At 46.7% G+C, this 57,671-nt stretch carries 58 protein-coding genes (1 of these 58 running past the window's edge); 27 read left to right on the top strand and 31 right to left on the bottom strand.

Features of this window, described 5'->3' with window-relative positions; translation table 11 throughout:
- A protein-coding gene (gene msrB, locus AWU56_RS04770) for a peptide-methionine (R)-S-oxide reductase MsrB (RefSeq protein ID WP_286681904.1) crosses the window boundary here: on the top strand, window positions 1–172 show its 3' end. Its footprint begins 962 nt before the window's first position; only the last 172 of its 1,134 coding nucleotides appear in the window; its start codon lies off the left edge, out of view; it ends in the stop codon at window positions 170–172.
- Window positions 173–177: 5 nt separating this feature from the next.
- Here the strand turns inward: msrB and asnB are convergent, their stop codons facing one another.
- From asnB to AWU56_RS04745, 5 genes are read right to left on the bottom strand one after another with little or no spacing between them, the layout of a single operon-like run.
- Window positions 178–2,193 carry an asparagine synthase (glutamine-hydrolyzing) gene (asnB, locus tag AWU56_RS04765; RefSeq protein ID WP_286681903.1) on the bottom strand — a complete coding sequence of 672 codons (2,016 nt, stop codon included), beginning with the start codon at window positions 2,191–2,193 and terminating at the stop codon, window positions 178–180.
- A gap of 17 nt (window positions 2,194–2,210) precedes the next feature.
- On the bottom strand, window positions 2,211–3,278 hold the full coding sequence (locus tag AWU56_RS04760) for an aspartate/ornithine carbamoyltransferase family protein (protein ID WP_040487880.1): 1,068 nt from the start codon (window positions 3,276–3,278) through the stop codon (window positions 2,211–2,213).
- Between the two features lie 4 nt (window positions 3,279–3,282).
- Window positions 3,283–3,405, bottom strand: a complete 123-nt coding sequence (locus AWU56_RS04755) for a hypothetical protein (protein ID WP_006955544.1) — start codon at window positions 3,403–3,405, stop codon at window positions 3,283–3,285.
- The gene (locus AWU56_RS04750; RefSeq protein ID WP_272978014.1) at window positions 3,402–4,823 is read right to left on the bottom strand and encodes a sodium:solute symporter family protein; all 1,422 of its coding nucleotides are present in this window, start codon (window positions 4,821–4,823) and stop codon (window positions 3,402–3,404) included. The genes AWU56_RS04755 and AWU56_RS04750 overlap by 4 nt, the downstream gene beginning before the upstream one ends.
- Window positions 4,816–5,286, bottom strand: coding sequence for a hypothetical protein (locus tag AWU56_RS04745; RefSeq protein WP_272978013.1), 471 nt, complete (start codon window positions 5,284–5,286; stop codon window positions 4,816–4,818). Before AWU56_RS04745 ends, AWU56_RS04750 begins: the two co-directional genes overlap by 8 nt.
- Window positions 5,287–5,488: 202 nt before the next feature.
- On the opposite strand from AWU56_RS04745, the gene folK reads away from it, so the two are divergent.
- Both folK and AWU56_RS04735 read left to right on the top strand, forming a co-directional pair.
- Window positions 5,489–5,854 (top strand): 2-amino-4-hydroxy-6-hydroxymethyldihydropteridine diphosphokinase, encoded by a 366-nt coding sequence (gene folK / locus AWU56_RS04740; RefSeq protein WP_272978012.1) that lies wholly within the window; start codon window positions 5,489–5,491, stop codon window positions 5,852–5,854.
- Window positions 5,855–5,856: 2 nt separating this feature from the next.
- Window positions 5,857–6,564 (top strand): SDR family NAD(P)-dependent oxidoreductase, encoded by a 708-nt coding sequence (locus AWU56_RS04735; protein WP_272978011.1) that lies wholly within the window; start codon window positions 5,857–5,859, stop codon window positions 6,562–6,564.
- A gap of 71 nt (window positions 6,565–6,635) precedes the next feature.
- On the opposite strand, the gene acnA is transcribed toward AWU56_RS04735, so the two are convergent.
- Window positions 6,636–9,311 (bottom strand): aconitate hydratase AcnA, encoded by a 2,676-nt coding sequence (gene acnA / locus AWU56_RS04730; protein WP_286681902.1) that lies wholly within the window; start codon window positions 9,309–9,311, stop codon window positions 6,636–6,638.
- 260 nt (window positions 9,312–9,571) lie between these two features.
- Here acnA and tesB point away from each other — a divergent pair, with 260 nt between their 5' ends.
- On the top strand, window positions 9,572–10,432 hold the full coding sequence (gene tesB, locus AWU56_RS04725) for an acyl-CoA thioesterase II (RefSeq protein ID WP_006955550.1): 861 nt from the start codon (window positions 9,572–9,574) through the stop codon (window positions 10,430–10,432).
- Window positions 10,433–10,500: 68 nt separating this feature from the next.
- Here tesB and AWU56_RS04720 read toward each other — a convergent pair whose 3' ends face one another.
- The gene (locus tag AWU56_RS04720) at window positions 10,501–11,709 is read right to left on the bottom strand and encodes a NupC/NupG family nucleoside CNT transporter (RefSeq protein ID WP_006955551.1); all 1,209 of its coding nucleotides are present in this window, start codon (window positions 11,707–11,709) and stop codon (window positions 10,501–10,503) included.
- Between the two features lie 13 nt (window positions 11,710–11,722).
- On the bottom strand, window positions 11,723–12,355 hold the full coding sequence (udk, locus tag AWU56_RS04715) for a uridine kinase (RefSeq protein ID WP_006955552.1): 633 nt from the start codon (window positions 12,353–12,355) through the stop codon (window positions 11,723–11,725).
- 189 nt (window positions 12,356–12,544) lie between these two features.
- On the opposite strand from udk, the gene AWU56_RS04710 reads away from it, so the two are divergent.
- A complete protein-coding gene (locus AWU56_RS04710; protein WP_286681901.1) occupies window positions 12,545–15,322 on the top strand; it encodes a M16 family metallopeptidase in 2,778 nt (925 codons plus the stop codon).
- Between the two features lie 54 nt (window positions 15,323–15,376).
- Here the strand turns inward: AWU56_RS04710 and AWU56_RS04705 are convergent, their stop codons facing one another.
- Complete coding sequence (locus AWU56_RS04705) at window positions 15,377–15,832, bottom strand: DUF3429 domain-containing protein (RefSeq protein ID WP_006955554.1); 456 nt, start codon at window positions 15,830–15,832, stop codon at window positions 15,377–15,379.
- A 68-nt stretch (window positions 15,833–15,900) separates the two neighbouring features.
- Between AWU56_RS04705 and AWU56_RS04700 the strand changes: the two genes are divergently transcribed.
- Together AWU56_RS04700 and AWU56_RS04695 are read left to right on the top strand one after the other, a co-directional pair.
- Entirely contained in the window at window positions 15,901–17,226 is a 1,326-nt protein-coding gene (locus AWU56_RS04700; RefSeq protein WP_272978008.1) for a DASH family cryptochrome, read from the top strand.
- The gene (locus AWU56_RS04695; RefSeq protein ID WP_286681900.1) at window positions 17,226–18,677 is read left to right on the top strand and encodes a cryptochrome/deoxyribodipyrimidine photo-lyase family protein; all 1,452 of its coding nucleotides are present in this window, start codon (window positions 17,226–17,228) and stop codon (window positions 18,675–18,677) included. Before AWU56_RS04700 ends, AWU56_RS04695 begins: the two co-directional genes overlap by 1 nt.
- Here AWU56_RS04695 and AWU56_RS04690 read toward each other — a convergent pair.
- From AWU56_RS04690 to AWU56_RS04650, 9 genes are all read right to left on the bottom strand, one after another.
- Window positions 18,674–20,263 (bottom strand): EAL domain-containing protein, encoded by a 1,590-nt coding sequence (locus AWU56_RS04690; protein ID WP_286681899.1) that lies wholly within the window; start codon window positions 20,261–20,263, stop codon window positions 18,674–18,676. The genes AWU56_RS04695 and AWU56_RS04690 overlap by 4 nt on opposite strands.
- Before the next feature lie 114 nt (window positions 20,264–20,377).
- Window positions 20,378–21,784: a GGDEF domain-containing protein gene (locus AWU56_RS04685; protein ID WP_286681898.1), complete on the bottom strand. Its 1,407-nt coding sequence runs from the start codon at window positions 21,782–21,784 to the stop codon at window positions 20,378–20,380.
- Between the two features lie 66 nt (window positions 21,785–21,850).
- On the bottom strand, window positions 21,851–23,095 hold the full coding sequence (locus tag AWU56_RS04680; RefSeq protein ID WP_286681897.1) for a histidine kinase dimerization/phospho-acceptor domain-containing protein: 1,245 nt from the start codon (window positions 23,093–23,095) through the stop codon (window positions 21,851–21,853).
- Window positions 23,096–23,202: 107 nt separating this feature from the next.
- Window positions 23,203–23,868 carry a response regulator transcription factor gene (locus tag AWU56_RS04675; RefSeq protein WP_006955560.1) on the bottom strand — a complete coding sequence of 222 codons (666 nt, stop codon included), beginning with the start codon at window positions 23,866–23,868 and terminating at the stop codon, window positions 23,203–23,205.
- An 18-nt stretch (window positions 23,869–23,886) separates the two neighbouring features.
- Complete coding sequence (locus tag AWU56_RS04670; RefSeq protein WP_286681896.1) at window positions 23,887–24,522, bottom strand: tetratricopeptide repeat protein; 636 nt, start codon at window positions 24,520–24,522, stop codon at window positions 23,887–23,889.
- Between the two features lie 5 nt (window positions 24,523–24,527).
- Window positions 24,528–25,316 carry an SDR family oxidoreductase gene (locus AWU56_RS04665; RefSeq protein ID WP_006955564.1) on the bottom strand — a complete coding sequence of 263 codons (789 nt, stop codon included), beginning with the start codon at window positions 25,314–25,316 and terminating at the stop codon, window positions 24,528–24,530.
- A 3-nt stretch (window positions 25,317–25,319) separates the two neighbouring features.
- Window positions 25,320–25,979 carry an iron-containing redox enzyme family protein gene (locus tag AWU56_RS04660; protein ID WP_286681895.1) on the bottom strand — a complete coding sequence of 220 codons (660 nt, stop codon included), beginning with the start codon at window positions 25,977–25,979 and terminating at the stop codon, window positions 25,320–25,322.
- 2 nt (window positions 25,980–25,981) lie between these two features.
- Window positions 25,982–27,442, bottom strand: coding sequence for an AMP-binding protein (locus tag AWU56_RS04655; RefSeq protein WP_286681894.1), 1,461 nt, complete (start codon window positions 27,440–27,442; stop codon window positions 25,982–25,984).
- Window positions 27,435–28,079 carry a thermostable hemolysin gene (locus AWU56_RS04650; protein WP_286681893.1) on the bottom strand — a complete coding sequence of 215 codons (645 nt, stop codon included), beginning with the start codon at window positions 28,077–28,079 and terminating at the stop codon, window positions 27,435–27,437. The genes AWU56_RS04655 and AWU56_RS04650 overlap by 8 nt, the downstream gene beginning before the upstream one ends.
- Window positions 28,080–28,281: 202 nt before the next feature.
- Between AWU56_RS04650 and AWU56_RS04645 the strand changes: the two genes are divergently transcribed.
- Window positions 28,282–28,464: a hypothetical protein gene (locus tag AWU56_RS04645; protein WP_006955569.1), complete on the top strand. Its 183-nt coding sequence runs from the start codon at window positions 28,282–28,284 to the stop codon at window positions 28,462–28,464.
- Here AWU56_RS04645 and AWU56_RS04640 read toward each other — a convergent pair.
- Window positions 28,461–29,369 carry a M14 family metallopeptidase gene (locus tag AWU56_RS04640; protein WP_286681892.1) on the bottom strand — a complete coding sequence of 303 codons (909 nt, stop codon included), beginning with the start codon at window positions 29,367–29,369 and terminating at the stop codon, window positions 28,461–28,463. The genes AWU56_RS04645 and AWU56_RS04640 overlap by 4 nt on opposite strands.
- A gap of 144 nt (window positions 29,370–29,513) precedes the next feature.
- On the opposite strand from AWU56_RS04640, the gene AWU56_RS04635 reads away from it, so the two are divergent.
- Together AWU56_RS04635 and AWU56_RS04630 are read left to right on the top strand one after the other, a co-directional pair.
- Complete coding sequence (locus AWU56_RS04635; protein ID WP_286681891.1) at window positions 29,514–30,695, top strand: MFS transporter; 1,182 nt, start codon at window positions 29,514–29,516, stop codon at window positions 30,693–30,695.
- A gap of 5 nt (window positions 30,696–30,700) precedes the next feature.
- Complete coding sequence (locus AWU56_RS04630; protein WP_040487884.1) at window positions 30,701–31,276, top strand: manganese efflux pump MntP; 576 nt, start codon at window positions 30,701–30,703, stop codon at window positions 31,274–31,276.
- A 12-nt stretch (window positions 31,277–31,288) separates the two neighbouring features.
- Here AWU56_RS04630 and AWU56_RS04625 read toward each other — a convergent pair whose 3' ends face one another.
- Window positions 31,289–31,414, bottom strand: coding sequence for a DUF3149 domain-containing protein (locus tag AWU56_RS04625; RefSeq protein WP_006955574.1), 126 nt, complete (start codon window positions 31,412–31,414; stop codon window positions 31,289–31,291).
- A gap of 145 nt (window positions 31,415–31,559) precedes the next feature.
- Between AWU56_RS04625 and AWU56_RS04620 the strand changes: the two genes are divergently transcribed.
- Both AWU56_RS04620 and AWU56_RS04615 read left to right on the top strand, forming a co-directional pair.
- On the top strand, window positions 31,560–32,177 hold the full coding sequence (locus tag AWU56_RS04620; protein ID WP_286681890.1) for a DUF2238 domain-containing protein: 618 nt from the start codon (window positions 31,560–31,562) through the stop codon (window positions 32,175–32,177).
- Window positions 32,161–32,355 (top strand): glycine zipper domain-containing protein, encoded by a 195-nt coding sequence (locus AWU56_RS04615; RefSeq protein WP_286681889.1) that lies wholly within the window; start codon window positions 32,161–32,163, stop codon window positions 32,353–32,355. Before AWU56_RS04620 ends, AWU56_RS04615 begins: the two co-directional genes overlap by 17 nt.
- On the opposite strand, the gene AWU56_RS04610 is transcribed toward AWU56_RS04615, so the two are convergent.
- The gene (locus tag AWU56_RS04610; protein ID WP_286681888.1) at window positions 32,352–33,227 is read right to left on the bottom strand and encodes a mechanosensitive ion channel domain-containing protein; all 876 of its coding nucleotides are present in this window, start codon (window positions 33,225–33,227) and stop codon (window positions 32,352–32,354) included. The genes AWU56_RS04615 and AWU56_RS04610 overlap by 4 nt on opposite strands.
- Window positions 33,228–33,360: 133 nt before the next feature.
- Here AWU56_RS04610 and AWU56_RS04605 point away from each other — a divergent pair, with 133 nt between their 5' ends.
- Window positions 33,361–33,753: a BON domain-containing protein gene (locus tag AWU56_RS04605; protein WP_286681887.1), complete on the top strand. Its 393-nt coding sequence runs from the start codon at window positions 33,361–33,363 to the stop codon at window positions 33,751–33,753.
- 28 nt (window positions 33,754–33,781) lie between these two features.
- On the opposite strand, the gene AWU56_RS04600 is transcribed toward AWU56_RS04605, so the two are convergent.
- The 5 genes from AWU56_RS04600 to AWU56_RS04580 form a co-directional block, all read right to left on the bottom strand.
- Entirely contained in the window at window positions 33,782–33,937 is a 156-nt protein-coding gene (locus AWU56_RS04600; RefSeq protein ID WP_286681886.1) for a hypothetical protein, read from the bottom strand.
- 74 nt (window positions 33,938–34,011) lie between these two features.
- The gene (locus AWU56_RS04595) at window positions 34,012–34,905 is read right to left on the bottom strand and encodes a methyltransferase (protein ID WP_286681885.1); all 894 of its coding nucleotides are present in this window, start codon (window positions 34,903–34,905) and stop codon (window positions 34,012–34,014) included.
- Window positions 34,906–34,937: 32 nt separating this feature from the next.
- On the bottom strand, window positions 34,938–36,191 hold the full coding sequence (locus AWU56_RS04590; protein WP_286681884.1) for an amidohydrolase family protein: 1,254 nt from the start codon (window positions 36,189–36,191) through the stop codon (window positions 34,938–34,940).
- On the bottom strand, window positions 36,184–36,924 hold the full coding sequence (locus tag AWU56_RS04585; RefSeq protein WP_272978181.1) for an ABC transporter permease: 741 nt from the start codon (window positions 36,922–36,924) through the stop codon (window positions 36,184–36,186). The genes AWU56_RS04590 and AWU56_RS04585 overlap by 8 nt, the downstream gene beginning before the upstream one ends.
- Complete coding sequence (locus tag AWU56_RS04580; protein WP_272978182.1) at window positions 36,921–37,622, bottom strand: ABC transporter ATP-binding protein; 702 nt, start codon at window positions 37,620–37,622, stop codon at window positions 36,921–36,923. The genes AWU56_RS04585 and AWU56_RS04580 overlap by 4 nt, the downstream gene beginning before the upstream one ends.
- Window positions 37,623–37,744: 122 nt before the next feature.
- Here AWU56_RS04580 and AWU56_RS04575 point away from each other — a divergent pair, with 122 nt between their 5' ends.
- From AWU56_RS04575 to AWU56_RS04565, 3 genes are all read left to right on the top strand, one after another.
- Window positions 37,745–38,830: a sensor histidine kinase gene (locus tag AWU56_RS04575; protein ID WP_286681883.1), complete on the top strand. Its 1,086-nt coding sequence runs from the start codon at window positions 37,745–37,747 to the stop codon at window positions 38,828–38,830.
- Window positions 38,831–38,832: 2 nt separating this feature from the next.
- Window positions 38,833–39,429 (top strand): response regulator transcription factor, encoded by a 597-nt coding sequence (locus tag AWU56_RS04570; protein WP_006955584.1) that lies wholly within the window; start codon window positions 38,833–38,835, stop codon window positions 39,427–39,429.
- 234 nt (window positions 39,430–39,663) lie between these two features.
- Entirely contained in the window at window positions 39,664–40,503 is an 840-nt protein-coding gene (locus tag AWU56_RS04565; RefSeq protein WP_286681882.1) for an NAD-dependent protein deacetylase, read from the top strand.
- A gap of 52 nt (window positions 40,504–40,555) precedes the next feature.
- On the opposite strand, the gene AWU56_RS04560 is transcribed toward AWU56_RS04565, so the two are convergent.
- Entirely contained in the window at window positions 40,556–42,397 is a 1,842-nt protein-coding gene (locus tag AWU56_RS04560) for a S8 family serine peptidase (RefSeq protein ID WP_272978185.1), read from the bottom strand.
- A 208-nt stretch (window positions 42,398–42,605) separates the two neighbouring features.
- Here AWU56_RS04560 and AWU56_RS04555 point away from each other — a divergent pair, with 208 nt between their 5' ends.
- A complete protein-coding gene (locus AWU56_RS04555; protein WP_006955587.1) occupies window positions 42,606–43,511 on the top strand; it encodes an SPFH domain-containing protein in 906 nt (301 codons plus the stop codon).
- Between the two features lie 13 nt (window positions 43,512–43,524).
- On the opposite strand, the gene AWU56_RS04550 is transcribed toward AWU56_RS04555, so the two are convergent.
- A complete protein-coding gene (locus AWU56_RS04550; RefSeq protein ID WP_040487887.1) occupies window positions 43,525–44,157 on the bottom strand; it encodes a YiaD family glycine zipper/OmpA-like lipoprotein in 633 nt (210 codons plus the stop codon).
- Window positions 44,158–44,325: 168 nt separating this feature from the next.
- Between AWU56_RS04550 and AWU56_RS04545 the strand changes: the two genes are divergently transcribed.
- The 8 genes from AWU56_RS04545 to AWU56_RS04510 all read left to right on the top strand — a co-directional run bounded on the left by AWU56_RS04545 (window position 44,326) and on the right by AWU56_RS04510 (window position 52,580).
- Window positions 44,326–45,063, top strand: a complete 738-nt coding sequence (locus AWU56_RS04545; protein ID WP_272978186.1) for an SDR family oxidoreductase — start codon at window positions 44,326–44,328, stop codon at window positions 45,061–45,063.
- Window position 45,064: 1 nt separating this feature from the next.
- A complete protein-coding gene (locus AWU56_RS04540; RefSeq protein WP_286681881.1) occupies window positions 45,065–46,048 on the top strand; it encodes an LLM class flavin-dependent oxidoreductase in 984 nt (327 codons plus the stop codon).
- Window positions 46,049–46,140: 92 nt separating this feature from the next.
- On the top strand, window positions 46,141–47,133 hold the full coding sequence (locus tag AWU56_RS04535) for a GDP-mannose 4,6-dehydratase (RefSeq protein ID WP_286681880.1): 993 nt from the start codon (window positions 46,141–46,143) through the stop codon (window positions 47,131–47,133).
- The gene (locus AWU56_RS04530; RefSeq protein WP_272977998.1) at window positions 47,130–47,864 is read left to right on the top strand and encodes a glycosyltransferase family 2 protein; all 735 of its coding nucleotides are present in this window, start codon (window positions 47,130–47,132) and stop codon (window positions 47,862–47,864) included. The genes AWU56_RS04535 and AWU56_RS04530 overlap by 4 nt, the downstream gene beginning before the upstream one ends.
- A 4-nt stretch (window positions 47,865–47,868) precedes the next feature.
- Window positions 47,869–48,525, top strand: a complete 657-nt coding sequence (locus AWU56_RS04525) for a TVP38/TMEM64 family protein (RefSeq protein ID WP_272977999.1) — start codon at window positions 47,869–47,871, stop codon at window positions 48,523–48,525.
- Window positions 48,522–50,252 (top strand): ArnT family glycosyltransferase, encoded by a 1,731-nt coding sequence (locus tag AWU56_RS04520; RefSeq protein WP_272978000.1) that lies wholly within the window; start codon window positions 48,522–48,524, stop codon window positions 50,250–50,252. The genes AWU56_RS04525 and AWU56_RS04520 overlap by 4 nt, the downstream gene beginning before the upstream one ends.
- A 194-nt stretch (window positions 50,253–50,446) precedes the next feature.
- Window positions 50,447–51,028, top strand: coding sequence for a phosphatase PAP2 family protein (locus AWU56_RS04515; protein ID WP_286681879.1), 582 nt, complete (start codon window positions 50,447–50,449; stop codon window positions 51,026–51,028).
- The gene (locus AWU56_RS04510) at window positions 51,015–52,580 is read left to right on the top strand and encodes a phosphoethanolamine transferase (RefSeq protein ID WP_272978002.1); all 1,566 of its coding nucleotides are present in this window, start codon (window positions 51,015–51,017) and stop codon (window positions 52,578–52,580) included. The genes AWU56_RS04515 and AWU56_RS04510 overlap by 14 nt, the downstream gene beginning before the upstream one ends.
- On the opposite strand, the gene AWU56_RS04505 is transcribed toward AWU56_RS04510, so the two are convergent.
- Genes AWU56_RS04505 through AWU56_RS04495 form a run of 3 tightly spaced genes read right to left on the bottom strand, consistent with a single transcriptional unit; the run spans window position 52,525 to window position 55,633 of the window.
- Entirely contained in the window at window positions 52,525–54,072 is a 1,548-nt protein-coding gene (locus AWU56_RS04505; protein ID WP_272978003.1) for a DHA2 family efflux MFS transporter permease subunit, read from the bottom strand. The two genes, AWU56_RS04510 and AWU56_RS04505, sit on opposite strands and share 56 nt — an antisense overlap.
- Window positions 54,073–54,085: 13 nt before the next feature.
- A complete protein-coding gene (locus AWU56_RS04500; RefSeq protein ID WP_286681878.1) occupies window positions 54,086–55,189 on the bottom strand; it encodes an HlyD family secretion protein in 1,104 nt (367 codons plus the stop codon).
- A 15-nt stretch (window positions 55,190–55,204) separates the two neighbouring features.
- On the bottom strand, window positions 55,205–55,633 hold the full coding sequence (locus AWU56_RS04495) for a MarR family winged helix-turn-helix transcriptional regulator (RefSeq protein WP_006955599.1): 429 nt from the start codon (window positions 55,631–55,633) through the stop codon (window positions 55,205–55,207).
- A 165-nt stretch (window positions 55,634–55,798) separates the two neighbouring features.
- Here AWU56_RS04495 and AWU56_RS04490 point away from each other — a divergent pair, with 165 nt between their 5' ends.
- Both AWU56_RS04490 and AWU56_RS04485 read left to right on the top strand, forming a co-directional pair.
- Window positions 55,799–56,791, top strand: coding sequence for a catalase family peroxidase (locus AWU56_RS04490; RefSeq protein WP_272978006.1), 993 nt, complete (start codon window positions 55,799–55,801; stop codon window positions 56,789–56,791).
- Window positions 56,792–56,897: 106 nt separating this feature from the next.
- The gene (locus AWU56_RS04485) at window positions 56,898–57,587 is read left to right on the top strand and encodes a PAS domain-containing protein (protein ID WP_286681877.1); all 690 of its coding nucleotides are present in this window, start codon (window positions 56,898–56,900) and stop codon (window positions 57,585–57,587) included.
- The last annotated feature ends 84 nt before the right edge of the window (window positions 57,588–57,671 follow it).

The raw sequence follows: 57,671 nt of genomic DNA, 5'->3' as shown, positions 1-57,671 counted from the left end.
AATTCGCAGCCGCTATGGTAATAATCACATTGGTCACGTTTTCAGCGATGGTCCAAAACCAACGGGGTTACGCTATTGCATGAACTCAGCTGCTCTAGAGTTTATCCCTTTAGATGAAATGAAAGAACATGGTTACGGCGATTACATAAAGTATGTAACCGCCGATAACTAGAACGGTTAAGCGTGCCAGCCGAGTTCTTGAGCACGCTGTTGAGCTTGCTTTGGAACATCGGTTGCGACGAAGTGATGATGTAACACTTGTACACCGAGCATATGGTTGATAACTGCATCAAGCTGTACTTGCTCTTCAGCGGTGACATCACTTGAGCTGTGGCGCGCAAACACGGCTTGTACCGCATCAAAATCGAGTAAGCCCGCATCCTTTACCGCTTGCTCACTCAAAAACTCCTCCGCTAAACGTTCTACTGCTTTCCATTTTTCAGGATCGGTATGCGCAGGTGGCGCCATAAATGCAAACTTTTCGCGTTTATAGAGCGTTTCCGGCAACAAGCCTTTCATCGCTTCACGCAATACATATTTCTCCTTGTTACCTTTTATGCGTAAATGCGGAGGCACCGTAAAGGCGTATTCTGCTAAGTGATGATCGAGAAACGCAGGTCGCGCTTCCATTGAGTTAGCCATATCCACGCGGTCCCCGCCCCATGTTAGAATTTGCCCCTCTAACATGGTTTTAATCCACACGTACTGTGCGCGATCAAGTGGATGGCGCCCGGTCAGGTAGGCTTCATCTAATGTGTCTGCAATCGCCTGACCCGGGTCGTAGTCCTTAAGTTGCTGTTGCAGACTTTTGTTAATTAGTGGTTTAGCGACGCTACTACAAGACAGCCAAGGTTGCACACAACTCGGCGTAAAGCCCACTTTTTGGTTTAACGCATCGCTGCTGAATTCTTCTCGAGCCAGCATTGCACCTTTAAACAACTGATTATTTTTTTCCAGTAGCTTTTGCCATTCAAGCCGTTCAATTTCCGGTAAATGTTCGAGACCATGTAAAAACATATCCTTGCGAAACGCTGGGTAGCCAGCAAACAGTTCATCGGAGCCTTCGCCTGTCATAACGACTTTATAGCCCGCCTCATGCACTTCCTGACTCATCAAGTACTTAGCGACACCCAGCGTGTTGTAGATCGTCCGCTCGGTATGCCATAGGGTTTTTACAAAATGATCGTACAAATCATTCGCCTTGAGCGCCATAATGTGATGGTCAGCGTCAGTCGCCTCGGCCATTTCACGCGCAATGGGCGTCTCGTCATAGTCGTCCGAATCAAATCCAATGGTGAACGCCTTAACTGAGGTTTGGGTCGATGCCGATGCAAGACCCAAGATCGAGCATGAGTCGATGCCTCCCGAGAGATAGCAGCCTACCGGTACATCAGCGGTCATACGATGCTGTACCGCCTCTAAGAGCTTTTCACGCACGCCCTCGACATATTCTGTCTCATCGACCTCATCACCGGGATAGTCGTGTTCATTAGGAAAATCCACGTCCCAGTACTTCAGCGTATCGATGTTGAGTGTGCCATTATTACGTTTGATTTTAACCACTTGCCCAGGCTGCACTTGATGAACTCCTTCAAATGCCGTTGAGCCGGGCACCATCACTTGAATCAGTTGGTGGTATAAGCCCTCAGCAGAAAACGCCCGCTTTACTTGCGGATGAGCGAATAGCACTTTCAACTCCGATCCAAAAACGATACCTTCGTCTGTCTCAGTCCAGTAAAGGGGCTTAATACCAAAACGGTCACGCACTAAATAAAGTGCATCTTCGTATTTATCATACAAGCCAAATGCAAACTCACCCCGTAGCTCCTTTAATGTGGCTTCGAGGCCATAGCGTTCAAATAGATGAAGTACGATTTCAGAATCGCTTTTCGTTCGAAAACGCGCCCCCCGTGCCGTCAAATCGGCTCGAATACGTTTGAAATCATAAAACTCACCGTTGTGAGTTAGCATCAGTCGTTCATCAGCAGACAAAAAAGGTTGCTTAGCACGCTCTTCATTTAAGTCAATAATCGATAACCGAGCATGACTAAAACCAATCCCCTGCTCCGATTGTATGTGATAGCCATATCCATCAGGACCTCGATGATGCATTATCGCAGCCATATTGACCAAGGTCTGAGCGTCGATAGGATCATTGACGCGGTGATTGAATACTCCAGCAATTCCGCACATCTTCGTTTTTCCTTGTGTTATACGACATCGATAACGCGCTCAGCGCGTTGAACCATACACGTAAGTAGCGCCATCCTCAAAAACACCGCACCTCGAGCTTGGCTGAAATACCAGTTATGCGGTGTATGATCGAGATCCGTTGCTAGCTCAGGTCCACGAGCCAATGGGTGTAAAATAATAGCGTCTTCTTTCAAAGGCGACTGTGCATCCAAACTAAACGACTTACCATACGTATTGAATGTCTCTCCCTCCCAAGATATCGCATTGATGTAGACCACATCGATATCTGGCAACGTTGCATTCAAATCAGTCGACGTCCGCACATGAATGCCTGCTTGCTCTATCTGCTCTCTTTGCTGTTCAGCAAATAGATGCTCTGATACAGAGTCATCATGAATAATGACCAACTCTTTAATCGCATCCGGAAATTTGAGTAAACTTTTTATCAGGCTCCTAACAGTTCGCATTCTGTTCGGGACACCAATAATACCCACACTCACCGCGTGTTGTTTCGCATCGGCTGTCGTTAGTTCTGGCTTCCATTTAAACAAGGCATAAAGGTCAGCTAGCGCCTGCGTTGGATGCTCATCACATCCATTACCTGCATTGATGATCGGTATTCTCAACGAATCGATCATTTCCTCTAACGAGGACTCGTTGTTATCTCTCAGTACGACACAGTCGCCATAGTTATTAAACATTTCAGCGACATCGGCGAGGCATTCTCCCTTAGCAATCCCAGTAGTAGAGCGATCCGTGATCGACATAATATCGCCGCCTAAACGGTGCCAGGCACTCTCAAATGAAAGTCGCGTGCGCGTACTCGGCTCATAGAAGGCAGAAATTAAGATTTTGCCCTGCAACGACGTGCTAAAACGTCGTGGATTGGCCTCGTACTTTGCTGCGAGTCGAAACAACTGCAACATACCATTTTGTGTAAACTGATCCGACGAAACAATGTGTTGATTAGCCAACTTCAACAGGTAATCACCATCCTCTTGAATCGCTCTTAGCAATGCTTTGGGGTGTGCGTCGCCGCACACGTCAGGTCTGTCCCGCTCAAAGGAAACATCCTTTATATTCATACAGTTACCATATTGATTTAGAAAAATAATCTTTTAAAAACAAACCGATGAGTACCACCGGCGCCAATACCGTGAGTATAAGCGCCCCCGTGACCAATAAATAAAATGCAGTTTCTGAAATAATCATTGCCCATTCTCCTGCAATTCATGCCACGAAAACTGACGTTTGTTGAATACAATGCCAATTGCACAAATCAGGCCTGACACAGCACAAGACACTAATGCTGCGACGTAAAATCCAATCCAAAAATAAGCGATCAGCCCGGCTATCGTACCTGCCGCCATCGCTATTCCAGCGAAAGTCCCTTGCAGACGTCGCCAGTAAAGCCCTATCACGATAGGCCAAATGGTGCTTGCGACAAAAGCTCCCGCAAAGTTTAACAGCGCACCCAAGGTCGCTATTCGCGGCAAGCACAAGAGCCAGGTCATCACGCCAATGCCGAGCAAGCAGTACCGATTAAATCGCATCAGTTGCTGATCAGATGCGTTCTTCTTAATTAACTTATGATAGATATCCTGAGTGACTAAGTCAGACGAGGCCGCCAGCAAAGAGTCAAGACTAGACGCCAACGCCGAGAACACAACAATAAATACCAGTATGGCACCTGTTTTGCCGAGCACCGATGCAGCAACCGCCGGCCCTATCATATCGGCCGATGCCGGAAATATGCCCAGTTGTGGCGCGGCCAATGCAATGAATCCAGTCACAACTGGAATCGGTAGCCACAACAAGCCACCGGTTAAATAAGCTTTGTATGCGACATCCTTACGAAAGGACAAGGCTCGCGACCACCACACATTTGAGTGAAAAATTTCTCCCAATCCGAAAAATATATTATTAAACAAAAACATCACAGCGGCGGGAAATAGCAGATCTAATAGCTGCGGGTGCGCTTCACTCAGCTCTGTATGTATACTGGTTAAGCCCACGTTATCGATCAACCAATAAGCCACGACAGCAACACCGACGATAATAATTAAGGCTTGAATAAAGTCGGTAGCAATAACTGCGCGTAAGCCGCCAAATAACGTGTAGCCCACACACATCGCCAAAATAATCGTCATGCCAATGTAATAATCCAAGCCGCTTAGTGCTTCGAGTAGAATACCGCCCGCCATACCGAGGCTCACCAGCCAACCAAAGGCATACACCACAGAAATTACCAAGAACACGGCCCAAGCGAAGCGACCATAGCGCAATCGGACAAAGTCGCCCGATGTGTAACCTTGCGGCAGCAATTGTTTAATTCGTTTAGCCATCGGCGCAAATAACAACAATCCCAACGCAGCAAAGGAGTACCCGACCATACCCCATACACCTAACTGATAAGTGAGTTGAGGCGCCACCAAGGTTGTATTGCTCGTCACCCATGTCGCCATGGCGGTTGCCGCTGCGAACGCAAAACCAACATTCCGCCCGGCTAGCGCAAAGTCCTCATGAGACTTATTCTTTCGCCCCAGCCAAACACCAAAAGCAATCCACACCAAGGCAAAGCCAACGATAATGAACAGTGCAGTCTGTGTATCCAGCGCAAATTCAGTCATTAGCTTCCGCCTTCTTGTGTCCCATAATTAATGTCAGCAACAATAATAGAAATAGCAATGCGCCCAACACAAACAGTGTCAACGCCTGCCAAATCGGATAGTGCTCAACAGTGACTTCAATCGCCGTTTGGCTGACCACGCGCTGTTGATGCACGGCGCGAATATAATAATGACCTGATTCGAACCCTGTCAGGGTCACTTGGTTGAAGTTGCCCATGATTGGCACGGTCTGCAGTAAGCTCGCAAAAGACTTAGATTGACTCACTTGGAGTGACAAGGGGCGTAATGTCGGCGAGACGTGATCGAGCTCAACGACGAAATAGCCCGCACGCACTTTCTCGACAGGTCCAGAAAGCACGACGGTATCCTCGCTCTGCGCCACCGCCGAACAAGATATTAATATAGATAACAACGCAAATAGCGCTTTGTTATAGCTTTTCAGCCACACCTGAAAGCTTGTCATAGCATGAGTTCTTATTATCTTTGACACAAATTTCAGCCTATCAGCGGTTCTCGGGCTTTTCAACTTAACTGGCTGAGTATGACGCATTGATACATAATTCTTAACAATTCGCTAATTTCAATAAAATCAGATAACTTGATACAAACCAATTAGTTTTGAATTGCGTATAATCTTTCAATGTAATCAACCACAAAGTTAATCTATGAAGTATTTATGTAGTTTAGGCTCAAATATCGAACCAGAACTCCACTTTTCTCGTGCTAAGCATTACCTGCATCAAATCTCTGATGAACTGGCATTTACACGCGACATTCTTACCCGTCCTGTTGATATCGATACACCGCACCCTTTTCTGAATGCATTATTCACTATCGAAACAACCCTGACAGCTCAGCAATTAAAACAACGTTTTAACGAAATTGAAGAGCAACTCGGGCGTGACCGTGACGACCCGAATCGCAGTATCAAAGATCGTACAATTGATATCGATATCCTCGGCCCCTTTGATGAACAGCCCGAGGTACCTACTTATTTACAAGAGATTGCTTACGAACTGAAGGAAGGATAATCATGGCAAAGAATGTGCTGATTACTGGTGCTGGCCGACGCTTTGGCTATGAGCTAGCCAACCACCTCATTGACGAGGGCTATCAAGTGTTCGCCCATTACAACAGCTCTAAAAACGGAGTTGAGGCGCTCGAACAGCGCGGTGCGACTCCTTTACAAGCCGATTTTAACGAGCCTAGCGCGGTACAGTCATTGATTGAGCAGATTAAAAAAAAGACCGATACGCTCGATATGTTAGTCAACAATGCATCGTGCTTTTTTGATAACGAGACTGTTGATAGCGACACCGACGCACTAGCGGCCGTTTATAATGTTCACGCGGTAGCTCCTTACTTACTCATTACTGGACTTCAGTCGCTACTCGAGCACAGTGATAACCCTTTGGTGGTGAATATCACTGATATCTACACTGACAGTCCTTCACCGAGCTATATTGCTTACTGCGGCGCAAAAGCTGCGCTAGCGAATATGACGCAAGGGTTTGCTAAAACTTTAGCGCCCAAAATTCGGGTCAATGCCATCCAACCGGGTCCGATTCTCTTTTTACCCGACCACGATGACGCGCATCGTCAGAAGGTTATGTCCGAAACACCACTGAATGTTGAAGGCGGTTTGCAGCCGATGATAGAGACGGTCAAGTTTTTACGCGACAATCCCTTCCTTACGGGTGAGTCAATTAAGGTTGATGGCGGGCGTTCACTCAACATCTAGCCTGCTTACTCTCAAAAAAAAAAGCCGCCCGCATAGAATATGCGGGCGGCCTTTTTATCGCTATCAAGTGCTTATTTCTTTTCGAGCATTTGACGCAGTACGTAATGCAAGATACCGCCGTTTTTGTAGTACTTCATCTCATTTGAAGTATCAATGCGGCATTTAGCTTGGAATTCTACTTCCTTGCCATCTTTACCTTTCGCAACGACATCGAGCATCTGCCCTGGTTTAAGGTCTTTATTTAAACCTTTGATCGAGATGGTTTCATCGCCTGTCAAGCCATGCGCTTCAACGCCTTGACCGTCTTCAAACTGCAACGGTAAGACACCCATACCAATCAGGTTAGAGCGGTGGATCCGCTCATAACTTTCGGCAATCACGGCTTTGACACCCAATAACCGCGTACCTTTCGCTGCCCAGTCACGGCTTGAGCCAGTACCGTACTCTTTACCGGCGAGCACAACCAACGGCGTGTCGTTCTCGATGTACTTCATTGCTGCATCGTAAATCGACATTTCCTCGCCAGTCGGAATGTACTTGGTGAAACCACCTTCAACGCCATCAAGCATTTGGTTTTTGATGCGAATGTTACCAAAGGTACCGCGCATCATGACCTCGTGATTACCGCGACGAGAGCCATACGAGTTAAAGTCTTTCACTTCTACACCATTTTCTTGCAGGTAACGACCTGCTGGCGAGTCCGGTTTGATCGAACCGGCTGGTGAGATATGGTCAGTCGTGATCGAGTCAGCAAACACTGCAAGCACATTGGCATCTTCGATGTCGCTTGGATCAGCCAACGGCTCATTAATGTCGTCAAAGAATGGTGGATTTTTCACATAGGTTGAATCATCCTGCCAATCATAGGTTTTACCTTCCGCGACTTTAATAGAACGCCACTCTTCATCACCTTTAAAGACTTCGCCATATTCCTTACGGAACATTTCGTTATCAACCGTCTTAACGGCTTCGGCAATTTCAGAACTGCTTGGCCAGATGTCTTTTAACATCACATCGTTACCGTCTTTATCTTTACCGAGCGGATCTTTGCTCAGATCGGTACGCGTTGTACCTGATAAAGCATAAGCCACGACCAACGGTGGTGAAGCCAACCAGTTTGCTTTCACATCGGGGTGAACACGACCTTCAAAGTTACGGTTCCCCGATAGCACTGACGATACCGTCAAATCACCCTCGTTGATCGCATCACTGATCTCGTCATCTAACGGACCTGAGTTACCGATACATGTAGTACAGCCGTAGCCAACTAGATGGAAGCCAAGCTCTTCAAGGTACGGCGTCAGACCGGCTTTCGCCAAGTAGTCAGTTACCACTTTAGAGCCTGGCGCAAATGAAGACTTAACCCAAGGCTGGCGAATAAGACCTTTCTCAACCGCTTTCTTAGCGAGCAAACCTGCCGCCATCAACACACTGGGGTTTGATGTATTGGTACAGGACGTAATTGCAGCTATCACAACATCGCCGTGAGAAAGCTCAAAGTCTTGGCCTTTCACCGGAACCGACTTATCTTTTTCGTTGGCTTTACCGTTAGTCTCTAAGATAAGATCAAAGTTGCTACCCAGTTGCTCCATGTTCACACGGTCTTGTGGACGCTTAGGTCCCGCAAGCGATGCGCGCACTTCACTCAGATCCAACTCAAGCGTATCAGTAAACTCTGGCTCGTTGTCATTGCTACGCCACAAGCCTTGCTCTTTACAGTAGGACTCAACCAGCGCCAGCGTCTCTTCATCACGACCTGACAAACGCATGTAGTTGATAGTTTCTTCATCCACTGGGAAAAAGCCACAGGTCGCACCGTATTCTGGCGACATGTTTGAAATGGTTGCACGGTCTGCCAGTGGCAAGTTATCCAAACCTGGACCATAAAACTCAACGAATTTACCAACCACGCCTTTCTCGCGCAGCATTTGCGTTACCGTCAACACTAAGTCAGTTGCCGTCACACCTTCATTCAATTTGCCCGTCATACGGAAACCGACGACTTCTGGAATCAACATTGAAACCGGTTGCCCGAGCATGGCGGCTTCGGCCTCGATGCCGCCAACACCCCAGCCTAACACGCCAAGCGCGTTGATCATGGTGGTGTGTGAATCCGTACCTACCAACGTATCTGGGTACGCGACGGTTTTACCATTTTCTTCTTTGGTCCAGACACTCTTACCGAGATACTCAAGGTTGACTTGGTGACAAATGCCGGTGCCCGGCGGTACAACGCGGAAGTTTTCAAACGCTTTCTGACCCCAACGTAGGAACTCATAGCGCTCTTTATTACGCTCCATCTCGATGCGTACGTTTTCTTTGAACGCCTCGGGTGATGCGTATTTGTCAACCATCACTGAGTGGTCGATAACCAAGTCCACGGGTGATAGAGGATTGATTTGCTCCGGGTTTTGCCCTGCGTTACTGACCGCATCACGCATCGCTGCCAAATCAACAATGCCTGGCACGCCTGTAAAATCCTGCATCAGGACACGTGCTGGACGATACTGGATTTCACGATCAATTTTACGTTCTTTTAACCAGTCCACCATTGCAGTTAGGTCTTCACGAGTGACGGTTTCCCCATCTTCGTTACGAAGTAGATTTTCTAACAGTACTTTCATCGAAGCGGGCAATTTATCGATATTGCCGAGCTCCTTGGCTGCTTTCGGTAAACTGTAATACTCGTACGAGTTACCATTAACATCCAATGTACTTAACGTATTCAGACTGTCTTTGCCTGACATAGTACTCTCCCGTTCGCTCTTGCGTTAGTTAAGCTGATAGGTTTTTATTAATATAGTCAATGAGGCTAGGTTCAACCAAGCCTTTTAATTTATGCAAACATATTGCGCTGTAAAGAGCTACCAACAAGCGCTCAAATTTCACTCATAACCATCTATTTTTACGAATAATTGTGTCTATATAAGTAGTGATTAAAGACTAAATCAGATCATTTCGTTAAACTAACTGCATTGATATTAATCATAAACAAAGGAAATAGGCAATGAGCCAAGTTTTGGATAACCTCCTTGATTTACTTCGCTTGGAAACAATTGAACAAGGTTTATACCGTGGAAACAGTCAAGATCTGGGCTTTGGCGCGGTATTTGGTGGTCAAGTGATCGGTCAAGCCTTATCTGCGGCCAAAGAAACTTTACCTCCTGAACGTCTTTGTCATTCATTTCACAGCTACTTCTTACGCCCAGGCGATGCCAAAAAGCCTATCGTTTATGATGTCGAGGTTATCCGAGACGGTAATAGTGTCTCGACTCGTCGAGTTAAGGCGATTCAGCACGGTAAAGCTATTTTCTACATGACAGCATCGTTCCAGCAACACGAAGAGGGCTTTGAGCATCAAGACGCGATGCCTGATGTACCTGGTCCTGAAGGGTTAGTCTCGGACATTGATATTTATCGTGAACACGAAGAACTGATCCCTGCACCGCTGCGCAACAAATTCATCAGCGAAAAGCCCATCGAAATGCGCTTTGTTACCTCATACAATCCATTTAAACCCGAAAAAGACGAGCCGAAACGTTACGTTTGGCTACGCGCTAATGGCGCCATGCCTGATGACCCTCGCGTGCACAAATACTTACTCGCCTACGCTTCGGACTTTAACTTTTTGCCCACCGCATTACAGCCACACGGTAAGAGTTTCGCGCAACCCAAAATGCAGGTCGCGACCATCGACCATGCGATGTGGTTTCATCGTGATTTTCGCATGGATGATTGGCTACTGTATGCGATTGACAGTCCTTCTGCGAGTGGTGCACGCGGCTTAGTTCGCGGTCAACTATTTAACCGTGAAGGCACCTTAGTTGCATCGACAATACAAGAGGGCATGATCCGCGACCGCAGCTAACCACGCTAACCTTTAGACACAAAAAAGCCGGCTTAACAGCCGGCTTCTTAATTCGTGTCAATTACATGCTAGCTTAGTCCAATAAAGAAGCCTGCAATGGCTGCACTCATCATATTAGCGAGCGTTGCCGCCAATAAAGCGCGCATACCTAATCGTGCGATATCGTGACGTCGACTCGGAGCCATACCACCGAGACCACCAAGCAAAATAGCAATCGATGAGAAATTAGCAAAACCGCACAGAACAAAGGTAATGATAACTTGCGAATGCTCACTCAACTGATCTTTGTAATTAACGAAATCAAGGTAAGCAACAAATTCATTGATCACCAGCTTTTGTCCGATAAAACTACCGGCCAGCTGTGCTTCATCCCAGCTCACTCCTAAAACATAGGCGACTGGCTGAAATACATAACCAAATATTTCTTGTAAAGTCAGCTCGGGATAACCAAACCAGCCACCGACCCAGCCAAATATACCGTTTACCAGTGCAATTAGTGCCACAAACGCCAGCAACATAGCCCCGACGTTCATCGCTAGTTGTAGACCGCTTGAAGCTCCTGTTGCCGCCGCATCAATCACGTTAGCCGATTGATCATCAACCTCGACTTCGGTCAGGTCATTGCGTGGTTTTTCCGTTTCCGGAATCATCATCTTGGCCATTAAAAAACCGGCGGGAGCAGCCATAAAGCTCGCAGCAATCAAATACTTCAGCTCTACCCCCACACCGGCATAACCCGCTAATACAGAACCCGATACAGAAGACATGCCCCCGACCATCACAGCGAATAACTCTGAACGCGTCATCGTGCCGATAAATGGCCGCACCATCATCGGCGCTTCAGTCTGGCCAACAAAAATATTTGCTGCAGCAGACATCGATTCGGGACGGCTGGTATTAAGCAAGCGTTGCAACCCGCCGCCTAAAATTTTAATAACCCACTTCATAATGCCTAAATAGTAAAGCACCGAAATAAGCGATGAGAAGAAAACAATGACACTCAATACTTGAATCGCGAAAACAAAACCAAAGTCTTCACTGGCAAGCGAGCCAAATAGAAAGTTAATGCCCGCTCCAGTGTAGCCAATCACTGTCGAAACGCCTTGGGCAAAGCCAAATAACATTTCTCGTCCGACCGGTACATACAGTACAAAACAAGCAAGTAAAAGTTGAATCGAAAATGCGCCAATAACCGTGCGCCAGCGAATGGCTCTGCGGTTAGTGGACAATAAGAAAGCAACGAAGAAAATAACGGCAATGCCAAGTAAACTATTCATAAAGGACCGTGAGTTATTCAGCCAGCAGCTGGCGTATTTTTGTTTTTATTATATCAATCGCAATTTCGTTTCGCCCGCCTCGGGTTACTACGAGATCAGCATACTGCTTGGAAGGAAATATATGGTCGAAGAAGGCTGGACGAACATATTTTTCATATTGTTCTGTGACCGATTGCAAATTGCGACCACGCTCTTCGATATCGCGCTTAATACGGCGCAGTAAGCAAATATCAAGAGGCGTATCCATGAATACCGAGATATCGAACTCTTCTCTTAAAGAAGGATCTGTCAGGAGTAAAATGCCCTCAACCATAATGACTTTCGCCGGGGCTACAGGAATACTCTCAGGCAGTCGCGTGTGAGTGGTATGACTATATTGCGGCATTTCGACGGCTTTGCCATCACGCAGATCGCGAATATGCTGCTTTAGTAAGTCATGTTCAAATGCAGACGGTTGATCATAGTTCGTCAACACGCGCTGCTCCATCGTCATGTGGCTTTGGTCTCTGTAGTATGCATCTTCGGCTAAAATCGCAATGCCGTCACTACCTAACTCTGCAACCAGTTCCTGATAAACTGTCGATGCAAAAAGACTCTTACCCGAGGCCGATGCCCCCGCAATAGCAATAACTGTCGTTTTACTCACAACCCTGTCATTTCCTTGTAACCTCTCTGACCGCGCGCAATTATCCTTGATTCCACCGCTAATTAAAACCCTTGCATTAAAATCCATTTTGTCTAATTTAGTTACAATTTTTAAACATCTAAAGCTACATAGTTCATTTAACGCTGTTTAATATAGTGATGTAACATACAACAATTAGGATGACACAACATGAAAATGGTAAAAACGCTCACGGCGATGGCCGTTGCATCCGTATTGCTGGGGGGCTGTCAAGCGACCTCTGCTGAACGTGAAAACACACAAACAGTTGCTGTACAACAGCAAAACCTACCTCAAGTTGATATCAATTACGAGACATTTACGCTCGATAATGGTTTAACCGTTGTCGTTCATGAAGACCGAAAAGCCCCGATCGTTGCTGTCAACGTATGGTATTCCGTCGGCTCGAAAGACGAAAAAGTAGGCAAGACAGGTTTTGCTCATCTGTTTGAGCACTTAATGTTCAACGGTTCTGAAAACTATGATGACGAGTATTTCGGTCCGTTTGAACGTGCTGGCGCGACCGAGATGAACGGCACCACCAATAACGATCGCACTAACTATTTTGAGAATGTACCGACCCCAGCCTTAGATATGGCACTGTGGATGGAATCCGATCGCATGGGTCACCTACTCGGCGCTATTACACAGGATAAGCTAGATGAGCAGCGCGGTGTGGTGCAGAACGAAAAACGCCAAGGTGAAGCACAACCTTATGGTCGGGTTTGGGGCTATTTGGCTGAACAAACCTTTCCAGAAGGCCACCCTTATTCATGGTCTGTCATTGGCTCTATGGAAGATTTGAATGCAGCGAGCTTGGATGACGTCCACCAGTGGTTTAAAGATTACTACGGCGCAGCCAATGCGGTTGTTGTATTAGCGGGTGATATCGATGTCGAGACCGCTAAAGCAAAAATGCAAAAATACTTTGGTGACATTGCGCCGGGTAAAGCGATTAAGAAGACGGAGCAATGGATAGCTAAACGTGATGAAAGCAAACGCGCTGTGATGGAAGATAACGTCCCATCATCACGTATTTATAAAGTGTGGAACACCCCTCCGATGGGAACAGAAGACTCTGAATATCTATCACTGCTCTCAGATATCTTGGCCGGCGGTAAAAACTCACGTTTGTACCAACGCCTCGTTTATGATGAGCAGATCGCGACCAGTGTATCTAGCTTCCAATATGCGCGTGACGTTGCAGGCCAATTTATGGTGATTGCAGACGCCAAGCAAGGTGTTGAGCTTGAACGCATCGAAAGCATCATTAACGAAGAGTTGAACAAGCTACTCGCCGATGGACCGACTCAAGAGGAACTTAATCGCACACGCTTTTCAACCATGGCATCTTTCGTTCGCCAAGCTGAGAAAGTGGGTGGTTTCGGTGGTAAATCCGACATTCTTGCGTCAGGCGCAGTCTATCATGGCGATCCAGGTTTTTACGCCCAAGAAATGGACTGGGTCGAGAGCGCCTCAACGGCGGATCTTCAAACTACGGCAAATGAGTGGTTAAGCAGCGGTGACTTTACCCTATTTGTGGAGCCACAACCTGACTATACTGCTGGCGAGAGCATGAGTGATCGCAGTCAGTTACCGGATGTGGGTGACCTACCACAACTTGAACTACCTGAGCTTCAGCAATTCACTTTATCAAATGGGCTTGAAGTCTACTTAACCGAGCGCCACGACACACCAACCGTAGAGCTTTCTTTGAGTTTTGATGCCGGTTATGCCGCGGATGCAGGTAAAAAGTCGGGTACCGCGAGCTTTGCGATGGATATGCTCAACGAAGGCACTGAAAACTACTCATCGATGGAGCTTGCCGCGCGTCTAGAGAGTTTAGGTACACAATTATCAACACGTGCGGGGTTAGATACGTCAACCATTTCGCTAGACACGCTCACCGTTAATTTGGGCGAGAGCCTGAACCTCATGGATGAGGTATTACAACGCCCAACCTTTGCTGAGGATGAGATCGAGCGTAAACGCGCTAACTGGATCGAAAATATTCGCAAGGAACAGGCGCGTCCACAATCGCAAGCGCTACGCGTTTTACCAGGCTTAATGTTCGACGAAAACCATGCATATAGTCAGCCGCTAACGGGGTCAGGCACGATTGACTCAATTAAAGCGTTAACGCGCGACGATTTAGTGTCATACGTAGATACTTGGTTACGTCCAGACAATGCAAAATTGGTTATCGTTGGCGATACCACTGAGGCTGAAATCAAGCCTTTGCTTGAGAAGGCATTCAGCGAGTGGCAAGCACCGACAACCGCGGTTCCGACTAAACAACTTGATACACCGGCGCCTCGCTCAGAGTCACGTGTATTCTTAATTGATCAGCCAGGTACACCGCAATCGTTGATTATTGCCGGTCAATTAGCACCGTCCGGCACTACTGCAAAAGCGGATTTGATTGACGTGACCAACACCATTTTAGGTGGCTCATTTACAAGCCGTCTTAATATGAATCTCCGTGAAGATAAAGGATGGTCTTATGGCGCGCGTTCAATCTGGTTAGACTCTGAGGGCCCTGGTTTGTTAATCGCATTAGCACCTGTGCAAATCGATAAAACAACCGAGTCGATTGAGGAGATCCTTAAAGAGTACAATCAGTACGAAGGTGATAAACCAGCCACCGAAGATGAGCTCAAGAAAGTGATCGCTAATAAAACAGCTAAGCTCCCTGGCGCCTATGAAACAAAAAGTGCGTTAATGAGTGCGCTCACCGAAACCTTGAACAAAGGTAAGACGATTGAGTACTTAGAAGCTTATCCGAGCCGAGTTTCGGCCATCACGCTTGACCAAGTTCAGAGCGAAGCGAAGGATTTACTGCGCCCTGACGCATTAACATGGGTTATCATAGGCGATCTCGACGTTATCGAAGACAAGGTTCGTGAAATGAACCTAGGCGAAGTCACCATTTTGAAAGAAACAAAATAACGACTGCGTTAACCTTAAAAAGGGCTGCGAATGCAGCCCTTTTTTATATCCGTACTAAATAATATGATTTCCTAATACGAGAATCTGACAAACAATGACTCCCACAGTCAGCATTAAACGCATAGGATAATACCGTGACTGGCTGGTCATGGTTGTTCCACGCGCCAGCTTGCGCTCAAAAAATAGTACTAAAGCGAAGCCAACGATTTGCAGTAACAGCGACCAAAATATTGTGTTGAGTAATAAGGTTAGCCAAGCGAGTAAAGCAAAAACATTGCTTGTAATTATTAACCCTTGGGTTGATTCAGTGTCCGCTCGATGAAGTGCCCGCCCCCATAATATGCCGGATAAAAAACTCAATATAACCGCCCCATAAGAAACCAACGCAGGTAATGGGTTACCAATCAAAGGCAATTCGATCGCCATCAAACTTGATAATGATAACCCGAGAAACGGAAGCAAACCGCCGAAGCCGAGTAGATAGATCCATTTTGTTTTTACTGATGTCATGATCACGTCCAATTTATTGTTTTTTTCGTATACCCAAAGTACGTCATATCATATGTAAAGTTCAATTCATGGAAGCAAAACATCAAACAGGATTAGTCTGGTTTAACCTCGATCTGCGACTCATTGATAACTTAACCCTGATCCGTGCTGCAGAACAGTGCCAACAGTTGGTATGTTGTTTCGTCATTGATGAGAGCTGGTTTAAAGGAAACCGATATGGCCTCAACGGCATCAGTCAACCGCGTTGGCGGTATATACAACAGGCGATCGCTGACTTAGCCGCCTCGTTACAGCAACACGGTCAACAACTGATTATTCGTAAAGGCCAGCCGACAACCGAAATATCAACGCTCATCAGCACCTTAGAAGTCGATGCGGTTTATTGTAGCGATGACCCAGGCGTATACGAGCGGCGCCGCTGGGATACTTTAGTAAAGCGTTTCCCCTACATTACTTTTGAGCGCGTAAGTAACCACACACTGTTAACCGAGCGCGAACTCGATTTCCCATTAGAGGAATTACCGGCAACCTATTCCGCGTTTCGCAAGCGCTTTGAGCCGCTCGCCGAGACCTTTCCCAGCGGCCAAGCACTATCACAATTAAAAGCTTTACCGCCAATGCCCCGACGTACCATCGCTTCAGAGCACACACCATTTGTCGAACCCAGCGGCTACTTACAAGGTGGGGAACTCGCCGCGCACGAACACCTAACCCAATACTTCAAGTCTTCAGCGCCGAGTCATTATAAGGAAACGCGCAACGCGCTTGATAATTTCGCGGACTCAACCAAACTCTCCGCGGCATTAGCCCTTGGCAATATATCACCTCGTCAGGTCATTGATGCCTTAAGAAACTACGAAGCGACCCAAGGTGCCAATGAATCCACCTATTGGATTGTCTTCGAGCTTATGTGGCGTGAGTATTTTCACTGGTACTTAAGAAGCTATCAAGAAAAGGTGTTTAAATTCAGTGGCATCCAAGATAAAAAACCTGCGACAAGCTTTTATCCTCAGCGTTTTGCTGCTTGGTGTAAGGGTCAGACCCCCTATCCTATAGTAAATGCCTGCATGCACCAGCTTAACCAAACAGGTTACATGTCGAACAGAGGACGCCAATTGGTCGCAAGCTGTCTTATTCATGAGCTACAGCTAGATTGGCGTTACGGCGCGGCTTATTTTGAACAACAGCTAATCGATTACGATGTGGCTTCAAACTGGGGCAACTGGCAATACCTAGCAGGCGTAGGCGCTGATCCCCGAGGCTCAAGGCGCTTTAACCTCGATAAGCAAACGCAAACCTACGATCCCAACGGTGAGTTTATTAAGCGCTGGCATGGCGAGCAAGCTGTCTCAAAAATCGACTTCACCGATGCGGCGGACTGGCCTCTAAGCTGATGGCAATAAACGTTGTTTGGTTTAAAAGGGACCTCAGGCTAAGCGATCATGAACCGCTCAAAGCCGCTATTTCAACCGGGCGCCCCACGCTACTCTGGTTTAATTTTGAACCTTGGTTAGTGAATGACCCGCACTACGATGAGCGCCATTGGCGCTTTATCGTCGAATCAATTCGTGACATTAATCGCAAGCTAAAAGCATACAATACTCAAATTTACGTCACCTATGGCGATACGGTTGAACAACTTCAAATTTGGCATCAACAGTTTTCTATCGAGAGCCTTTATAGTCATCAGGAAGTTGGTCTACTAAATACATTCGACCGCGACAAACAGGTCGCTAGCTGGTGTCGCCAGCACCACGTAAATTGGTTCGAATCTCCTACTGGGGCTGTGCAGCGAGGTCTTAATAGCCGCCAACAATGGCAAAAACATTGGTATGAGACCATGAAAGCGCCACTGGCAACACCTGACCTTGCGCGCATTCAGCCAGTTAAAGCAGTGAGTGTTGACTATCGCACGCTACCTAAATCTTGGTTCGAACGTCGCCCGTCGTTTCAATACGGAGGCCCCGCCGCAGCGTGGGCTACTTTAAACAGCTTTCTTGAGCAACGCGGCCGAGCTTATCATTACAGTATTTCTCAACCCATTCGCGCCCAGCACCACTGTAGCCGTTTATCCCCCTATTTAGCATGGGGTAATCTCAGCTTACGCGAATGTTATCAAGCGACTGTCGATAAGCGCCGTGAAACAGGATGGAAACGGCCACTCAATGCGTTCTTATCGCGCCTCCACTGGCACTGTCATTTCATTCAAAAATTCGAATCCGAAACGGCGATGCAACATGCACCGCTTAACCGTGCCTACGAAAACTATCCTTACCGCTCGGATACCCAGGTCGAGCAACACCTTAAGGCTTGGCAACAAGGAAAAACGGGCTACCCCATGGTCGATGCGGCAATGCGCTGCCTGCTCCAAACCGGCTATATTAATTTTCGCATGCGCGCGCTGTTAGTGAGCTTTTTATGTCACTATCTTCATATTCACTGGCAGTATGCAACAACTCACCTTGCCGCGCTGTTTCTTGATTTTGAACCTGGCATTCATTATCCACAGATTCAGATGCAAGCCGGTATCATCGGCACTAACACCATACGAATGTACAACCCCGAAAAGCAGGCAATAGAAAAGGATCCGACCGGGGAATATATTGATCAATGGGTGCCAGAGCTTGCCGAACTGCCACTCGAGCTCAAGCATGCGCCGTATCGAATAACGCCGATGGAAGCACAGATGTACGGGTTTAAATTAGGTGAGGATTATCCTTCGCCGATCGTCGACGTTGACGAGTATCGCCCGATTGCTCGCGATACACTGTATCGCATCAAAAAAAGTGCCGCGGGAACAAAAGAAGCACAGCGCATTTTAAAACGACACGTCGTATCGCGTTAGTTTAGCTTAATGATGTCTGGCGACGGCCGGCCAATATAGTAGCCTTGCAAAAACTCGATTTGTTGTTCAGTCAAGTAGCCATTGACCTGCTCAGTTTCAACAAACTCAGCGACCATCGGTATTTTTAGCTCACGACATATACTAATCATACCATTTAATATACTCGCGCTACTTGCATCCTCGAGAATGTTCTTAATAATACTGCCGTCGATCTTCAGGTAATCGGGCCTCAGTTGGATTAAGCGCGAAAAATTTGAGTAACCAACGCCGAAGTCATCAATCGCGATTTCAGCACCCAGTGAACGCACGCGACGAGTAAACTCATCGACCATCGAGAAGTCCTCAGTGGACTCCGTTTCAGTGATTTCGAAAATTAACTTAGACTCAGGATAAGCTTCGAGTTGGTCGGTAATAAATGCGACCGTTTCGGGGTTCAAAATATCCTCAATCGATACATTGACCGATATTTGAACATCGTGTTGTGCAGACTGAACAACGGCTTGCTCAACCACTCGACGAGTAATCTCTGGGTAATAACGTGTCGTTTTCGCTTTATCGAGAAAAAATCCTGGCGGAATATCTTGTTCGCCATCGCGCATCCTAACTAAGGCTTCATAATAGTCAGGACGCTGCCCGCTGCTGCTTCTTATCGGTTGATAGTAATTGATAAAACGATTGTTTCTAATCGCCGATTGTATTTTGGGTAACCAGTTAATCGAGTTTTTAGCACAAAATTCACGCTCATGTACAACGTGTATTCGCTGTCCGGAGAAGACTGTTTTTGCTCTCGCTAGAGCACTTTCAGCGAGCTGGAGAAGTTTTCCTTTGCCCACGCCCATCCCAATTGCGATATCGAGCGCTACATTAGCGCCATTAACTTCAATGTGATGAGCGATAATATGTGCGTAAAATCGCTGGAGTTGTTGTTCGAATAATGCGGGGACCATCCTAAATGAAGGTGCTAAAGCAAACTTATCGCCATACAACCGATAAATATTGATATGTCGTTCTTTAAAAAATGACTTACAGATCTCGCTAAAATTCATGAGTAAACGATCACCAAATTCCAAACCGTAAAAGTCGGCGTAACTACGGAATTTACGAATATCAATAATCGCGACCGTCTGTGTGTTCACACGCTTAATATCAGCGAGTAGATCGACTCGTGTGGGCAGTCCAGTTGTTTGATCAAAACGTGACTCGTTCAAGAGTTCGTCTAAAAACACCTCCCTTGAGATGTCTTGAAGCACCAATACTTGCTCCTGCAAGCACTGGTTATCATCGTACAGCGGTACGAAGATAGCTTTAAACCAGTCAGCTCGGCGACTACCGAGGTTTAACTTCACAGTCCCCTGCCAATGGCTATGTTGGGTGACCGTGTAATCGAATTGATCGAGTAACTGGCTGCGCAAATCAGCATGCAACAGTTTACTGAGCGGCATACCCAGAGTAATTGTTTGTTGGCTATCGAGTTGTTTGAGGGCGTCGCTGAACCAAATAACTTGTCCTGCACTATTTACTCGAACACACAGCGATGCGCTTTCCATAGCATTCATCAATTGTTCAAGTATCTTACAATCTCTCACACTGGCTTTTCCTTGTACGGCTTCTTTTTATTATTATTTAACGACCATAGCATTGTTCCAACAAGCTGTTAATCTGCAATTCTTCAGAGTTCATCGCTGATTTTAATCTATAGGTCAGGCTGCACTCCCAACAACTTGTCTTCGACCGCGCTGTTTGGCGAGCAAGAGCGCTCTATCGGCTCTATCAATCGCGGAAACCGCATGCTCACTGGGGTGACACTCAACGACCCCAAAACTACAAGTTACAGGCTCATCCAGCCCATCAATAGTAAGCTGACTGATACCAGTACACAAGCGTTTGGCTATAACTTGAGCCTCAGAAAACTCCGTCGCTGGAAACATTAACATGAACTCATCGCCGCCAAAGCGCCCCATAATATCATTTTCTCTCAACAACTGACTGACATAATTCGTGACTGATACGAGCACGCGATCGCCCAGAATGTGTCCGTGCCGGTCATTGATTTGCTTGAAAAAATCAAAATCAAAAATAACTAAACAACAGGTTGAGTTTGGGGTACTGCGTTGCAACTCTGCTTCCAAGCGCTGAATAAAATGTCCACGCGAAGCCGCCTTTGTTAGACCATCGCGAGCGACGCGTTGTGCCAGTTGTGCGTTTTGTGTCATCAAGGTAGGAATCGTCAATGCAAACCAGACACAGCCCGCAGTCGTAATCATCGCAAACTGATACACAAGAGCGAAATCAATCACGTGTAACTGCGAGACCAAAAACGCCAATACCGTGCTAAAGATAGCTAAAATAAACACGGTAGTGAGCTGACTGGTGGTCGTTGCTATCCATAAGAAAGGTAAAATGATAAAAAACACAGTAAACGAGGCTTCTATGCGCTGAGAATGATGCACCAACGTAAGTGAAATCAATAAAAGCCCCAACACGAGAGCTAATCGGGAAACAAATTTTTTCCAATTAATCGCCGTCAAACTAAAATTGAGTTCACCTAACTCTAACTGCACTTGATGATACCGCCAAGAAACGATAGCAATAAACACCGGGGCCAATACAATAATCCCCGCCATATCACCTATCCACCAAGGTAACCATGAAAGCCACGGCTGCGCCTGAGTCATTAACCCGCCTTCCCAGATCGCCAAAATGCCAAAAAATGAAGTTAACATCGCACTGAGCGCGGCAACCACAAGAAAGATCAAAACTGTGCGTGCGAAACCATTGATACCATTCCGCCGGTATTCATTACGCACAATATAAGCGCCTAACCCAAGCGGAATCGTGTGAGCGAGTACGAAAAGCAAACTCGAGTTGAACCAACCCGTGACCGTTAGCGGCTCATTATAGATTTGAGCGATCCACGCGGTACTGACGAAGCCTGCCACCGCAATAGGAAAAACAGCACGCCAGCCAAGCACGAGTAAAGCAGCGAATGACAAACCTGCCGACGGAAACCAAATACTGGCATGAGGTGCAAACTCGAGTAAAACAGATGCACGCCACAAGCCAAGCCACACAATAACCAGTACAATATTACGCACTGTTGAATTCATATAAGACCGTTATTCTTTTTATTTTAACAGTTAGATTACTTTATCTTCTACGATACGCCAATTAGTTTAGAACGATAACTGACAAGTGAAACTGGTTTCCGATAAATCAAAGCTCACCATCACGCCTAACTGCTGTGCAATGTTACCCACAATAGATAACCCGAGTCCTGTGCCCTCAATATCGAGGTGCCCGCCACGGTAAAAACGCTCGTCAACGCGCTCAATATCCAAAGCTGTATTAGGGGCGATGGTGTTAGATATGGTTAATGTTTGTGCTCGTTGCTGTAACGTGATGATGCTATTCTCTGCACCGTATTTAATCGCGTTGTCGATTAAATTGCTTAAAAGAATATCTAAAAGTGCCGCATCACTATAAATCTGTTGGGTGTCATCCAAGCTTAACTCGAAATTCTGTCCACGCTGCTCGGCTTTGTCGTACCACTGAGCAACGATCTCTCGTACTCGCGTTGCCAGTTTTATTGGCACTTCCTTTTTAAGGTCTCTTTCAGTACGGGAGAGTAACAGCAAGTTATCAATAAGCCGGGCAAGTTGATTGACCGATAGCATCAGTGACTCAAGTGATTCCTTTTGCGTCGACGTTGATGTATCAATCAGGTTCTGAATGCGTATTTTTAAATTAGCAACAGGTGTTCTAAGCTCGTGCGCTGCATCTGAAGAAAACCGCTTTTCGCGCGTGAAGGACTGCTCTACTCGAGTTAGATAGTGATTAAGTGAGCGACTAATAACAGAGACCTCTTCCGTGTCATCAAAACCACTCAATTGTTCATAGTTGTCACTCGGTTTAGAACGAATCGTTCTCGCTAGACGCTGAAAACTGGCAAAGTTAAAGTTTACACTCCACCACCCTAGCCAGATGATGACTGGCAGCATGAGTAAAATAGGGACCAGAGTATCGATAGTCAGATCCCCGCGCAGTTCAGTGCGAAAATCATCTTCTTGCAAAACGAGCATTCGCAGACCATTTTTCAGGTTGGTCGCACCAAACACATACCAGTGCGACTCGCCCTGCTGAAGTTCCGAAATACCCTCGGTATACTGAATGCGATCTGAATCAAGCCAGTCGCGGCTTGAGTAAATGATATCGCCATCCATCGTCTCTAAACGAATGGCCAATTTTTGCTCGTAATCCTGAAGCCAATCAGGCGTGTGGTAAATTAGCTCAGCATCAGATTCCACAGCATCAACGCGATCGCTGATATCACCGAGTTCAAATTGGCTGATTAAAGCGTTCATTGTGTGAGCTTGCTGAATCAATTCAGCATCAAACAGTTCGTCAACTTCATGGCTCACCTCAAAATAGATCCACAAAGCCGATACGCTACTACCAAATAAATAGACGACAGACACCGTTAAAAGTATACGGCGTCGTATCGACTTTAACTTACTAAAAAAACGCGCTAGCCTTTGCATTTTAATCGGTAACCGACTCCCCTAATGGTCTCGATCAATTCTCTTTGACCGAGCTTTTTCCGCAAGTTGTGGACATGAACTTCCAGTGCATTGCTCTCCACGACATGCGTATCTGAGCTCAACAATGCCTCCAGTTTATCACGAGGATGAACTTTCATAGGCTGCATGACAAATAGTTGAAGCAATTCGAACTCTTTGCGCGATAAAGTAAGTTCCTTTTCATTGATTAAAGCCTCCCGGCTTGATGTATCGATGGTAATAGGACCACACACGATGCGTGAAGACGAATAACCACTTCGCCGACGCAATAGGGCTCGCAACCTAGCGGCTAACTCGTTCACATCAAAGGGTTTAGTCATGAAGTCATCGGCACCCGCATCGAGCAAATTTATAACATCACTCGTTTGATCTCGCGCAGTAAGCACTAGAATAGGTATATCGAATCCTTTCTTTCTAATACTCTGTAGCACGCGCTCGCCCTCAATATCGGGTAAGCCTAAATCAAGAATTGCCACATCAAAATCGTGATGGTTGATGCTGGATATCGCTGCAGCGCCCGTGCGCACCCAAGTGACCATAAACTGCCGTTGAGACAACCCTATCTCAACGGCTTGCCCCAATGTCTGATTGTCCTCGACCAGTAATAATTGCATGTGTTATCCCTAACGTTATTATAATTTCTTATTAATTTTATCGATTAATGCGCGCACCTCAGCGCGCCGTTTTTCGTCTGCAAGCGGTCGCTCTGAACGCGGCTCAGCAGCAAGCGCTTGTTGCGCATAGGTCAGTGCCTGCTTGTATTTATCTTGCTCGTAAAGATAGTCGGCGTAGAAATAGTTACTATCGATACCTTTCGGATTAATTTCCAGTGCTTTTTTAAGTAACTTTTCAGCCTCGTCATCATCACCAAAACCAAACGGCCAACCTGGCACTTTATAGTAAAGGGTTCCGAGGCTTGCGTAGGCAGACCCCGATAGCGCATTGGGATCAATATCAAGTGCTTTTTCTAAGCTGGCTTTTGCCTCTTTCGCCAATCCAAGAGCACCTAGCCCGCCCACAGCGCCCGCCTCTGTACTCTTAATAATCCCCAACCAGATGTGGGCCTCCGCGTTATTAGGTTCAGCATCAACCCACGCCTGCGCCTCTTTAGCGAGCGATTCAAATGCATCTTCTTGTGCATCATCGGTAAGCGTATAATTTACTTCCGCCCAGCGATGTTGTATGTCCAACAACTTAGTTTGTGCTAACACCTGTGAGCTTGCAAGTAGCAGCGCCCCGGTTAGCGCAGAATAGACGACCTTTTTCATGACAATCACTCCTTAATTAGTGATTTTAACTTACGATTAATCTTGAACATCTCACCATCGAGCCAGCTCGGTTTGATGCCATTAAGCACCGCAAACAATTTCTCAGGAAATCCAATAAGCCGACTCACTTGGCCCTTTTCAATTTGTTGAATAATTTGTTGCGCAACGTTCGGCGGTTCATCTTCATGGGTTTTAGTTTGTGCATTTAACGCCTGCATTAAGGGTCCGTTAAAGCCTGTTTTTATAGCTCGAGGACCGACATACATTACGCGCACAAGCGTATCTGACAATTCGCGCCTCAGTGCTTCGGTAAAGCCTTTAAGACCAAACTTACTTGCGCAATACAGTGTTTGCCCGGGAAAGCCAATGCTGCCAAAAACTGAACCGACGTTAAGAATGAAGCTTGCGCGGTGTTTCAATTCTGGTAACAACTCATTGATTAGCAAAATTGGAGCGAGTAGATTCGTCGCTAGCATCGCCTCGGCATGCTCGGCTTGTTGCGATAGCACCCCCTCGGCAGCCATACCAGCATTATTGATTAACCCTGTTACAGGTAAAGTCGTTGCTTGCGCGCGCACATGGGCTACCACTCTCTGGCGTTGCTCTGGTTGCGTAATATCAGCGACCAGATAGTCTTGCTCCAGACGTTTGGCAAACGCTTTTAGTGCTTGCTCATTGCGTCCGATAAGCGTTAGCCGCGCGCCGAGCGCTGAAAGTTGCTCAGCTAACGCTTGACCGAGCCCACCGGTTGCTCCGGTGAGCACAATATGTTGTGCGTTCCAGTCAATACGCATGGCTCATTCTCCAGCCAAAGAAGGTATTGCTCGGAACATTTCGCCATACAGATGATACACACTACGCGCTGTTCGAATAACGGCTTGCTGCGCATCCACATCGGTGAGCTGGTTCATCAAGTCCTCAAAAAACTTGACATGGTCTTGATCCAAGTCGCCATGTGAGAGCAAATAACTAAAGGCACTATTAGGTAATTCAAGACGTTCTTTCACTTTATGTGCCGCTTGTGTCGCGAGTTGTACGCTAGTTCCCTCTAACACATGTGCCATACCGAAAAAGGCAGCGGGGTGATAGCGTTGCATATGGTCATAAACAACGGACACCATGGCATCGGTCGTCCAGTGTGGCTCGGCATTTTTCACCCGCTCGGGATCCGCGCCTGTTGCCTTTAAGTCGTTCAAGATCCAACGCTCGTGACCATATTCCTCGTCTACATACTCAACAACCGCTTTACGTAACCACTCTAACGAGGGCGGTAGCAGACTCCCCGCGCGCATGAGTAACGGTACCGTATGCTTCACATGATGATAGGCTTGCCCTAAAAAGGACTGATACCGCTCGCGCGTAATATCACCTGCAAAAGTATCTTTGATCACAGGCGCATCAAGTAAAAATGCTCGTTCAGTTTGTGTTTGCTCGCACAACGTATCGAAAAATGTCATGGTTAGTACTCCGTTGATGACTCACTGAGTGGATACTGCTTTAAAATTGCTTGGCGCCTTAGCCGGCCTGTTCCTGTCAGCTGTTGATTGGCGACGGTAAAGGGTTGGGTTAGCACCCTCATAGTTTTGATGCGTGCATAATCGGGAAGCGTTGCATTTATTGTCTGGATGAAAGCTTCAATGGTTTCATCTGCAGCTTGGCTCACAATAAGTGCGCGCAGCGGAGACGACTCATCACCACTGACACAAACTTGTTCAATCGCGGGGTGAGTTGCTAGCTCGGTTTCAAGCCACTCTGGATCGACATTGCGCCCGTATGGAGTGACAATAATATTCTTTTTGCGGCCATCGATATATAAATGACCTGACTCGTCAAAATGAGCTAAGTCGCCAGTTGCAAACCATTCGTCAGTCCGCCCCGACTCCCCTAAATAACCCAACATAAGCGGGTTTTTAATCAATAGCTCACCCTCGTGAATAAGCGTTGAAACATGAGGCAATAGCGTGCCAACTGAGCCCAGTGGTCGTTCCGCTTGAATATTATTCAACGATACCACAGACGCACATTCAGATAGGCCATAGCCAACCACTACCGGAAGCCGCAGATCCATCGCACGCTGTTCGAGCGAAGATGCTAATCGCGCACCGCCGACGGCAATAAATTCAAACTGCCGCGCTGGTACCCCCCAATGCTCCACCGCTGCACAAATAACTTCGAGTAGCGCAGGCGGAACAACCAATGTTGAGATTTGATTATGCACGATGCTCTTCACAAAGCGTTCAGCATCCAGCCCACTGGCGCCCATCAGTCCAAGCTCATGATTTGCCAACAAAATCACCTCTGCACCTAGCGCGAGTGTGACATAAACACCCGCAATATTTTCTAGCAATACCGCAAGCGGCATTACCACGAGGTGTGTCGAGTTCAATTGACTCGGTAATCTTTGCAATAAGCTGTCAACTACAATTGCAATACCGTCAGCTGAGAGACAAACGCCCTTAGGTTGCCCCGTACTACCTGAGGTATACGTTATTTTTTGCGTACCCTTTGGCAGAGCTGTTGAAGTAGGCGCTTTTGCCAGCTTTAGAACTGAGCAACAGTCGTTCGCTATGGGTTGACCGTGGTTGACCAAGTGCTCGTACAGCGTTGCATCAAGATGCGTGCCTACTAAAAGCTCTGCTCCGCTATCGAGTAGTACGTTTTGCTGTTGCTGAGCGCTAAAAAATGAGGGAATTGGAATGAGAACCTTATTAACCTGTAAACAGGCGAGGTCCCAAATGACCCAATCAAATGAATTCTCAAGCGCTAAGCCAATACGCTGTTCTGAACGCCCTTCTAGCCAACTGGCGACACCGGAAACACGCGCCCATAGCGCTCGATGAGACAACGTATGGGTTGCACTTCGCAAGGCAATTGATGGGCTATGTGCGTGGCGTTTTAAAAGCGTCAGTAAATCAAGCATGCGCTGTCTCCTGAAAGCTTTGAACCAAGCTTTGTGGTGGTATGGTATCGGCTAATTTATAGCTTGCTGTCCAGCCGGCAAAAACACTAGGTTGATGCGCATAATAGGAGCCCCATTCAGCGTTAGCATCCAAGTCCAATTTACTACGTTCAGCCAACGCAAGCTTTTGCAGCTCAATACCGCGACGCTCTAAAAAGTGCGCCAAACCGCGTGTCGCTGTAAATAAAATTAATGTTCTTTGAACATCGCGCAGCGCGAACACAATGGCTTCGACTAGATAAGGTAAATAGCGACGTCCAAGTGTTGCCATCGAACCGATTTCTGCAATTGCATGTCGAGCAGGCACAGGTTTGCCCAGAACCGAATAGTTGCACAACGCTTGGTCCATATACTGTTCGGAAAATAAAGTTTTTTGATCGGCAAACTGAACTCCGCAGGCTGCAACTAACAGATCATTTTGATAGACGGCTAAAATATTTTCCGGCAGCTGAGTCAGGCACGCATTAAAACTGAACCAGTAACGCTCGCATATAAAATGCTCGACCTCTAAACGCCGTGGATCGGATGAATGTATCCAAAACGCGGTTAATTGAGTGTGGTTATCTTGTTTAAGGATATAACCTAGATTTGATGGCATGAAGCTATCTCCACTGCAATAAGCACGACTGCCTAAACTGAAGATAACTTTAGAGATGTTTTCTTAAATATTTCTTAAGATAATTTTTGTGGGAATGATTTCTTTACACTGAAGAAGTTCATTGAAAAGTTAAATACAATTTGTTGCGAATGATTCTCATCTTTAATAATCTAGGTAATTAAATGCTTAAGGAACTCACCACATGCAACCTATCGCAACACGAGCGCGACGCGTTAGCGTCTCAATTGATCGTGACCAACTTCTCAAGCTCATGCAGTCGCAAGCATTGGTGGCTTGCGACTTAAAAGCATGTGACGAAACAAGCCAAGCCTGTCTAAAACAGTTGGTGCTTGAGTGTAGCAAACAGACGCTCAACTCAGGTTAACGAAGATAATTCAGTGCACCGATAACCGCGGCAACCTGTGCATCAATACACTGGGCTGGCGTTGCATTCTCACTATCAGGATACACTTCTGTTGTTGTCGCGTACATTGCCTGACTGAGTCCCATACACAACCCTAGATCATAGGCGGGATAGCTGATAACGCCCGGTATATCAATGTCTGTACCAATCAGACGATTATCTTCATCGGCCGGCGCAATATGAGTGCTCTTAGCCACCTCTGCAAGCACGGCTTGTTGAAATTCAAGCTGTTTATTCTCCGAATTAGTCACTAAATAAAAGCCATCGGGAATATTCCAATTAGTGTTGATTTCGCCGTCACGCGCAGCTTTAGCCGGCCTGAACTCGGAATTATCAGTATCAGTCGTTTCATGTAAATCAACGTGTGCGAGCAAGTCGACTCCGAGCGTTTCTATCAATTGCAACACCAGAGCCGACTCTTGGGCTGGACTCTCCGAATAAAACGAACGATTCGGATCAATCGCATCCGGATTCCAACGATTGATAGTTTCATAGCCCCAAGGGCTAATACATGGCGTTACAATAAAATTAAAAATCGCTTCATAAGACTGCATCTGCTCATCAATGAACTTTAGCGCGCCATGTACACCACTCGTTTCATAACCATGCACTCCGCCAGTAATTAGCACCGTGGGTTTGTCATCGTCCCATTCCGCAGTCAGAACCGCATAGAGCGGGTAGTGTTGATTCGCGTAGTTCAACTGACCATATTCACGCACGTCAAAACGCGCCTTAAAACGCTCTATTTGACTCAATACATCAGTTTGATATGACCGTTGCACGCGTTGTTGCTCGAACCACTGCTTTTTCTCTGACGCTCCCCAGGGCTGCCCGGGAACACCAATTGGATATTGCTGTTGTTGCAAAATACTGACTCCCAACAGTTATTGATTAAGACGGCTATGCTATCACAGCGAGATGACCAAATTCGATTAATCAACATGAACAATAGCAACCATCGAGGAAAAGCTTTAACATAGGCGTCCATTTTTTCTTGCTGTAAAAATTCCATGAGTTATTCACGATCGCAAGTCGCTATCGCCATTTTTGCCATGGCGATAGGCACATTTTCTATCGGCATTGGCGAATTTGTCATGATGGGTTTGTTGCCAGATGTCGGCGCTGACTTCAGTACATCGGCACAACAAACCGGACACCTGATTAGTTTGTACGCGTTCGGCGTGGTTATTGGAGCACCGCTCATCACATTGTTAGGTGCTAGAGCGCCTCGAAAGCCACTGATCATCACCCTAATGCTCATTTACTCAGCAAGTAATTTGCTGAGTGCTCGTGCAGAAAGCTTCGCGGAACTGCAACTGTTTCGCTTTATTAGCGGACTTCCCCACGGCGCTTATGGCGGGATCGTATGTCTGCTCGCCGCCGGACTCGTGAAAAAGTCGCAACGCGGCATGGCGGTGACCATGGTCATGATGGGACTGACCGTTGCTATCTTAGTTGGGAACCCGCTAGCAACGTGGTTTGGTCAATTACTTGATTGGCGCACCGTTTACATGGGGGTCGGCCTCGTCGCGTTAACAGCAGCACTGCTTATCGTCGCTTGTGTCCCTACTCCAGAACAAGCAACATCAACGCGGGTTAGAACAGAACTTCAAGCATTGAAAAACAGCCAAGTTTTACTCACCCTTGCTATTGGAAGCGTTGGATTTGGCGGCATGTTTGCCGTGCTTAGCTATTTGTCGCCGACTTTATTAGAGGCAACCCAAGTTCATAAGTATTGGATTCCCATTGCACTACTCATATATGGGCTTGGATCATTTACCGGCAGTATTATCGGTGGAAAACTCACCGACATGAATATGAAGTGGGCTATCGCAGGTTCACTCGGTTGGGCAATTATCGTGCTTGCCGTTTTCCCATTCAGTATCTATTCCCTATATACTATTCTGCCCATGGCATTTTGCTTAGGTACGACAGCTATGTTGGTGCCAGCACTGCAAGTCAGGTTAATGGACGTGGCCGGTGAGTCACAAACACTTGCGGCATCTCTCAATCATGCCGCATTTAATATCGCCAACGGCTTGGGGGCTTTTCTAGGAGGTTTGTCGTTAAACTCTGCGTTAACTTGGCAAGCAACAGGTTGGGTCGGCTGTTTGCTGGCACTCTCTGGACTTTTTGTATTTATCATCACTAAGCATCATAGCCGAAAAAGCGCTATTCATATAAGTTTGTAGGTACTATGAGTATATTATCAATGTTTTTAATTGGGTTAGCGATGTCGACCGACGCCTTTGCTGCGGCGATCGGTAAAGGCATTGCGATGCGCAAACCGACAGTCAAGCAAGCATTGAAAATTGGTATTTTATTTGGTGTCGTGGAAGCCATTACACCGATGTTAGGTTGGCTATTAGGTAAAGCGGCAGCTCAAATAATATCAGAGTACGATCATTGGGTCGCATTAGTATTACTCAGCCTGCTAGGTCTTCATATGATAAAAGAGGGTTTATCATCAGACGATGACCAAGACAGTGAAGTTGATCCAACTCAGCAGCCGTTCATAAAACTATTTTTGACCAGCATCGCCACGTCTATTGATGCGATGGCCGTCGGCGTAGGTATGGCGTTTCTTGATGTCAACATACTCCTAGTCGCCGTTATTATTGGTTGTTCAACTTTTGCCGCCGTTACTGTAGGCGTCATCATCGGTCGCTATGCCGGTCATGTTATAGGTCGCTACGCCGAGGTTGTGGGTGGCGTAGTACTGATTGGTGTCGGCGTAGGCATTGCAGCAGAGCATGTCGGGCTACTTCAGTAACCCGACCGAGGCTCATGCATTCTTAGCCTTTATGTAAAAATAGATCGCATAAAAAACGCATAAACCAATAACAATCGCGAGCCCTGTAAATGAGAAAAAAATCACTGGGTCTTTAAAAAATTGCTGCCAAATACTCATAGCTATCTCCACTCAAATTATCTATTTATCAGTTTAATCAGTCCCCTCTTCTAACCCTTTGACTTAAATCATAAAAACTTTAACTTGAAAGACGAGGAAAATGAGTTGACTATGGCGCGATAGATTTAAAGCGGAGACAGTTAAAATGCACAAACTCGTGTGGGTACTCATATTTACTAGCTGCTTAGTTTGGTCGGCATACCATCCCAAAGATCCATTGACCTGGTGGCTAGAAGTATTACCTGCACTAGTCGGCGCTCTTCTGATGGCTATCACATATCGACGCTTTACATTTACACGTTTGGTGTATGGTTTAGCTTTGATTCATTGCATCATTCTTATGGTCGGCGGACATTACACCTATGCCGAAGTGCCTTTATTCGACACGCTGGGAAGTTACTTTGATTGGCAACGCAATAATTACGATAAGTTAGGTCACTTTGCACAAGGTTTTGTGCCCGCGATGGTTGTGCGCGAAATAGTGGTTCGCAATCACCTTATTTTTGGAAGGCTTTGGCAGTTTATATTTGTTACTTCTTTTTGCCTCGCGTTTAGCGCCTTTTATGAATTGATTGAGTGGTGGGTTGCTGTTGCAACCGGTGAAGGTGCAGACGCGTTTTTAGGGACTCAGGGTTACGCATGGGATACACAATCGGACATGGCGTTTGCTTTAATTGGCGCCGTTACCGCTTTGTTGTTACTCTCGGGTATACATAATCGACAAATCGAACAGAAGCGTTCACTGTATGGCAGAACACAATAAACCGAAAGAGAACAGCAATCTCGGTGTCAGCATGGGCATCGGAGTTGCGCTGGGAACGGCAATTGGCGTTGCCATGGATCAAGTGGCTATGGGTGTCGCGTTAGGCGTCGCATTCGGCGCCGCCTACGGCTTCGCAACTAAAAAGAAGCCTGACTCGGATAACGATCAATCAGACTAAGCGCGCGGTAAATAGTCACCCAAATAATCGTCGTCAGCGAATAACTCGGCAAGAATGGCTTGCTCGGTTTGATTTCTATCGTGCTCCTTGGTGGGCAGCCGCACAATTAAATGCAATTCTTCCGCACACTGCAACTGAAGGGTCACGCGCGGCTCAACCACAGGTTGCTCGAGTCCAGTGCGATAACTCAGTCGTGCAAAATGTCGCTTCGCTTGCTCAAGGTATGGCTCGCTATGTTTTTGAGCCAACTCAAGCAACTTCTGTTTAGCAGGCCGCCATTCATGCTGACGTAAAAAGGGTACACTGAAGGTATGTAGTACAAAGTCCTGCGAATAACTCTCATTGATCACCGCTTCACTCGCAAAGAGAGAGTTAGGCAGTACCACCATTCGACCGCTACGCTGCTGCATCGAGCGACCTGGACCTACTTCTAAAATTGTGGTGGTCAGTAAATTCTGATCAATGACATCACCGCGAAATTCTTTAACTTGAATTCTATCACCGATATTAAACGATCTCGCTCCGCCTTTTATGAGCGCGCCCGAGACACACAGAATAAGTTCTTTTGTCGCAATCACCAACGCCACCGCAATGGCAACCATTGATAACGCGAACGTGCGTAATTCATGGCCCCAAATGACAACTAAGCCTAAGACCAATACGATCAACAAAATATTGCGCAATTGAATCAGCCAACGTCTGCGCATCTCGCTCGACTGAATATTGCGCCGAATAAAGCGACGTAATAAAAAACGACTCACCGCCACGACCAAAATCAATAAGAGCGTACTCACTGTCAAACGAATCAGCGACTCGGAGTTTTTGAGCTCTTCCAAAAATGCATTAAACGCTGACTGCAACACATCTGACATAAAAATTCCCAATGATTTCGAAAATAACGTTCAACTATTATGATCGTTTATTGCAAAACTCGTGTAAATAGTCTGTGACGACATTTATTTTCTACTATATTAGAAATCGTTCTACTTAAACAGGAGGTGTTTTATGGCATCAGTAAAAACTTTATCGTTAGTTAGTTTGATGGCATTGGCAAGCTTAAGTCTTGCTGCGTGTTCACAAGATTCAGCGGAAGACAAAACCGAGCAAGCAATGGAGTCTGCTAAAGAAACCGCGGATAAAATGGGCGATGCTGCAGAAGAAAAGATGGAAGAGGCAGGCGAGTATCTTTCGGATTCTGCTATCACTGCAAAAGTTAAAACAGCTCTGTTCGACAACGGCGGCTTAGATAGCTCAAAAATCAGTGTCGAAACGCGCAACAAAACGGTTTACTTACGCGGTACTGTAGCCACCGAAAATGACGCGGAAACAGCTGGCCAACTGGCTGAAGGTGTCGAAGGTGTTGAAGACGTCGAAAATGATATTGTAGTAGGCAACTAAGTTTTTGTTGCTTGAGCCACGAGCCCGTTCAAATACGGGCTCGTGCCTTTATTAACGTATTGCGCGGCGTGAGCTCGCGTTCACAAAATGACTTGAGAGATACCTCATAGCCCTGCTCTTGTAAAAATACAGCCCTATCAAGTAATAACCAACGTTCAAGATATGGCTGAAATTTCAGTCTCACCTGTTCTATCGCCTCAGTCACTAAAAACCGCTGCTCACCACGTTCTAACCAATAGTCAGGATCAAAACATGAGCTTAAATTAATATCATGTTGTGCCGCAGCCCACTGACAAAAGTCTTTGAATGAACCGGAAAAATCGCCTTGGATACTGAATTAAGCGGTTGGTAGTGCGGGTCATTTAAATGATCTTGGCGCCAAGACTCATAACCCAAGCGCCACACGAGTTCCGTTTGACGCAACTCTCGCTCCCGTTTTCCGGCGGTAACAAGCCCTTGCGCTGCGAGCCTAAGAGCGTTTTTACTCAGTCTTAAGTCACACTGTTGTGCGATCTTGGACAACGGTTCATAGTGCCCCTGTCGAATTAAATGATAGCAACACGGCGCCACCAAAATATCTCGTATCTGTGCCTCAGTAGCGTGCTCCAACAGCCTAATATGTAAGTCTCCGCACGCGTGTAATGCCACAGCCGTTTGACATCTGCGAAGTGTTTGCTGAATTTTATCATCACCATCCTTCGCTAAGACATCCTGCTGAATAAACGTCTGCGGCAGTCGGTGATGTTGTGCAAGCTCAGTGCCCTCTGCACACAGCGCAGATTGCCACTCAATACTGACCACTGGACGTTGTTGGGTAAAACTCAACAATCGCCCTAAATGCCCCTTACCAGCACACCACTCTGTGACTATCGTCGAGTGTTTAGGTACGTGGTCTATAAATGCCTGCACTTGCGATAATTTACGGCCTTTGATGCCTTGGATAAGCCAAAATGGCAGGGGATGCTCTGAAGCTTTACTCGATTCATACGCCCACACGGGATCAACTAATAATCGCAGATCGTCGAGTACCCTAGCGAGCGTCGATTCGCTTTCCCAAGGTAACTCCGTGTGTTCGAATGCAACAATGTCCCAAAATGCCCTGCTATCTGAAAGCGCCTGACTGTATTGCTCGAGCAGTTCTTTTAAGTTCACAGCGTTGACCTAATTAATAACCGGTAAGTAGTTTATCTTACTTGATAGCCATTCTTCCAGACAGCTTGAGGGTCTAATAGTAAATGCATTCCCTGCGCGGGTGATGAACCGATCAACACCATGTCGGCGCGTTGCCCCACAGCGATACGCCCTCGGCCTTTAATTCGCCAACGCTCAGCTGTCAGTGCAGTTGCTGAATGAATGGCAACTTGCCAATTAACATCTTGAGCTTCGAGCCACATGAGCTCTGCTATTAGGCTGATGCCGTGTTCGGTACCTGGGTTGGGAGCATCACTCCCGACCAGCACATCAAGCTCGCTCTCATCAAGTAACCGAGTGTTAGTTTTTAAGTTATTATAAAATGGGGTTGAGGCCATGTTCGCGCCACCACGGCTCAAGCTATTTAGTTTTTGCTGATTAAAACAGTCTCCACAGGCGGGCAAGAGTACCTGCTTATTAAATTCACCGTGGACTAAGTGCTCATAAATCATATTGGTTGGTACGATGAACACCTGTAATTGTTCCATTTTATCAATCAGTTGTTCGCTTATAGGTTGGTCGAAAAAACCATGCACCAAACCATCAGCGCCGGCAGTAACGGCGTGCTCGGCAGAAAGATGGTCGGCGACATGAACAACGGCTAGCACCTGTTGGTCATGTGCGGCTTGAATAACGCGCTGCAGTTGTTGGTAACTTATTGATGGTCGATGGGGATAGTCAACGTCTTCTGCGGTATACACAATCTTAATAAAGTCCGAGCCTTCAGCAAGGCGTTCCGAGACAGCACTCTCGGCGCTATCGTCGTCAGCGAATGGGTGGGGGCTAAACCCAAACTGCGTTCCATGTCCATCAGGCGCTGTAACCAACCGGCCAGCCCCCCACATATCCGCCTCCTGTTGCAATTGCACCGAGTTGCGTTGCTGCCGAGCTCGGCGTAATTCGCTTGGATGCCCAAATAGATCAATCACCGTTGTCACACCAAAATCAAGTGCGCGTTCTCGCGCATCACCCCAAGTATGGACATGGCTATCAATCAGCCCAGGAATAATCCACTGGTCTGGCTTGGTGGGATAAACACCTTGAATCGCTTTCGGAGGCTGCGATTCAACTCGCACAATAACGCCCTCTTCGACCGAAACATAATGCGCTCGTAGCACCTTCTCACCATCGAATACATTGATAGGCCCAATGGTAAAGCTATTGTCCTCGACCGGGGCTGGCTCAGGTAATAACCACAATAGCGCAGCGACAGCCCCAGCGCCGATAATCCAAGTAAGTTTATTCATGACTGGCTCCACTGAAGCGACCAGATAGGCTTCTTAACACTGCCATCATGCTGATACTGAAAAGGCACAAGTAGATAATATGCCAGTACCAGCTCACCTCATCGCCCTTCCCGATAACCGCATAGCCTAATTGCACCAAGTGATAACTGGGCAAGCCATAAGCGATCCATTGCACCCAGTCCGGCATCAAAAACAGGGGAAACCACAAGCCAGACAGCAACGCCATGGGTAGATAGATCAGGTTAACAACGCCTGCGGCAGCGCGGTCGGCTACTAAAGCGCCAATGAGCATCCCTAAAGCGGCAAAAGGCAAAGTACCTAAGGTAAAAATAAGTGTTAAGAGACCCCACTGCCAAAACCATAATCGGACACCGGCAAGCCAAGCCGACTCGATGTAAAGTAAGAGCAGGATCACTGCAGAAAAAGCGGCGCTGTTGATTAACTTGGCAAAAATAAAGCTATTGAACTGCATTGGCGACAATAGCTTTAAGGTGAGCCAGCCATGAGTGCGTTCACTCGCAATACTCACCGCAAGGTGAAAAAACGGTGGTCCCATAATGCCAAAACAAGCATAGGAGATAAGAAGGTAATCACTGTGGCCGTTGGAAAAATCCACCATGATGCCAAAAAAGAAGTAGAACACGACCGGGAACGCAAACGCCGGTATGTAAAAGCTGGGCGAGCGAAGCAAAGCTCGCATATCCATTTGAGCTTCAACGATCCATTGACTCATGACGTAGCTCCTCCAATCAATGTGGACATCAGTTGTTCTAAAGACATACTTTTTATCGGTAATTTTTCGGCGGGCGCCTGTTTACGCAAAAGTACGACAGAGTCTGCCAATTGGTAGGCTTCCTCTATGTAATGCGTGGTTAGAATAATGGCGACACCCTGACTTTTCAGCGATTCGATACAACGCCACATCTGTTGCCGCGTACTTAGGTCCATTCCAACGCTAGGTTCATCCAAAAACAGTAGTTGCGGTCGCCCAATAAGCGCGAGCGTAAACATGACACGTTGCTGCTCTCCTCCCGACAGCACAGCGAAACGCTTATGTAGTAACGACTCGATAGGTAAGAGTTGCTTCAACTCCTCGATACCGATGGGCTTAGTGTAATAACTCTGATAAAGCGTAATCTGCTCTTGCACAGTCAACTGCCCATTCACAGCGCCGACTTGCATGACCACGCCCCAGCGCTGCTTAAGTGACGGGCTTCTGCTCTTTTTAGGCTGTTGTTCACCAAACAGACTAATATGGCCCGCGTCCGGAGCGGTCAATCCAAGAATACAGCGAATAAGCGTCGTCTTACCGACGCCATTCTCACCCAGTACAGCAACGACCTCTCCACACCTTACATCTAATGAAAAATCGTTGAGTACGGGTGCGTTAGCGTAAGACTTCGATAAATTTGTAATTGATAAAACCGTCATCACTCACCTCCATTTGCTGTAAGGTTAGTGAGTTAAACGGTTAAGGGGCAGTCACCTTTGTCATTTCATGATGATGACAAATGTCACTGGCATGAATTACAGGTTCGTTTCATAATGCAACTATGAAACTAAAACAACCACAGCTCTGTCTTGAACGTAAATACGCTTGGGTTTATTTGATGAACCTCGGCTTTTTCGTCGTGCCAATGTTTCTATACCCGTTCACAGTATTGGAATATCTCGCGATGACAGCTGCGCTGATTGGCTTTGTGGCAAGCTACTATTGGGCATTCAGCGTTTCGTCAGCTCACATGTTGAAGCCGATTATCGTTATGTATGGGATCGCATGCGCGATTACCCCGATTAACCCAGCATCAATCACCATGTTCGCCTTTATTGGCTTTTTCCTGGGGTTCGCCTATCGTCTCCGACCCGCTCTATTGGGGCTGCTTGCTATTATATTGACACTTGCGTTGTTGCATTATTATGTCGTCGACACGTGGTCTTGGTTTGTTTATTACGGTGCAATATTAAGTGCTGCGATTTTTATCATTGGGCGTGTCGAGCGCGTGCGTCAAGAGCACTTACTGAGCCAGCAGCGCACTGATTTAGAAATTGAACAACTCGCTACTACGTTAGAACGCGAGCGCATTGCTCGTGATCTGCACGACACTTTAGGGCACACGCTTACCAGTGTGCTACTCAAGGCTGAATTGGCGCAACGCCACATCCATTCTGGTCAGAGCGACGCAGCCAGTCATCACTTGAAAGAGCTGACCGAGATTGCGCGGACCTGTTTAAAGCAAGTCAGAGAGAGCGTAACCGGTTATAAACATGGCGGTTTTGACTTTGTGCTACAACAACTCTCCGTACGCTTACAGGAAGCGGGATTCAAAGTTCATGTAGAGGGAGCGCTTACTCAGTTAAATAGGGCTTATGAAACGCCGCTTGTTTTGGCGCTCACCGAACTCGTGACAAATATCATTCGTCACAGTGAGGGGGATCACGTTCTCATAAAACTTATAGGGAAGGCTGATAATACCTACATTGAAATATTCGATAATGGACGTGTTACTGAGCTCGAGTTTGGTAATGGCTTGTTGGGAGTTAATGAGCGTATTGAACGCCTCGGTGGGCATATTGATATCAACACAACACAAGGTTGCCTAGTAAAGTTGTTCTTACCCGCAGCCGTAGTGGAATCCTGACTATGAAAATATTATTGGCTGAAGACCAAGCGATGGTGCGAACCGCCTTAGCGAGTCTACTGCGCTTAGATGGGGAATATGATGTCGATGAAGCCGCTGATGGAAACGAAGCTATAAATAGTCTTGAAGAGAATACCTATGACTTACTACTGACCGATATAGAAATGCCACATAGGACGGGGATTGACCTCGTGCATTGGGTCAAAGCTAACGCGCCTTCCACTAAAACAGTGATCATAACGACATTTAATCGCAGTGGTTATGTGAATCGTGCTGTGCAGGCGGGCGTTGATGGTTTTCTACTAAAAGATGCGCCGGTTGAGCAACTCATGCAATCATTGACTGCCATTTTGGCAGGCAAACGCGTGATTGACTCTGAGCTCCTACTCAATAGCTTTAATCAAATCGACCCGTTAACAGAAAAGGAACGCAAAGCTCTCCGGCTAGCCGCCGATGGACTAGCAACATCAGCAATTGCCAAGCAACTATTTATCGCTGAGGGCACCGCACGTAACTATCTATCCGAAGCGATTGCAAAAGTCGGTGCTAAAAATCGCGTCGAGGCAGCTCGTATTGCCCAGCTAAAAGGATGGTTATAGATAATTAACTAGGAATCGTTAACCAAAGACTCCCCATGAGCAATAAGGTTAACGTTATAATTGGTACGAATAATGCTGACGAATGCTTCTTCATAGCGCCCCCAATTTTTGTTGTTATTTTTGTTAACGTATTGTTATAGAAAAAGATTTATCTTGTGTCAATGCTTTGCACTTCGTGCTACGCTTGATCGCGCAATCACTTCGACCCTCTTTTTCAGAAAAAGTTCAATTTTTATGTATGATCACGCGTCTGAAATAGTTAAGGCTGCTGAATTGCTTCGTGGCAACACCCCCTTTACTTTGTTGTCTGGCGCGGGGCTCAGCACCGATTCGGGGATTCCTGCCTACCGTAATGCTCAGGGTAAATGGGTTCACTCGCCCCCGATGCAACACCATGACTTTATGAATAATGATGCGGCGCGAAAACGCTATTGGGCGCGTAGCTTAGGCGGCTGGTTAAATTTATATCATGCGCAACCAAACCGTGCACATCAGGTTATCGCACAGTTTCAACAACACGGGTTTATCGATACCGTTATTACGCAAAATGTTGATGGACTGCATCAAAAAGCGGGGAGTTCAACGGTGATTAACCTTCACGGATACGCCAACGACATCGTCTGTATGACGTGCGGCGATAGATCACCTCGTTTCGATTTACATCAACGATATGCCGAGCTCAATCCACGATTTAATCAATCAGCTTCGGTCATTAAGCCAGATGGCGATGCAAAACTATCAGCACCAACGGACGAATTTAAACTCATCCATTGCGATCATTGTGGCGGGATCTTAAAGCCCGATGTGGTCTACTTCGGCGATAATGTACCCAAAAAACGAGTTGAAGCCTGTTATCAAGCTATTGATGACAGTCAAGGTTTACTTATCGTTGGTTCCTCATTAAAAGTGTTTTCGGGATTTCGTTTTGCTCGCTATGCCTATCAACAACATAAGCCAGTGATTATTATCACAAAAGGTATAACGCGAGCGGATGATTTAGCCACGATTAAGATTGACGGAAACATTGCGGAAACGCTTGAGCAATTTCGTCGTTTATTACGACTGCCAAAATAAACGCAGGTGTTTGTGGCACCTGCGTTTTGTTGCGGATTTCAGCCTGTAGAGCTTAGGGATTATAGACGACGTTCAACGTTACACCACTAAAGCTTTGATAAGCGCGAATTCCAATATGCCAGGTACCTGACTGTGGATTCGAGAAGCTACAGCTTTCATTATTGCCACTTAAATACGGACGACAGTCATAACTATTACTTCCAGGCTGACTACCATATTGAACGTACAAATCGGCGTCGCCAGAACCACCTGAAATATCAATATCCAGGGTGCTCATACCGGCAGGCACTTCGATGGTATAACGCACCCAATTACCTGTTGATGCAGAAAGATCGCTTACACTGCCGCCACCGCCAGTCGCACCGCCGTCACCGGGGTCTCCCGAGCCGCCTCCTGAAGCGCCGGTTACTGCACCGCTGGCATCAACGATACCGACGCCACAACCACTACAACTTCCGGGAAAGCTGCGTGCTGTTTGCTTCAAAATGCTCTCAACATCATCTGGACTAGCACTCGGATTAGCTTCTTTAATTAATGCGGCTACACCCGCTACGTGAGGCGTCGCCATTGAAGTTCCTTGACTATAGCCGTACGTATCACTGCCTGGTGTGCTACTGCCCGAGTTGTAGGTAGAAAGTACACCATTCGGATCATTGGCGTAAGACATTGCGCCACCCGGTGCAGCAACATCCACGTTAGAGCCGTAGTTAGAGTAGTAAGCTCGGCTTCCATTTCGGTTAGTCGCCGCAACGTTCACCACGCCACTACAGTTACCTGGGTTATAATTGGTCGAGTTGTCATTACTATTGCCTGACGCCACAACCACAGTGGTGCCGTTACCTCGGGCAATATTAATTGCCTGCTGCGTTGCGCTCGAACAAGCGCCCTGTCCACCTAAGCTCATATTGATAACATCGGCTGGATTCGCATTGCTTGGTACGCCCGATACCGAGCCCCCTGAGGCCCAAATAATGCCATCAGCGATATCTGCCGTGGTACCGCCGCAACGACCGAGTACCCGCACAGGTACTACTTTTGCACCGTAAGCAACCCCAGCTACGCCTTGACCATTATTGGTCACGGCTGCGATGGTGCCTGCCACATGCGTACCGTGCCAGCTTGAGTCCTGATCTTGAGCTGGATAGCCGTTACCGCACGCTCCCGCACTCACCCAGTCACCTGGATCACGCGGATCGGAGTCTCGACCATTACCATCGTTGCCAATGAAGCTATTTGAAATCATGTCATAGCCCGGTAGGATGTTACCTACAAGATCACCATGAGGGCGATACCCCGTATCTAAAACTGCCACCACGGTGCCTGCGCCGGTCACGCTGTTCCACGCATTTTCTACATTGAGTCCGCCAGTAGACTCGTAATAGTGCCACTGATCGCTGTAATCAGGATCGTTAGGAGTCGCAAAGTGACGTAATAATTTGTTTTCTTCAACACTCGCCACCTCAGGGTGCTTGGCAATTTGCGCCATCATCTTTTTCGCCTGTCCGGGCGGAATTTTCTTATCAAGATCAAACACAAAATGGTTAGCCAGACCCATTTCACGCTCAAACTTAATTGAACCCCCGGTCTGGGCAGAGAAATCGCGTGCGACACGACTCGCTGCATTGGCTACTGCGGCAGCACGACTCAGACCTCGTTGTGCTGCTTGATTCGCCACCTCGTTCATTACTTGTGAACGTTCTTTAAAGGTAACTATGAAGCCTGTGGTTAAGGATTGATTAGGAGTAACGGTCTGTGTCGGAAGACCGACTGAAGCCTTGGGTGGCTGAAACGATTGGTTAACCGCGACAGCTGAGGGGACCGCTACAGTCGAAAGTGCAGCACTCACCCACACGGCAAGTCTTTGATTTTTCTTAAAACTTATATGTTTATACATGGTTAACCTTTTTTGTTATTTGAAGAATACTGGCAAAAAATCCAGCCATTAATCATTAACACATGTATATTTTATGTAAATAAATATGACGTCAATTTTACATTATATTTACACATATTGACATCACTAAAAGGCATAAGCAACGTGTGTATTTGTTTTTAGCCAGGTGTCACTATATGCTCAGGTAAAATCAATTTGAGGAAACAAAATGTCAGCATTTCAATCGCCCTTACCCACGCTGTTGATCATTTTAGCGATCATCATTTTATTAGTGCTATCTGTTCGAATCGTTCCCCAACAGCAAGTTTATGTTATTGAGTTATTTGGCAAATATCGCCGTATGCTAACTCCTGGCTTAAACTTTATTATTCCGATTATCGAACGCGTAGCTCACAAGCAGTCAATGCGAACGCGAGAGTTACAAGTCAGTGTTGAGACGAAAACACAAGATAATGTCTTTGTAACCGTCCGCGTCAGTGTGCAGTATCGAGTCGAGAATAAGGACGCCGTTTACAATGCTTTCTACCAACTCGAAGACCCTGAGCGCCAAATGGAGAGCTATATTTTCAACTCAGTGCGGGCTCAGATTCCAAAACAACCACTTGATGAAGTGTTTGATAACAAAGACGCAATCAGTGATGCAGTACAAGCTGAATTAGAGAGTGTCATCGAAGGCTACGGCTTCAACATAATTGCATCGCTCGTTACCGATATCGATCCCGATGAAGAAGTCAAACATTCGATGAATAAAATCAATGCCGCGGAAAGAGAGCGTCGCGCAGCAGAACACCAAGCGGAAGCAGAAAAAATTCTCGCTGTTAAGAAAGCTGAAGCAGATAAAGAATCAAAAATCCTTCAAGGTGAAGGGGTCGCAGGACAGCGCAAAGCGATTGCGGAGGGCTTAAGTGAAAGTATCGCCTTAGTACGTAAAGAGGATAGCGACATCAGTGCTCATGACGTCATCGATCTACTGAAGTTCACCAATTACGTTGATACCTTAGCCGCCTTGGATACCGCAAACAGTAAAGTGATCATGGTACCCATGCCAACGACTCAGTTCGAACAATTCAATCAAGCCATTATTCGTGGTAACGAGGCCAGTGCAAAAGACTAGCCTCGGCGTTCGTTTACTGCTGATTTGGGATAATACGTAGTTCGACGCGACGGTTTTGCTGTCGGCCTTGCGCGGTATCATTCGTGGCAATCGGCTGACTTTCCCCAAAACCTTGCGTCGTAACGCGGCGCGAGTCGACCCCGTATCCGACTAGATAATTACGCACGGCATTCGCACGGTTTAACGATAGTTGCTGGTTATAATCGGCTGAGCCGGTGCTATCCGTGTGCCCCTCTATCATCATCGTTGTCTTGTTATACTTATTGAGTACAGCGGCAACGTCCTCAAGTACCGGATAAAAGTTTTGCGAAATATTGGCACTCTCAGAAGCGAAGGTAATATTTCCCGGAAGTTGCAAGCGAATATTATCGCCATCACGGATAACTTGCACACCCGAGCCTGACAGCTCGTCGCGAAACGCCTCCTCCTGCTTATCCATGTAGTTCCCAATCGCGCTACCGGCCAAAGCGCCCACGGCGGCACCCCAAAGATAGCGACTCTTGTCATGGTCGCCAGTTCCTTTACCTATTACTGCACCCGCAACAGCGCCAATGGCGGCGCCTTTTTGAGTGTTATTCATGGTATTCGAGCACCCCGTTAAAGCAAGCGCTCCTGCAATTCCTAGAATTAACAATCGACTATTCATACCTAATCCTCTACCCATCACGCCTATTGGTTAAAATTAGCATGTCTTTACAAAAAATCATTAACGCTTTTCATGATCTTTACGCAACACATAAAGTGAATCGATCAATCCAAAACAGCTGTGCCACGTATCACAAGGTCATAGTCATTTAGTAAATTGGAGTAAAACATGTCTGAAGTTGCGAACAAAGTCGTTATTATCACAGGTGCGAGTAGCGGTTTAGGTGAAGAAACTGCTAAAATGCTCGCCAGCAAAGGCGCCAAATTAGTCTTGGGGGCGCGTCGTGAAGAGCGACTAAAAGCGCTGGCCGATAGCATCAAAAATGACGGTGGTGAAGCCATTTTCAAAACGGTGGATGTAACCGATAAGTCGCAAGTACAAGCCCTTGCCGATGCTGCGCTTGAGCAGTTCGGACGCATTGATGTGTTGGTCAACAACGCCGGCTTAATGCCATTAGCACCACTGGACGAGTTGAAAATCGATGAGTGGGACCAAATGATAGATGTCAATATTAAGGGCGTTATGTACGGTGTCGCAGCGGTGCTGCCGAGCATGCGTAAGCAAAAATCAGGTCATATTATTAACTTATCGTCAGTTGCAGGTCACGTGGTATTTCCAGGTGCAACCGTTTACTGCGCGACAAAGTTTGCTGTAAAAGCAATCAGTGAAGGGATTCGTCAAGAATCAAATGGCGAAGTCAGAGCGACCAATATTTCACCGGGCGCTGTGAGTACTGAGTTGACTGACCACATCAGTCACAAGGATTCGAAGGAAATGGCAGATGATCTTTATCAAGATGCAATTGGCTCTGACTCAATCGCACGAGCCATTACATTTGCGATTGAACAGCCAGGTGATGTTGACGTCAATGAGATGATCATTCGTCCTACCAAGCAGGAGTTGTAGTTTGCCGCAAGTCAGTATTTTGGATTTAGCACCTGTGCCTGAAAGCGGCACAGTTGCTGAGTCGCTAAAAAACGCTGTAAGTATTGCTCAAGCAGCCGAACGTTGGGGATATCATCGTTACTGGATGGCCGAGCATCATAATATGACGGGTATCGCCAGCGCGGCAACCGCTATTGTTCTAGGTCATATTGCAAGTCGAACCCAACACATTCGTGTGGGATCAGCCGGTATTATGCTGCCTAACCATCCACCGTATATTGTTGCAGAACAATTCGGCACGCTCGATGCTCTGTATCCCAACAGGGTTGACTTGGGACTGGGCCGAGCACCTGGTACAGATGGACAAACCCTGCGTGCTTTAAGGCGTTCACCGAACGACGCTGAACAATTTCCTAACGATGTGCAAGAGCTGTTGGGCTATCTCGCCGAAGCAGAAGATACTGACACCATCAAAGCCATTCCTGGTTTTCAGCAAAACATCCCCGTTTGGATCTTAGGTTCGAGCACCTTTGGCGCACAACTAGCTGCCCGACTCGGGCTGCCCTACGCGTTTGCATCTCACTTTGCGCCCGATCACCTGAGTCACGCGCTTACACTATATCGCAAGCAATTCAAGCCTTCGCGTTATCTTGATAAACCATACGCTGCTGCGGCACTGAATCTATTCGCAGCCGACACGGACCATCACGCTCGCCGCATGATGACATCGATGCAGCAACAGTTCATTAATTTACGTCGCGGGATGCCCGGGCGCATGCAGCCCCCTGTTGAGGATATTAAAGCCATAGCGGACCCCTATGAACTAGCGGCTGTTAATCACGCGCTGAACTTTACCGCGGTGGGCACAAAAGACACCGTCGCGCGTCACCTCACACAGTTTATTGAACAAACTGAGGTCGACGAGCTGATTTTGACCTGCAACGCCTACGATATATCAGATCGCCTAAACTCGTTTAAAATCGGCGCAGAAATACTACTAAACTAATATTAATCAGGTGACCCAAGCTATTCTTAAGGTATTTTTAAGGTTTCTTTGTTATAAAGTCGGTTTAATTTTAATTTAATTAAGCCGACTTTATGTCTCGTAAGATTTTAATCACTGGAGCCGCTGGTTTTATTGGGTTTCACACGGCCAAGCGCCTACTTTCAGAAGGGTTTCACGTCGTTGGAATTGACAACCTCAACGACTATTACTCAGTTCAGCTTAAGTATGATCGATTAAATCAACTTAAGAAGTTTGACTCATTTTCCTTTCATTCGATCGATATTGATAACCCTATCGCATTGTCAGACTGCCTAGCCGATTATACGATTGATGATGTCATTCATCTTGCCGCTCAAGCAGGTGTGCGTTATTCAATCGATAATCCGCAAGCGTATGGGCGAAGCAACTTGATCGGATTTCTCAACATACTCGAGTGGGTTCGCAGTCACCCTGTAGACCACTTTATTTATGCCTCATCAAGCTCGGTGTACGGTAATACTGAGCGTGTCCCTTTTTCGACGAACGCGACCGCCGACAAACCGGTATCTTTGTATGCAGCGACGAAGCGTGCTAACGAACTGATGGCTGAAAGCTATAGCCATTTATATAATATCCCTGCGACTGGATTGCGTTTCTTTACCGTCTACGGTCCTTATGGTCGTCCCGATATGGCACCGATGAAGTTTGCCAAACAAATTATGCAAGGTGGTCAAATTGATGTCTATAACCATGGTGACCTATCGCGTGATTTTACGTTTATCGATGATATTGTAGAGGGCATATACCGCTTATTAGATAAACCTATTCAAACGCAGTCAGAGGGTGCGCGCCATCGCGTCTTAAATATAGGTCGCGGCGAACCTGTTAACTTGCTTAAGTTTATTGAAATACTCGAGAGCGCGTTCGAAAAACCGGTTAAAAAACGTTATCTTCCAATGCAAGATGGTGATGTAAGCACAACTTGGGCGGACGTGACAGAGTTAAGTAAAATAACGGGTTATTCACCACAGATCGATATCGAGTCTGGCATTCAAAAATTCGCAGAGTGGTACAAAAAATACAATGCACATGGACAATTAGCATGATTGAGTTTTCAGTGATACTCCCGGCAAAAGATGAAGCCGATAATATTAGTGTTTTACTAAAAGAGATTGACGACGCCTTAAAAGGCAGCTCATACGAAGTGGTGCTAGTAGATGATGGTAGTACAGATGCAACAGCAGAGCAGGCATTAGCGACCGCTAAAACCATGCAAGGACAAGTATCGGTTATTCAACATCAGTCGAGCTGTGGTCAAAGCACTGCGCTTTATACAGCGGCACAACACGCCTGCGGTGAGTTTATCGTGGTGCTTGACGCCGATGGCCAAAATGATCCCGCGGATATTCCTTCATTAAAGCAGGTAGCAAACGAGTTGCAATCGCACCACTTTTGCGTAATTGGGCACCGTCAACAACGAAAAGATACGACTTGGAAGCGATTTCAATCGCGTGTTGCCAACCGCTTTAGACAGGCCGTATTGAAAGACGATACACCGGATACTGGCTGTGGGTTGAAAATCCTCCCTCGTCATACCTATTTACAACTCCCCTACTTCCACCATATGCATCGTTTCGTACCCGCGTTGGTCAAACGCATGGGAGGAGAAATAAAAAGTGTTCCTGTGAACCATCGCGCTCGGTTGCAAGGCATCTCAAAATATAATGCTTGGAATCGTGCTTGGGCTGGCCTACTTGATATTTTGGGTGTTCTTTGGCTGATTTACCGCTCCAGAAAGCCGCAAATTAAAGCTATAAAGCGCAGTCAGGAGTCCTAATCCGATGCAACGCGCGATCAAACTATTAGCGATTGTCGGTGTTTTCTTTGCGCTTGCGTTGGCCATTCAACAAGGCTGGTTAGATGCTATTTCGACGTCAGAACGAGCCATGCAGACGATCAAACACGCTGGCGTCAAAGGCTATGCCATTGTATTGACCGCCGCCACTTTGTTTATGGCAATTGGCGGTCCGCGCCAGCTCATCGCGCTCGTATTGGGGTTTATACTCGGAACCGGTTGGGGCTTCGTCGCCGCATTATTGGTGAGCGGTCTTTCACTCGCGGTCACCTACTTTACTGCACACATGTTTTTACAGCCGTTAATAAGAAAACGTTTCAAAACCCAGAGCGAGCGACTGGTAAAGTGGATTAATGTAGCAACAACAAGAAAAACCATGATGATTCGACTGATGCCCGTTGGCAGTAATCTTTTGACGAACTTATTTGCGGGCGCAGCCAATGTCGACTTTAAACGCTTTTTCGTCGGAAGCATACTCGGTTATATCCCACAAACTCTGGTATTTGTTTTAGTCGGCAGTGGTATTGGCCTCGCCCAATCTGAGAAATTACTTATCAGTGGTTTATTGTTTGTCATCGCATCAGCTATTGGTATCCACCTCTACCGCTCACAAAAAAGCCTGTCAGAAGGAGTGCCCTCATGAAGTGGTTGGACGCATTTGAGCAACGACTCTCATCCGAACGCACCGGTGAGTTCCTATTCTGGCTATTGGTTGTAGCGGCTTTACTCATCTTTTCGGGACTTGGGCTTCGCTCGCCTTGGCCACCCGACGAGCCCCGTTTTGCTGATGTAGCGCGTGAGATGGTCGTCACTGGGCAATGGTTCTTTCCTGCCCGTGGTGAGGAGTTTTATCCCGATAAGCCGCCCATTTTCATGTGGGCTATCGCGCTATGCTATTATTTGATTGGCAATATAAAAATAGCCGCGTTAGTGCCTAACGCGCTGTGCAGCTTAGTCAGTTTAGTGGCCGTATTTGATATCAGTAGACGGATATGGGGCATGCGTATTGCGAGACACGCAACGCTGCTTCTACTCATTACGCCACAATTTTTAATTCAGGCAAAATTTGCCCAAATCGATGCTATGGTCGCCTGTTGGATTACACTGGGTTGCTATGGTCTATTGCGTCACTTCTTCTGCGGTCCCCATTGGCGTTGGTATTTCCTCGGCTGGGGCTTCATGGGATTAGGTATTATAACTAAAGGCGTTGGCTTTTTGCCCCTGCTGATGCTGCTACCGATTGCAATTTATCACTTTACCCAGCAACGCTTAACAGGCAGTTGGCGTTGGCGCGCATTGCTAGGCCCTATCGTTATGCTCGCTGTAGTGGCATGTTGGCTCGTACCCATGTACTTGATTGTCAGTCAAAACGGTAGTCCAGAATATCTCGCATACCGCGATAATATCCTGTTTAAACAAACCGGCGAACGCTATGTGGATCCATGGCATCACTTTAAGCCTTGGCATTACTTTATCAGTAGCGTGGTACCTGCATTCTGGTTACCGCTGAGTGTATTATTACTGACGCAGTTAAAAACCGTCTTACAGCAGATTAAGCAGGACCCCCGTATTGCGGTGTTATTTGGTTGGGTTATTTTAGTCATCTTCTTCTTTAGCTTAAGTCCTGCCAAACGGGGCGTTTATATACTGCCTGCATTACCCATGTTCTGTGTCGCGTTAGCCGCCGCCTGGCCCGATCTTTCGCTTAATCGTGCCAGTCGATGGTTTTTACGCGCCTTGCTCACATTAATCATCACCGTTTTCACAGCACTGACTTACTTTGCTGCGATACACCATGACAAGCTTGTCGACAAACTCGACAACTACACGCAGAGTTTTCAACTGCTAGATAGCCTCGCCATTATTTTTGCGATTATCGTGGGTGCCATTTGTCTCGCGTGTGTAGTGCTATGGCGTAAGAGTTTATGGGTCAAATATGGCTCAGCCGTGGCTATTATATGCGTTACTGTGAGTTGGCTCGTGTATCCTCTCGCGGAGCCCTTACGCACTCCCCAAAACGTCATGCTTACCGCGGCTGCCAAAGTAGATGGCGGCGAATTGGCTATTCTCGATCTCAAAGAGCAACACTTGCTTTTTTCGCCTATTCCGTTAACTCACTTTAGCTATTTTACAGGCAATGCTGAACAGTTTCGTAACGCATGGCTATGGATAAACGAAGCACCCAATCGTTATATCATGGCGCCGGATAATATGCATTTTGAGTGTTTTGACCCAGCAGATGGAAAGTCATTAGGTATCGCACATCGCGAGCATTGGCTGCTTTTTAGCGCCAAGGATGCAGCCAAATCATGCCCGGCACCTGCCAAAGTGATTCGCTACCGAAGCCCAGCCAGTGATATTAATGAATAAACAATCTGTTTAAATTTAAGATTTAATTAATATAGTTTTTATAAATTCCGCATAGTGACTAATTTTTTAAGACAACTATGCGGAATTTTTTTATCAATTTAACCGACCGTTCTAGCCGTTCGTTATTGTTGATTTCAGTACCTTTGTACTTGGCTTTATTTATTTTTTTTGAAGGGCTCGGGATAAAATTTGATGTGTCCCAATGGTTTTTCTCAATTTCCGGTCATGCCTGGGCGTTAAAACATAACCTAATTACCGAGTCTGTGCTCCATGATGGGTTTCGTGCACTTAACATCGTAATTGTCGCCGGTATCTTAATTTTTTACCTATCGCAATGGTTCAAACCTCTACGTGTAACCTCGCTTGTCCGCTTATCACAATTTATCGGTGCGCTATTGCTGTCTTTTATTGTCGTGAACCTGATGAAAGGCGTCACAGGGATGCATTGTCCTTGGGATCTCAACATGTTTGGCGGTCGCTTTGACTACCAACCTCTTTGGTTAGCCGCCAGCCAACCCGAGCCCGGTCGCTGCTTTCCAGCAGGACACGCAAGTATCGGATACGCTTGGTTTTCGCTATTTTTTTACCTACGCAAAGACTTCCCTGTTATCGCCCGCAAAGCCCTAGTCGGTTCACTACTCATTGGTTTACTACTTGGTTTTGCGCAGCAGTTGCGCGGCGCACATTTCATTTCAGACGATATCACCACGGCTTTTATCTGCTGGGTTATCAGTGCATTGATATTTATTGGAGATAAGCCTAATGAAAACCGTTAAGTTATCCAGTCGACTTCTGATACTGATCGCTACGCTGTGGTTGACCTTAGCCTACTGCGGTCCCCTTTTATCCTCGCTAAACGATTATCAAACTTCGCTTATCGCACAAATGGGCTTTCTTTTTGTTATCGCCTGTGTATACGCTGTACTGTTTTTAATTGCACGCGCATTTCATTGTCTGAAAGGCGCTATATTCGTGCTATTTACCACCGCCGCGGTGGTCACCTATTGGATGAATCAGTACGGTGTCGTGATTGATCCTGATATGCTGATCAATGCACTCGAAACAGATACTTCTGAAGCCAGCGACCTGATTTCAGTTAAACTCATTTTGTCTGTCTTTCTCTGGGGCGTTGTACCAGCAATAGTTTTGATTTGGATGCCGGTGAAACCGCAACCTTGGGTACGTACGACATTGCTGAGTTTAGGGGCCGGGTGCATCCTTATTGCCGTTGCTATGGGCGTACTGATGACCCAATACAGTGAGTATTCATCACTATTTCGCAATCACCGTGACGTTAAATACCGAGTCATCCCCTTCAATGTCATATCTGCCAGTGTTTCGGTTGCTAAAGCCAAATTATCGACGCCAGAAACCTTCATCGCGCTGGGTCAAGATGCCACCCAGCAACCAGATAATGACAAAACGCCTAAAGTCATGGTTGTCATCGTCGGAGAAACGGCGCGAGCTGATCACTTCAGTTCCAATGGATACCCGCGCCCAACTACTTCGGGTATCGAGCAACTCGCCCAGCAAGGTGAACTTATTAGCTTCACAAATGCAACATCTTGTGGCACCGCGACAGCCATTTCAGTCCCATGTATGTTTAGTTTTTATCAGGCTGAAAACTACGATAACCGTGCACGCTCGACCAGTAATGTATTAGATGTCCTTGATCACGCGGGTATCAATGTATCGTGGATTGAAAATAACTCGGGCTGTAAAAACGTCTGCGACCGAGTGGAAGAAATTACTGCCGAAGATTACTGTGATAGCGATCAGGAATGCTTCGATACACGGATGCTAGAAGTTCTGAAAACCAAGTTAGCCAATGCAAAGCAAGACAGCATTATTGTCTTACATTCAATGGGAAGCCACGGTCCTGCTTATTACAAACGATCGCCTCAAGCTCTTAAAAAATTTCTCCCCGAGTGCACCACCATCGAGCTCAATCAGTGCTCAGTCGACACCATTAAGAATGCTTATGACAATAGCTTGATTGTGACCGATAAACTCGTCACTGGCGCGATTAATACACTTAAAGAGGCTCCGCAATTGGATACAAGCCTCATGTACATTTCCGATCATGGCGAGTCACTCGGAGATAACGGTGTCTATCTGCATGGGCTTCCTAACTGGATGGCTCCCGATGAACAACGCCACGTACCTTGGATTCTATGGCCTGCCAACGCTTGGGCAGACCGTCCTGATGCGGCCGCAACGTACCCTGTTAATCATGACTATTTAGCACATTCACTGCTCGGCTTTTTCAATGTTAAGACTTCGCTTTATCAACCTCAGCTTGACTTGGCGGAGCAACTGGCGCCTTAGTCGATGACTCGGTGCGGAACAATAGTAACAACGGTAGCGAACATAAAGCCATCCACGCCATGGCTTTAAAATCATTCAGATAACCGATGGCGGCGGCTTGCTGAGTTAATTGCTGATTCATTTGAGCCACCGCCATGCCGGGCCCGTTTTCTATCGCGATTCGTATAAACTCTTCTTTTACTGGCGCTCTAAACATCGTCAAAGACTCGCCCAGTACCGCATGGTTCGTTTGTGTCGCACGCGCAGCCAGTGTAACCATGACCGAAATACCAATACTACTGCCGATATTACGCATTAAACTAAACATTGCCGTGGCTTCGGTTCGCAACTGAGGCGCCAGTGTCGAAAACGTCACCGTGCTGAGCGGTACAAATACAAAGCCTAGGCCCAACCCTTGAATAATGCCCGTTCTGACAACATCCATAGGGCTAATAAACAGATTAAATGCGGCCATTTCGAATAGCGAATAGGCAGTCAATGATAGCCCGAGTCCTACTAGCCAGCGCACGTCGACACGATTAATCAGCCTGCCAACCATCAGCATGGCACACATGCTTCCAATACCTCGCGGCGCTAATATCTCGCCCGTGGTAATCACGGGAAAGCCCATCAGGTTTTGTAGAAACGGCGGTAGTAACGCCAGCGTCGCGAGTAGAATAATCCCTACAATGAAAATAAAGATAAGTCCTGTGACAAGATTACGATCTTTAAATAGTGCGGGTTCTATAAACGGATTACGGCTAGTCAGCATATGTGCGATAAACAAATATAAAAACAGAACCGCAACAATGCACTCTACAATAATTTCACTGGAAGCAAACCAGTCCTCGCCCTGACCACGATCAAGCATCAACTGTAAGGCACCTATCGATAACGAGAGTAACGCAAATCCGAACAGATCAAAGCGGCGTTTTTCTGTTTCTGTTTCTTTAACAAAGGCGACAATTCCCGCAAACGCCAATAACCCCACTGGGATATTGATAAAAAATACCCATCGCCAGTTATAATACTCGGTCAGATATCCACCGAGTGTAGGACCCAGAATGGGCCCCACCATAACGCCAACGCCCCAAATAGCCATGGCAGAACCGTGCTTTTCTTTCGGATACGTATCGAGCAAAACAGCCTGCGACAACGGCACCAATCCCGCGCCAAACACGCCTTGTAGTAACCGGAAAAACACCAGTTGTTCTAGTGAAACAGCAACACCACATAAGACCGAGGCGGCTGTGAAGCCAAATACCGACAACAGGAACAATCGCTTCCGGCCGATTTTCGCAGCAAGAAAGCCGGTCATCGGTGTCATCACTGCTGCTGCCACAATATACGACGTTAACACCCAGGCAATTTGCTCTGACGTGGCCGACATGCTGCCTTGCATATGAGGCAACGCCACGTTAGCTATCGTGGTATCGACCGCCTGCATAATGGTTGCAAGCATGATAGAAATAGTGATTAAACCACGGTTCTTAGCGAGCTGCTTTGCATTCATAACAACGTGACCCTTAAGCTGGCTTATCGCTACTTAATGCTTGCATCCAGTGGGCTAGCGGCTGCAAAAACTGAGGTCCCCGCTCGTGCCAGCCTGTATCAATAGAGATTTCCGTACTCATACCAGCTCTCAGTGGTGGCTTACCGCCTGTATCCACGACAGCAATGCGAACCGGAACTCGCTGAACCACTTTGACCCAGTTCCCTGTCGAGTTTTGAGCGGGCAAAAGAGCAAACTCAGAACCGGAAGCCGCAGCAATACTTTTCACCTTACCGTGCCATACGATGTCAGGATAAGCATCGACATGAATGACCACTTTTTGTCCCACTTTGACGTGCGTTAGCTGAGTTTCCTTCAGGTTAGCCTCGATCCATGGCGCCTCAGTCGCGACCACCACCATCGCTGGGTTACGTGGATCGATGTACTGACCTGCAGAGGGGGTTTTACTCGCAAAACCTGACATCGGTGCAACAACATGCGTCTGTTCGAGGTTTCGTTCAGCTTCATCCAGCGCAGCTTTGGCTTGCAGATAACGCGGGTGTTGCTTAACATCGATATTCGGTTGCCCTGCTAAACTTGCCGCGATACGTTTCAGTCCTTGCTCAACCGACTTCACATTTTCCTTCGCAACGCGCCACTGGTGTCGATACTTATCCAAGGTTGATTCTGACACCGAGTCCGACTTTACTAATCGTTTCTGACGCGCAAATTCACGCTCGGCAAATGCTGCATTTGACTGCGCGAGAACCAGTTGCTCTTGCTGTTCTGCGTATTGCGCCTTCAACGTTTCGATTTCAGTAACGACTTGTGCCAACTGAGATTTCGCCTGTGCCACCTTAATCGCATAAGGCGCATCGACGATATCAAACAATAGGTCACCCTGTTTTACGGGTTCGTTTTCCGACACAAAGAGTTGCGCAACGTTACCCGATATCTCAGGTACAATAGACACCTTATCATTTTGCACGTAGGCATTTTCAGTTTCTACAAACCGACCACCGGTGAGGTAGATCCCACCCGTTACCAATACGACAATTAAAGGTACTAGCACCAATAAAATCATCCGTAACTTAACAGCGCCCGACATTCGAATCGGATTGTTATACCGCGTGTTCATAGTAAAGAGCGTCCTTCAGCTTTCGGTTAAATTGTGTTTCATGGATTTCAGTGCATTGAGAATTTCATGGCGGGTCGCCTCAGAGATCCCAGCGAGGGTTTTAGCGCGCGTTTGCGCTCCGAGCTCCCGCAACTGATTCAACACCGGTTCTGCTTGCTCGGTTAAAAACAGCCGCCAAACCCGTCTATCATCCGGATCTGGTTTACGCTCAACCCAACCGCCCTGCTCCAGTCGATCGATATGGCGTGCAATCGTGATCGCTTTGAGCTCAAGTAGCTCAGCTAACCGCGACTGTTGAATACCTTGGCAGCGGACAAGACGTGCCAGAATTGACCACTGAGCGCGCGTTAAACCGAGTGATTTAGCGCGCGCATCGAAGTCCCATTTAGCCATGCGTGCCACGTCCGCAAGCAAGAACATCAACTCTCTGTCAGGGTGTTCCATAACGCCTCCCCAATTAGTAACTAAGGTTATTATAAGTTAGCTTACTATTTTTCTAAACTAAATGAGTTTAATAAATCTTAACTCATTGGCAACTCTTCTAAACATGGCGCAATCCGTATTGCGTCCATACGCGTAATAAAACTCGGTATTTATTGGGAGTAAACTATGCAAACCACAACCACTTACATTGCCCTAATTTCAGCTTTATCGTTCAGTGCTGCAGCACAACAAGCTTCTATTCAAGCGCCTCAATCGGCTACTGCAAATGATTTTATAGAAGTATTCAAACAACTGAGTGGCGAACATCCTGGCGTACGTAAAGGTCACGCCAAAGGTGTTTGCGCACTTGGCTCATTTGAACCCTCCGCAACCGCACAAGCGCGCTTTGATACCCCCTTATTCAGCGATCAAGCGCCGATTACGTTGCGCTTTTCCATGGGCGGAGGTAATCCAAATGCAGATGAGGCGGCAAACGCACCGCGCGGCATGGCAGTGGTGTTTGATTTAAACAACAACAGGCAACACAAAATTGCTGGATTAACCACGCCTATGTTTGCTGGAAAAAATCCAGAACAATTCCTCGGTCTTTTACGTATTAACTACGCTATTGCCCAGGGCGAGGCGACTAAAGAAGATCGTCAAGCCTATCTCGAAGCCAATCCAGAAGCCGCACGTCAGGGAGAATGGTTACAGTCGCATCAACCGGCAGCAGAATACACATCGGCTAACTATTTTGGTATTCACACATTCTATACCACGTTGACTAACGGCGAATTGCAGGCATTTCGATGGACATTAGTGCCTAAGGCAGGCGAAACGCTACTTACAGAGCAAGAGCAGAAAAATTTACCCAAGTCTTTCCTTGCCAAGCGACTCAGTGAGCGCCTCAAGGACGGACCGGTCGAATACGAATGGCACTGGCAACTTGCTGAACAGGGTGATCCAATTAATGACCCGTCACAAGTTTGGCCAAAAGATAGAGAAACCATCAATGTCGGTACACTGAAAATAACCGAGTCCGGTGGAGAATCATGTACACCGATCAATTTTGACCCGAATCAGGTCACTGACGGTATCTCTACCAGTCAAGATCCGGTGCTTCAAATACGCTCGCCCGCCTATGCGATTTCTTATGGCAAACGTTTGCAAGGACAGTAAACTTTTTTAGAGATTAAACATTCGAAATATTGAGTGTTTAATCTCTTAACTTTTTAACAATTTGTTCGATAATACCTCATAGGCATGTCCGCCTCATGGAGGAGTTATGTTTAAATTGTTCAACGATGACGCAAATGATGTCATTGCAGCCATTCACCAATCTCAAGCAGTTATACAATTTGATTTAGACGGTAAAATCGAAACCGCTAACGATAATTTTCTCTCGCTAATGGGCTATTCGCTAAGCGAAATAAAAGGACGCCACCACCGCTTATTTGTGGAGGATAGTGAAGCAGCAAGCCAACGCTATAAATTGTTCTGGCAAAAACTTCGCGAAGGCGAAGTCCAAATGGGTGAGTTTTGCCGCATCACTCAAGCAGGAGAAGAGATTTGGATACATGCCTCTTATACGCCGATTTTTAAACATGGAAGAGTTAAAAAAATAATAAAGTTTGCGTCCGATATAACTGAGAAAGTAGCCCAACGGGCTGAATACCAAGCTCAGATTAAGGCCATAAACCGTGCTCAAGCGGTCATAGAATTCTCACTCGATGGTACTATTTTATCAGCCAATAGTAATTTCCTCACCCTCATGGGTTATAACGCCGATGAAATTATTGGTGAGCATCATCGTATATTTGTTCCTCCCGAACATAGCCGAAGTTCAGAGTACGAAAGTTTTTGGCAGCGTTTAAGAGACGGCAAATATCAAACAGCGGATTACCAACGGGTAACAAAAGATGGTTCACGAATTTGGATCCATGCAACCTACAATCCAATTCCTAGATTCAACTAATAACTGCAACACTCGCTCTTAGCGTGTTGCAATTGCTCTTTAAAAATTATGTCTGGCTGAATAAAGCCCAGTGTTTTCCTGGGA

Source organism: Idiomarina sp. T82-3, from assembly GCF_001577655.1.
Taxonomy (GTDB): Bacteria; Pseudomonadota; Gammaproteobacteria; order Enterobacterales; family Alteromonadaceae; genus Idiomarina; species Idiomarina baltica.
Note: the sequence above shows the minus strand (reverse complement) of the source record. Positions and strands in the feature narration are given on the sequence as shown.

Coding starts and splice junctions, on each gene's coding strand:
- AWU56_RS04495 (WP_006955599.1), bottom strand. CDS start 55,633: ATGGAACACCCTGACAGAGAGTTGATGTTCTTGCTTGCGGACGTGGCA.
- acnA (WP_286681902.1), bottom strand. CDS start 9,311: ATGTCAGGCAAAGACAGTCTGAATACGTTAAGTACATTGGATGTTAAT.
- AWU56_RS04530 (WP_272977998.1), top strand. CDS start 47,130: ATGATTGAGTTTTCAGTGATACTCCCGGCAAAAGATGAAGCCGATAAT.
- AWU56_RS04755 (WP_006955544.1), bottom strand. CDS start 3,405: ATGATTATTTCAGAAACTGCATTTTATTTATTGGTCACGGGGGCGCTT.
- AWU56_RS04520 (WP_272978000.1), top strand. CDS start 48,522: ATGAAGTGGTTGGACGCATTTGAGCAACGACTCTCATCCGAACGCACC.
- AWU56_RS04635 (WP_286681891.1), top strand. CDS start 29,514: ATGAGTTATTCACGATCGCAAGTCGCTATCGCCATTTTTGCCATGGCG.
- AWU56_RS04575 (WP_286681883.1), top strand. CDS start 37,745: ATGAAACTAAAACAACCACAGCTCTGTCTTGAACGTAAATACGCTTGG.
- AWU56_RS04620 (WP_286681890.1), top strand. CDS start 31,560: ATGCACAAACTCGTGTGGGTACTCATATTTACTAGCTGCTTAGTTTGG.
- AWU56_RS04585 (WP_272978181.1), bottom strand. CDS start 36,924: ATGAGTCAATGGATCGTTGAAGCTCAAATGGATATGCGAGCTTTGCTT.
- AWU56_RS04590 (WP_286681884.1), bottom strand. CDS start 36,191: ATGAATAAACTTACTTGGATTATCGGCGCTGGGGCTGTCGCTGCGCTA.
- AWU56_RS04490 (WP_272978006.1), top strand. CDS start 55,799: ATGCAAACCACAACCACTTACATTGCCCTAATTTCAGCTTTATCGTTC.
- AWU56_RS04610 (WP_286681888.1), bottom strand. CDS start 33,227: ATGTCAGATGTGTTGCAGTCAGCGTTTAATGCATTTTTGGAAGAGCTC.
- AWU56_RS04605 (WP_286681887.1), top strand. CDS start 33,361: ATGGCATCAGTAAAAACTTTATCGTTAGTTAGTTTGATGGCATTGGCA.
- AWU56_RS04655 (WP_286681894.1), bottom strand. CDS start 27,442: ATGCTTGATTTACTGACGCTTTTAAAACGCCACGCACATAGCCCATCA.
- AWU56_RS04570 (WP_006955584.1), top strand. CDS start 38,833: ATGAAAATATTATTGGCTGAAGACCAAGCGATGGTGCGAACCGCCTTA.
- AWU56_RS04675 (WP_006955560.1), bottom strand. CDS start 23,868: ATGCAATTATTACTGGTCGAGGACAATCAGACATTGGGGCAAGCCGTT.
- AWU56_RS04505 (WP_272978003.1), bottom strand. CDS start 54,072: ATGAATGCAAAGCAGCTCGCTAAGAACCGTGGTTTAATCACTATTTCT.
- AWU56_RS04705 (WP_006955554.1), bottom strand. CDS start 15,832: ATGACATCAGTAAAAACAAAATGGATCTATCTACTCGGCTTCGGCGGT.
- AWU56_RS04735 (WP_272978011.1), top strand. CDS start 5,857: ATGGCAAAGAATGTGCTGATTACTGGTGCTGGCCGACGCTTTGGCTAT.
- AWU56_RS04545 (WP_272978186.1), top strand. CDS start 44,326: ATGTCTGAAGTTGCGAACAAAGTCGTTATTATCACAGGTGCGAGTAGC.
- tesB (WP_006955550.1), top strand. CDS start 9,572: ATGAGCCAAGTTTTGGATAACCTCCTTGATTTACTTCGCTTGGAAACA.
- AWU56_RS04625 (WP_006955574.1), bottom strand. CDS start 31,414: ATGAGTATTTGGCAGCAATTTTTTAAAGACCCAGTGATTTTTTTCTCA.
- AWU56_RS04525 (WP_272977999.1), top strand. CDS start 47,869: ATGCAACGCGCGATCAAACTATTAGCGATTGTCGGTGTTTTCTTTGCG.
- AWU56_RS04685 (WP_286681898.1), bottom strand. CDS start 21,784: ATGAATTCAACAGTGCGTAATATTGTACTGGTTATTGTGTGGCTTGGC.
- AWU56_RS04630 (WP_040487884.1), top strand. CDS start 30,701: ATGAGTATATTATCAATGTTTTTAATTGGGTTAGCGATGTCGACCGAC.
- AWU56_RS04660 (WP_286681895.1), bottom strand. CDS start 25,979: ATGACATTTTTCGATACGTTGTGCGAGCAAACACAAACTGAACGAGCA.
- AWU56_RS04550 (WP_040487887.1), bottom strand. CDS start 44,157: ATGAATAGTCGATTGTTAATTCTAGGAATTGCAGGAGCGCTTGCTTTA.
- AWU56_RS04565 (WP_286681882.1), top strand. CDS start 39,664: ATGTATGATCACGCGTCTGAAATAGTTAAGGCTGCTGAATTGCTTCGT.
- AWU56_RS04535 (WP_286681880.1), top strand. CDS start 46,141: ATGTCTCGTAAGATTTTAATCACTGGAGCCGCTGGTTTTATTGGGTTT.
- AWU56_RS04510 (WP_272978002.1), top strand. CDS start 51,015: ATGAAAACCGTTAAGTTATCCAGTCGACTTCTGATACTGATCGCTACG.
- AWU56_RS04750 (WP_272978014.1), bottom strand. CDS start 4,823: ATGACTGAATTTGCGCTGGATACACAGACTGCACTGTTCATTATCGTT.
- AWU56_RS04695 (WP_286681900.1), top strand. CDS start 17,226: ATGGCAATAAACGTTGTTTGGTTTAAAAGGGACCTCAGGCTAAGCGAT.
- AWU56_RS04560 (WP_272978185.1), bottom strand. CDS start 42,397: ATGTATAAACATATAAGTTTTAAGAAAAATCAAAGACTTGCCGTGTGG.
- AWU56_RS04485 (WP_286681877.1), top strand. CDS start 56,898: ATGTTTAAATTGTTCAACGATGACGCAAATGATGTCATTGCAGCCATT.
- asnB (WP_286681903.1), bottom strand. CDS start 2,193: ATGTGCGGAATTGCTGGAGTATTCAATCACCGCGTCAATGATCCTATC.
- AWU56_RS04665 (WP_006955564.1), bottom strand. CDS start 25,316: ATGCGTATTGACTGGAACGCACAACATATTGTGCTCACCGGAGCAACC.
- AWU56_RS04700 (WP_272978008.1), top strand. CDS start 15,901: ATGGAAGCAAAACATCAAACAGGATTAGTCTGGTTTAACCTCGATCTG.
- folK (WP_272978012.1), top strand. CDS start 5,489: ATGAAGTATTTATGTAGTTTAGGCTCAAATATCGAACCAGAACTCCAC.
- AWU56_RS04650 (WP_286681893.1), bottom strand. CDS start 28,079: ATGCCATCAAATCTAGGTTATATCCTTAAACAAGATAACCACACTCAA.
- AWU56_RS04710 (WP_286681901.1), top strand. CDS start 12,545: ATGAAAATGGTAAAAACGCTCACGGCGATGGCCGTTGCATCCGTATTG.
- AWU56_RS04500 (WP_286681878.1), bottom strand. CDS start 55,189: ATGAACACGCGGTATAACAATCCGATTCGAATGTCGGGCGCTGTTAAG.
- AWU56_RS04615 (WP_286681889.1), top strand. CDS start 32,161: ATGGCAGAACACAATAAACCGAAAGAGAACAGCAATCTCGGTGTCAGC.
- AWU56_RS04580 (WP_272978182.1), bottom strand. CDS start 37,622: ATGACGGTTTTATCAATTACAAATTTATCGAAGTCTTACGCTAACGCA.
- AWU56_RS04760 (WP_040487880.1), bottom strand. CDS start 3,278: ATGAATATAAAGGATGTTTCCTTTGAGCGGGACAGACCTGACGTGTGC.
- AWU56_RS04745 (WP_272978013.1), bottom strand. CDS start 5,286: ATGACAAGCTTTCAGGTGTGGCTGAAAAGCTATAACAAAGCGCTATTT.
- AWU56_RS04670 (WP_286681896.1), bottom strand. CDS start 24,522: ATGAAAAAGGTCGTCTATTCTGCGCTAACCGGGGCGCTGCTACTTGCA.
- AWU56_RS04555 (WP_006955587.1), top strand. CDS start 42,606: ATGTCAGCATTTCAATCGCCCTTACCCACGCTGTTGATCATTTTAGCG.
- AWU56_RS04645 (WP_006955569.1), top strand. CDS start 28,282: ATGCAACCTATCGCAACACGAGCGCGACGCGTTAGCGTCTCAATTGAT.
- AWU56_RS04720 (WP_006955551.1), bottom strand. CDS start 11,709: ATGAATAGTTTACTTGGCATTGCCGTTATTTTCTTCGTTGCTTTCTTA.